Here is a 54674-nt window from a genome sequence, read left to right as displayed (position 1 = left end):
GCGGCCACCAGGCCGTCGCCGACGCGCTCACAGGCATCGGCACCGGCGCGCACCGCGGCGTTGACCGCGCCTGTCTCGCCCCGCACCATCACGGTCACATAGCCGCCACCCACGAATTCACGCGAGATCATCGTGACTTCAGCGGCCTTGGTCATGGCGTCCGCCGCCTCGATGGCGGGGACGAGGCCACGGGTTTCGATCATGCCGAGAGCGATGCCGTGCGGGGTCGAAGCCATGGCTTTGGGAGAGGAGGAGGACTTGGAGGGAGGGGTGGAGCCGCCGGAGCTGCCGGTGGCCTTGGCCGCTGGTGGACCAGCGGATGTGGATGAACCTGAGGGGGTAGGCGGGTCCACGGGGCTGTCGGCAGGGGGAGGGGTGCTTGCTGAAGCGGGAAGAGCCTTGGCGGCTGCAGCTCGGCTCACACCACTGCTGGCACTGGTGCGCCGGGAGGAGGGTTGGCGGGAGGAGGGTGTGGCCATGGATCGAGCTGGGGGGACGACGGCGGAGAAGACGGGCGGGCGAAGGGGATCAACCGTCTGGATCCCAGAGATCAATGATCCCCGCGATGGTCAGGTCGGTCTGGGTCTCGGGGTTGCCGGAGGCGAAGCGGGCGGCGGAGCCACTGGCGGTGAACACCCAGTTGCCGGGTGAGGCTCCGACCGGGTCGACGGCGACCATCAACTTGCCCTTGTTGGAGCGCAGGATGCGCAACTGCCAGTGGAGCAGGCCCTCAACACGTTGGCTGCAGACCAGGGAGCCGGTGACTTGCATGATTTCCATCAGCCTGCTCCCGGAGAGGGTGCCGGGTTGGGTTTGCCCGCATCGGGATCCCAGTGGTCGATGATCCCCACGATGGTGAGATCGCTCGGGTAAGACTTGCTGCCGGCGGCTTCGCGGGCGGCGGAACTGCCCACACAGATCACCCAGTCGCCGGGAATGCACCCCACGGCGTCGACAGCCACCTTCTGGGAACTGCCATCCAGCACCACCTGAAGGTGCTTGTGCTCGAATTCTGGGATCCGATTGGTGGACACCAGCGGCTTGAGAACCCTGCAGATCAGCATCTCAATGGCCTCCGCCTGTTTCCAGCCTGATCGAGGACCCTACCGTTTCAGCGGGGCTGTGCTGATCCCGATCGCGCACGCTGAGCAACGTGTGCAACTGGCCGCTGGCCACGAGCTCGGGGTAGCGGTTCTGAATGGCTTCATCGGTGCGCCGGCAGTAGAGCACGGCACGATCGCGGGCCCCGGGAACACTGCCGTGGTAGTCGAAACGGATCACCACCGGGATAGGCAGGCCGCGGGACACGTTCAGTCCCGTGAAGATCTTGACGCCCACGTCGAGATCGGCAGCCCCTTCCTCGACGGTGTCCATGTGGGCGAAGTAGGTGAGATTGCGGAGATGAATCTCCTTGAAGCCGATGCCGACCCCAATGAAGCGCTCGGCATGGCCCGCGTCGGCGTAGGCCCCGTGGTGGTAGGCACGCACGAAGTCGATCTGGGAGATGTTGTGCTCGATCAGGCGCGCGATCAACCGGGCCATGCCTGGATCAACCGCCAGCCCGCTCCCCTGCTCACCACTGTCTGAGCGGGCGGCCAGCACCAGGGCCAGGAGCCTGTCCCTGGCAGCCTCGGGCGAGAGCGCCAGGGTGGCGGCATGCAGATCGAGGGCGTCGAGCCAGTGCTCCAGATCGGTGTGACCGCTGACATCGGGAACATGCACCCGGATGGCATCGGTGTCGGTGTCCAGCCCGATCAGCAACAGATCGACGGAGGCCCCACAGCAGAAGCTGTTCTCCACCGCCTGCCGGAACTCCTGCAGACGTTGCAGGCCAGCGGCGGCGGCGGCGACATCGTTGGAGCCATGGGCGGCACAGCCTTCATGGCGGGGATCCCGGGAGCTGAAGTGATACACCACCACCTTCAGGTAACGGGTGGGCTCATGGGCGCCGTTGGGGCGAGCCTCCCGGAAGCGCAGATGCTCGGTGCGCACCCAGCGGTCGACGGTGTTCTCCACATCGAACATGGCCCCGGCATGGGGCCGGCGACGCACCGAACCGAAGGGAATGCGCAGGGCGTAGGCGATGGCATGGGCCAGGCGCCCATCGGCGCAGGGACTCACATCCAGCAGGTGAAAACCACAGGAGAGGAGGAACGCGTTGAAGGCCTCGGAGCTTTCGCTGCCGTCCCGACCCTGAAGTGGGTCGTCGCGGAAGAAGGAGGAGCTGACCTCTTCATAGGCCTTGAACAGGCACCAGGCGAACAGGCTGCGCATGTCGAGCTGGGTGACCCAGGCCGATTCCAGGATCGGCGGCGGAAGCTCGTGGCCAAGCTCCCTGCGGGCATGACGCTGAGCCTCCTCCACGAAATCATCGTCGTGCTGGAGGGCCGAAAGCCGCTTGAGCACCGGCACGATCCGATCGAAGCAACCCTTCACCTGGCTGTCGTAGGCCTCGAGGCGAGCGTTGGCGGCCCCATCGGTGAGCGGGTGACGCTCAACCGCGTTGGCGGCATGGCTTCGCCCTCCAGGGATTGAACCGGAGAGCCTGAAGCTGGAGGCGGGACGGCGTGCTGGTGCAGTGGGAGCCAGGGGCCTCTCGGCGGAGCCGTAGCGGCGGGGGCGGGGCAAGGTTCAGTGCTGCGACAGGGTGGGACGGGGGAGGGGAATCAGCCGCGGGCACCGCCGGAGACGGTGATCAGCGAACCCTTGTCGGTGTTGCCGCTGGAGCCCGTGACGCGGCTGACCGGTTGCATCACCTCGTCATTGCGCTTGAGGGGGATGTTGGACATCGCCGACATTGGCCCCGTGCGGGTGGGGTTGCGCCGGCGGGCCGAGGCCCCTTCTGTGCCTGTGACCCTCTTGCCCCGATCCCAGTCGTCACCGGTGATGTTCAGGCCGGCGGAGATGCCTTCACCGGTGACACGGCTGGTGGGCCTGACATCTTCATCAACGCTGACGGGGGCACTGGAAGCCGGCGCATCCACCGGGGGGCGGGAGGGCAGAACGGAGGTCTGACGCCGCACCGGGGTGAGCGGCTGGGGGCCGCGGTTGTCGAAGCGAGCCTGCTCGGTGCCGGTGACCTTGCCACCGGCCAGATCAAAAGGGCCGGTGATTCTGGCGCTGGTTTCGTAGCGGGTGCCGGTGACGGCGGAGCTGCGCTCCCGTTGCTGATGGGCGGCGCGGGCCGGTGATTGCACGCTGAACTCCTGCCAGGGCTGGGCTTCCAGCGGCTGGGGGAAATCAGCTTCATGGCCCTGCGCGGCGCTGCAGGCTTCGTTGTACTGATCGACGCCCACGTAGGGGGTGCCGGAGACCGGTTCACAGGCGCCCTTGGAGGCACCGGTCATCACCCCACCGATACCGGGTTGCAGGCCACTGAGGCGAGGACCGGGGGTGCCGGTGCGGGCCGGGGTCCGCTGGCGGATGGAGCGGACCGAGCCGGCATCGCACCAGGCGCTGGCCTGCTCCAGGCCGGCGTAGGGGGTGCCCGTGACGGCCTTGCAGGTGCCGGGCTCATCACCGGTGACCCTGGAGGAGCGACCGGTGTTGGTACCGGAGACGATCAGCTGCTTGTTGGTGAGGCTGAAGCCCACCTTGGCCGCCTCGGGTTCCGGGCGGCCGCCGCAGAAGTTCTGGTACTGCTGGCTGCCGATGTATTCGTCACCGGTGACGCGGCGGCAGGAGCCGGGCTCGTCACCGGTGACCTTGTCGCTGCGACCCACGAGCGTCCCGGTGATCCCCGTGCCACGCAGGGTCTGAACGCTGGCCACCTTGGCCGGTGCTTCGCCGGGGGTCGTGATCGAGTCGGAGCCCACGTACTGGGTGCCGGTGGGCTGAATGCCGGCGCCGTGCTCATCGCCGGTGACCCGCTCGGAGCGTCCCACCATCACCCCCGAAACGGGGCGCCCGGCAACGGTCTGGCTGAGGCCGACCTTGCGGGGACTCACGGAGGTGGTGCCGCAGAAGGCTTCCGCCTGGTTGGCCGCGATGTACTCCGTGCCGGTGATGCTCTTGCAGGTCCCGGGTTCATCGCCGGTGACCTTGCCTGAGCGCCCCACTTCGTTGCCGGTGACCCGGTTGCCATGGCTGGTGGCCGTGACGCGGACCTTGGCGGGTTGCAGCGGTTCGGGCTCGCTCTGGCAGAAGCTGCGGAAGATTTCCGCACCCATGTAGTCGGTGCCCGTGACCGGGCGGCAGGTGCTGGCCTCGTTGCCGGTGGTCTTCTCGGAGCGGTTGGCCTGGGTGCCGGTCACCACCTGGCCGCGCATGGTTTCACTGGCTCCCACTTTCCAGCTGGCATCCTGGGCTCCGGCCACCTTCTCGGCCCTGCGACGTGGCCCCGTGGGCCGGGTGACTCCGGTGCCCCGGCAGACAGCACCTGCGCCGTTCTTGCTCTTGAGATCGCGAATGCGGTGGGCCAGTTCCCGGCTGCTGATATCGGGGTTCGACTGGCGCACCACCGCTGCGGTGCCACTGGAGCTGTTGGTGGAGGCGGATTTGCCGCGCTTGGAGAGCGCTTCCCGGCGTGCCATGACGATGGCGCGGCTGGGGTTGAACTGGGCGGAGCGCTTGCTCGTGGGCCGGCTGCCGTTGCTGCGGCGATCACCGCCGGAACTTGCAGGACCGCTGCCCAGGGACAGGGTGGGAAGGCTGGAGGTGCCAGCGCTGGGTTCAGGAGTCACTTCCGGCCTGGCTGTGGTGGCACCGGGGCGGGAGCTCCCATCACGGCTGCGGTCCTTGCTGGTGTCGGCGCGCTTGCCACGCTTGCTGAGGGCTTCACGCCGGGCCAGCACCAGTTCCCGGCTGGGGTTGCTGATCGCCGAGCGGCTGATGGTGCGCGAAGGGCTCGAGGATCCCCCGGCGCTGGAGCCGAACAGGGGCTGGGAGCGGGCCGAGGGGCGGGAAGACCTTGGCTCGCGGGCGGGGCTGATGGGCTCAGCTTCGCGGCTGACGGGCATCACCGGCGTGGAGCGGCTGGGTCGCGCTTCGGCCGCACTGCGGGTGCGGTTGGCACTGTTGGCATACCTCTTCTCCGCCGTTTTACCGGCCGTGGAGAGCGCCATTCGGCGCGCAAGGGCCGCTTCGCGACTGGATTGAGATGCCATGTCCGCCCTGTGAAGAAACAACCTTGAAAGAAACGGCTGGAGCGGGAAGAGAAACAACAGGCCCAGAGGCTTGCTGTCGTCACCCTCCGTTCACGAGCCGGCAAAGGAAAGAAAAAGGTAGGCAGCAGGGTCAGGTCCAACCCGGGCCCTGCTGCGCAGATCAGCGTGCTTCGAAGACCACGAAGCAGGAACCCTGGCTCTGGGTGTAGGCGTCGTAGCCGACCAGACGCACATGGTGGTCGGGGTAGGCGCGGTGGCAGGCCTCGAGTTCACTGACGATCACGCCCAGATCCTTCTCACCGAAGAACGGAAGTTTCCAGTACGACCAGTAGGTCGCCATCGAACGGCTGGGGTGGACGTGCTCCACCAGGGGGCTCCACCCCTGGGCAATGATGTAGGCGATCTGGTCATAGATCTCGTCCTGAGACATCGGCGGGAGGAAGCCGAAGGTCTCCAGGGTGGCGACTGTTTGGTAGTCACCCACGGTGCTCTTGAAGGGCATGGGGATCCTTGAGTGGAATCAGGTGAATGGAAGCAAACCGGGTGTGACCGCGGGGAGGGAATGTCTCCCTCCCCGCGGTCATCAGGCCCGATCAGTTGACGTCGAGTTTGTCGACGGTGTCGAACTCGAACTTGATCTCCTTCCAGGTCTCGAGCGCGATGGCAAGCTCTGGGCTGTGCTTGGCAGCTTCGAGCAGGATGTCGCGGCTCTCCTTCTCGATCTCACGACCTGCGTTGCGGGCCTTGACGCAGGCTTCGAGGGCCACGCGGTTGGCAGCGGCACCAGCGGCGGAGCCCCAGGGGTGACCGTGGGTGCCACCACCGAACTGGAGAACGGAATCGTCACCGAAGATCGCCACAAGCGCGGGCATGTGCCACACGTGGATACCGCCGGAGGCCACAGCGAAGACGCCGGGCATCGAACCCCAGTCCTGGTCGAAGAAATTGCCGCGGCTGCGGTCTTCGGGAACGAAGGATTCACGCAGCTGATCGATGAAGCCGAGGGTGGTCTGGCGATCACCTTCGAGCTTGCCCACCACTGTGCCGGTGTGCAGCTGGTCGCCCCCGGAGAGGCGGAGGCACTTGGCAAGCACCCGGAAGTGGATGCCGTGCTTGGGGTGACGGTCGATCACCGCGTGCATGGCACGGTGAATGTGCAGAAGCATGCCGTTCTTGCGGCACCACTTCGACAGACCGGTGTTGGCTGTGAAGCCCCCGGTGATGTAGTCGTGCATGATGATCGGCTGACCGAGTTCCTTGGCGAACTCAGCCCGCTCGTACATCTCCTCAGGCGTGGAGGCGGTGCAGTTGAGGTAGTGCCCCTTCTTCTCGCCGGTTTCTTCCTGGGCCGACTGCACTGCTTCGGCGACGAACTCGAAGCGGTTCTGCCAGCGCTGGAACGGCTGGGAGTTGATGTTCTCGTCGTCCTTGGTGAAGTCGAGACCGCCACGCAGACATTCGTAGACCACCCGGCCGTAATTCTTGCCCGAGAGGCCGAGCTTCGGCTTGATCGTGCAGCCCAGCAGCGGACGGCCGTACTTGTTCATCCGGTCACGCTCGACGCAGATGCCGTTCGGCGGGCCGGGGCAGGTCTTGATGAAGGCCATCGGGAAGCGGATGTCTTCCAGACGGAGGTGACGCAGGGCCTTGAAACCGAACACGTTGCCCACCAGGGAGGTGAGCACGTTGGTGATCGAACCTTCCTCGAACAGATCAAGGGGGTAGGCGATGAAGGCGTAGAACGACTCCTTGTCACCGGGGACGTCTTCGATCCGGTAGCAGCGGCCTTTGTAGAAATCGAGGTCGGTGAGGAGCTCGGACCACACGGTGGACCAGGTGCCGGTGGACGATTCGGCAGCCACGGCAGCGGCCACTTCTTCCTTGGGGACGCCTTCCTGGCCTGTGACCTTGAAGCAGGCCAGCAGGTCGGTGTCCAGGGGGACGTAATCGGGAGTCCAGTACGTGTCTCTGTACTCCTTGACCCCAGCGTCGTACTTCTTGCTCATGGGGAAAATCTCCTTGTTGGTCGGGTGGGAAAGATGAGAGTGCTGCGCTCCCTCAGGGGCGCGTCAGATCTCAGTCCTTGGAACCCAGACCGAAGTTGCTGTTCAGAGCCGGCTCCACTTCACGGTGGGGGCGGGCGATGATGTGGGCGGCGACAAGGCCGTCTCCAACACGCTCACAGGCATCAGCACCGGCACGCACGGCGGCGTTCACGGCACCGGTCTCTCCACGGACCAGAACGGTCACGTAGCCACCGCCAACGAACTCACGGCCGATCAGACGCACCTCGGCGGCCTTGGTCATGGCGTCGGCCGCTTCGATCGCCGGCACGAGACCACGCGTTTCGATCATGCCGAGGGCGATGCCCATGGTTTCATTCGCCATTGCCTACTCCTGAAAAGGGGGGGGAGGTTCGCTAAGGACCATGGTCCGCGGCATACCCCCCCGTCAAGCGATTCGGGGGCTTTGAACGATCACCGTGTGTAGGGAGCCCAATAAGCCCTGCTCATCGGTGCCTGAATGTGTTAAGCCCCGTAACGCAGCCGCTTGCGGCCCCTCTGGCCGGCCTCGCCGCGGTTCCCGAAGACTTGTCAACAGCGGCGGGTTTCGGTCGCCGGGGTGGCTAGTCCGTAATGATCTCCGGCTTGCGCCCATGGCCCTGACGTCCACCCTGCCGCCCGTGCTGCGTGAAAGCGGACAGCGGGAGGTGTTCTGCGGCCTCACCTCGATCGTCTGGCTGCATCGACGCATGCCCGATGCCTTTTTTCTGGTGGTCGGGTCCCGCACCTGCGCCCACCTGATCCAGTCGGCCGCCGGGGTGATGATCTTCGCTGAACCCCGCTTCGGCACAGCGATCCTGGGCGAACGTGACCTGGCCGGCCTGGCGGATGCCAACGAGGAACTCGACCGGGTGGTGGGGGATCTGCTGGCCAGGCGGCCCGAGATCCGCACCCTTTTCCTGGTGGGCTCCTGCCCGTCGGAGGTGATCAAGCTGGATCTGGCCAAGGCCGCCGAACGCATCAACACCCGCATGCAGGGGCAGGTGCGGGTGGTGAACTACTCCGGCAGTGGCATCGAAACCACCTTCACCCAGGGGGAGGACGGCGCCCTGACCGCCCTGGTCCCCCTGCTCCCCAGCAGCGCTGAGCCCCAGCTGCTGATCGTGGGCACCCTGGCTGATGGGGTGGAGGAGCGTTTCCTCTCCCTGTTCGCGCGCATGGGCCTCGAGACGGTGCGCACCCTGCCGCCGCGCCAGTCGACAGACCTCCCACCGGTGGGTCCGGGCACCCGCCTGCTGCTGGCCCAGCCGTTCGTGGCCGACACCGTGAGGGCCCTGGAACGCCGCGGCGCCCAGCGCATCGCCGCTCCCTACCCACTCGGGGTGGAGGGCAGCTGCGCCTGGATGGCAGCGGCGGCGGCAGCCTTCGGCCTTGATCCCCAGCGCGTGGCCGAGGTGCTCGATCCCCTGGCGGAGCGTGGCCGGCGCGCCCTGGAGCCCCTGCGCCGCAAGCTCGAAGGCAAGCGCCTGTTCCTGCTGCCGGACTCCCAGCTGGAAATCCCCCTGGCCCGCTTCCTGCACCGGGAGTGCGGCATGGAGCTGGTGGAGGTGGGCACCCCCTACCTCGACCGCCAGCTGATGGCCGAGGAGTTGCCGCTGCTGCCGGAGGGCACCCAGCTCAGCGAAGGCCAGGATGTGGAGAAGCAGCTGGAGCGCGTTCGCGCCAGCCGCCCCGACCTGGTCGTCTGTGGCATGGGTCTGGCCAACCCGCTCGAAGCCGAAGGTTTCGCCACCAAGTGGTCGATCGAGCTGGTGTTCAGCCCGATCCACGGCTGTGATCAGGCCGCCGATCTGGCTGAACTGTTCGCCCGCCCCCTCAACCGCCGGGAGTTGCTGCAATGGAACTGACCCTCTGGACCTACGAAGGCCCTCCCCATGTGGGGGCCATGCGGATCGCTGCCTCGATGGAGGGTGTCCACTACGTGCTGCACGCGCCCCAGGGCGACACCTATGCCGATCTGCTGTTCACGATGATCGAGCGGCGGGATCGTCGTCCCCCCGTCACCTACACCACCTTCCAGGCCAGGGACCTGGGCGGGGACACGGCCGAGCTGGTGAAACGCTCGATTCAGCAGGCCGTGGATCGCTTCCAGCCCGAGGCCCTGCTGGTGGGGGAGAGCTGCACCGCCGAGCTGATCCAGGACCAACCTGGTTCCCTCGCTGGCGGCATGGGGCTGGGGCTGCCGGTGGTGAGCCTGGAGTTGCCGGCCTACTCCAAGAAGGAGAACTGGGGGGCAGCCGAAACCTTCTACCAGCTCTGCCGCGGGCTGCTCCGGAACCAGGTTCCCGCTCCCGGTGCGGCCAAGCCGGGGCCGGAGCGCTGGCGGGCTGAAGGGCGCCGCCCGCGGGTGAACCTGCTGGGCCCGACCCTGCTGGGCTTCCGCTGCCGCGATGACATGCGCGAACTGCGGGGCCTGCTGGCCGACCATGGCATCGACGTGAATGTGGTGGCACCCCTGGGGGCCAGGCCGTCCGACCTGATGCGACTGCCCCAGGCCGATGCCAACCTCTGCCTCTACCCGGAGGTGGCCGGACCGCTGTGCAGCTGGCTGGAGCGCAATTTCGGCACCCCGGTGGTGCGCACCGTTCCGATCGGGATCGGAGCCACCGCCCAGTTCCTGCGGGAGCTCTGCTCCCTGCTCGGCCTGGATCCGCCGGAACTGCGGGAGGCCGACCGGCGTTCCAGGCTGCCCTGGTACTCGAAGTCGGTGGACTCCACCTACCTCACCGGCAAGCGGGTGTTCATTTTCGCCGACGCCACCCATGCGATCGCGGCGGCCAGGATCGCCTCGCGGGAACTGGGCTTCACCGTGGTGGGGCTGGGGAGCTACAGCCGCGAGCAGGCCCGGGAGGTGCGCGCCGCCGCCAAGGAGCTGGGCCTTGAGGCCCTGATCTCTGACGACTACCTTGAGGTCGAGCAGGCCATGGCCCAGGCGGCTCCCGAACTGGTGCTCGGTACCCAGATGGAGCGCCACAGCGCCAAGCGGCTGGGGATTCCCTGCGCCGTGATCAGTGCGCCCCTGCATGTGCAGGATGTACCGGCCCGCTATGCCCCCCAGATGGGTTGGGAGGGGGCGAATGTGATCTTTGATTCCTGGGTGCACCCCTTGATGATGGGGTTGGAGGAACATCTGATCGGCATGTTCCGCCACGATTTCGAATTCGTCGATGGCCACCTCAGCCATCTCGAGGGAGCCTCCGCCCCCACGAAACAGTCCGTCGGCGATCAACCCAGCGACGCACCGGAGGTCACGCCACTCTCTGCCACTCCCGAAGGTGGAGCTCTGCGCTGGACCGCTTCCGGTGAGGCCGAACTCTCGCGCATTCCCTTCTTTGTTCGAGGGAAAGTGCGGCGGAACACCGAGGCCTATGCCAGTGAACGTGGCGTGTCTGAGATCACTGAAGAAACGCTCTACGAAGCCAAGGCCCATTTCAGCCGCTGAGGGAGTTCGGCTGCCATGCCCGTCTCCATCCCAGAGGAGCCCAGCGGGCCTGAGATCCTTGGCGCTGGCCAGCGAACTAGGTCTTTGTACTCAAATGGGTCGGCTTGAGCGGCCCGCTCGTGGGCCTGAGTGCGAGCAGAGCAGCCATGCTGGACAGGAATCACTGGAAATGGGTGAGCATTCCAAGACCCTGATTGTCGTGATGTTTCGGTTTGTCCAAGACCCCTTCATCGGCCACCGCTTCTGCACTTTGATGAATGCAATGCCGATGTCGACTCGGCCAAGGATGCATTATGACCACAACTCTGCCGCCCAAGCAGACAACAGCTCCCGCCAAGGCTGCCTCCGGCACCCATGAAGACGGTGAAGGAAGCCTCCAGGTCCATCAGGACGCCTCGATGCACATCGAGGAAGGAGCCCTGGTGATTGCGGTCTATGGCAAGGGTGGCATCGGCAAGTCCACCACCTCCTCCAATCTTTCCGCTGCGTTCTCCAAGCTGGGCAAGCGCGTGCTTCAGATCGGTTGTGATCCCAAGCATGACAGCACCTTCACCCTCACCAAGAAGATGGTGCCCACGGTGATTGATATCCTCGAGACAGTAGACTTCCACACTGAAGAATTGCGTCCTGAAGACTTCGTGTTTGAGGGCTTCAACGGGGTGATGTGTGTGGAATCTGGTGGACCACCGGCCGGCACTGGGTGCGGTGGTTACGTCACTGGACAGACGGTGAAGCTGCTGAAGGAGCACCATCTGCTCGAAGACACCGACGTGGTGATCTTCGATGTGCTGGGCGATGTGGTCTGTGGTGGCTTCGCAGCGCCCCTGCAGCATGCCCACTATTGCCTGATCGTGACCGCCAATGATTTTGATTCAATCTTTGCGATGAATCGAATCATGCAGGCGATCAACGCCAAGGCCAAGAACTACAAGGTCCGACTGGGTGGTGTGATCGCCAATCGTTCGGAAGACACTGATCAGATCGACCGCTTCAACGACCGCACCGGCCTGCGCACCATGGCCCACTTCAAGACCGTGGATGCGATCCGGCGCTCCCGCCTGAAGAAGTGCACGATCTTCGAGATGGACCCGAGTCCTGAGGTGGAAGCCGTCCAGCAGGAGTATCTCAGCCTGGCGCAGAAGATGCTCAGTGATGTGGAACCCCTTGAGGCCGAATCGCTCAAGGATCGTGAGATCTTCGACCTGCTCGGTTTCGACTGATCCCGGCCTGCGCCGATCCTGGCTCAGATCTCGGCGGCGGCCCGCTCCACCAGGCGGCGGGCCACGGCCTGGACTCCTGTGTGGGCATAGGTGTCGGTGAAGGCATCCAGGAAGACCGCCAGTTGATCCATTCGCCCCTGCCAGGGCCCGAGGGTGGTTTCCAGAGCCTGGACGGCCCGCTGGCCGCTCAGGCCCAGCTGGGAAACCAGGCCTCCAGCCCAGCCAACCCACTGCTCCACCCCTCGGCGCACAAAGCCCATGTGGGCCTGATCGTTGCGGCCGGGCATCAGGCCGGCCATGCGCCGGTAGGCGGGGAGCTGGCGCAACTGGGTCGTGCTCGCCTGCCCCAGCAGTCCATCCAGGCGGTGCAGGGCCTGATCTCCCAGTGGCAGCAGACCATCAAATGTAACCATGGCGGCCATGCGCAGCCTTGCTTCAGAGCCGTAATCAGCCAGAGCGGCCGCAAAGTCCGAGAAGCTGTCGCCGGGCAGGCCGTTCACCTGCGTGAAAGCCAGCAGCTCGGCCGAAACCTTCAGTCCCAGGTCCACCGCCTGCAGCGTGTCCCCCGGTGGGGTGAGATCGGCGAGGCGCTTGAGCAAGGGGACACCGGCGCTCACACCTGCGAGCACCCGTAGGCCAGCGGTGGCGTGCTGAGAGCGATTCACGGCGTCGTAGACGCTCAGGGCCCGGCCATAACCTTCATGACGTGCCCGGCTGAGTTGATCGGCCCTGGCTCGCACCTGGGCGACCAGGGCCGGATCATGGCTGCCGATCACTTCGGCGATCAGAGACTCGGCGCTGGTGGTGTTGCTCCAACCACCGGGCACCAGCAGGCTCAGTCCCTGGAGCGAGAGCACCGTGAGGCCCCGCCTTGGCAGGCGCTCCAAACGGGTGAGAACAGGTTTGCCCATGGCCTCAGCTGCGGGGGAGGGACGGCGAGCCGAGAGCGGCCAGTCCCTGGAGATCAAAGTCTTGAAGGAGAGTGTGACGATGGTCAGCATCGAGGGCGCTGCCCTGCTCGATCACCTTCACCTGGAAGCGATCGGCCACCAACAGTGCACTGGCATGGGGCCCCTGCTCCACCAGGGGCCACCCCTCCAGCTCTTGCTTGGCCTGCTCGAACTTGGCTCGGGCTTCAGGAGCGGTGATCGTGTCGGAGATGGCCAGCAGGGCGATCACCTGGTCGCCCTGTTTCAGACGCGCCTCGCTGAACCCCCGCTTCTCCTGCGACATCGTGACCCGGAAGTCTGGATCCGAGGGGGGAAACAATCGGTTGAAGTTGGAGCCATTCACCACCTGCTGCAACGGCAGATCGGCGACGGTCCCTCCGGGCAGCCAGTCGGCGAAGGGCAGCAGCAGCACCCCCCCCACCAGCAGCGCGCCGGCGAGCAGCAGACCAACAATCCAGCGAAGGGGGCGGGGCATCGCCATCAGATCCTCCTCAGGCCAGACCGACAAGTTTCTTCGACAGGTCCCAGGTCTTCGCAGCAGTGTCGGGATCGCTGGCCTTCTCGGAGAGTTCCTGGATGAACTGCTGTCCGTTTTTCTTCTGGCGGTTGCCCCAGCTCCAGTGGGCGCCCGACACGGCAAAGCCTGAATCGGCCACCACCTGGGCCACCCGCTCACCGGCCAGTTCCTGGCTCACGTACCCGCCGGTGATGGTCTTCTGGAACCAGGGGAAGATGGTCTGAAAGGCCTTCGGGGTGTTGCGGAACAGGGGGGTGTCGGCCACACAGCCTGGATAGAGCGAGCTGAAGATGATCCCCGTGGAGTCGTGCAGACGGCGGTGCAACTCCTGGGTGGTGATCATGTTGCAGAGCTTGCTGTCCTTGTAGGCCTTGCCGGGCTTGAAGGCCTTGCCGCTGGCCATGCTGATCGGCGCCTTGAATCCTGCCTCAAACCCCGAAAGGTCGCCGAGATCGGCGGGGGCCGGGATCGGAATCTTGCCGCCCAGTTCCTTGGAGTTGGCTGTGACGGTTCCCAGGATCACCAGCCGGCGCGACGGATGGCCTGACTTCTTCAGGTCATCGAGCAGGGCATGAATCAACAGAAAGTGGCCGAAATGGTTGGTGGCCATCGAGATCTCATAACCCTGGGGCGAGCGCTCGGGTTGCTTCAGCCGCGGTTTGTAGACAGCGGCGTTGCAGACCAGCGCATCCAGGCTGAGTCCGGTGGAGTGGAACGCCTCAACCAGCCGGCGCACACTGTCGAGATCACCCAGGTCCACCTGCAGGTGGGTGAGGGAGCTGTCGGGAATCGCCAGGGAGCGGGCGGCGGCTCTGGCCTTCTCCACATCCCGGCAGGCCATCACCACATGCCAGCCACGGGCGGCAAGGGCTTTGGCGGCGTACAGACCAACACCGGAGGAGGCTCCGGTGATCATCACGGTTCCGCTCTGGCCACGGCTGCTGTCGCCGGAGCTGGATGCTGTCGCCATCGGGGCGCTTCGGTTCAGGAGGCCTCAACCTAAGGACAAGGCCCAGGGCCAATGCCTTCTCTGGAGCGAAGTTCAACACAAGGACACGATGAGGGTGCAGAAGCGGCACCCAGCGGTGTCAACGGCCAGAAGGTTGAGTACCAGCCTGGGACTGAGAGGGCTCCTGGCTGATCAAAGGCCTCTTGGCGGCAGCCGGTGCCGGCGTGGTCTGGGTTGGCTCATTCCAGACCACGCGCAGACGGTTGGGGGCAATCCACTGGTCCTGTTCCCGGATCAATCGCTGCTCACCGCTGGTGATGAAGAGCTGGTCGAAGCGCTTCTGAGCCTTCTGCAACTTGGCTTGCTCAATCTGAAGAATGGCGCTCAGTTCGTCATGCTGGTTGAGCCGTTGCTGGTACGCGCTGGCCAAGTGAACCAGGCTGAGACCGGCCAGCAAGGTCACGCCGAGCTTGACGCTCAGGCCGATCACGCTGCAGAGCAATTCCTGCCGGTCGGTGGATCCCTGATGGATAGCCACAGCCGCCGCGGCACTGGTGGGAGCTACGGCGGTGGGTCGCGATGGGGTCCGTCGCCGGGATCCCGTCCGGCGCCTTGGGGCGGACACAGGCCTGAGCTGCTGCGCGGCGGACAAGGGAGGGAAGGAAAACGTCTGGCCCGCTTCTAGCAGTTCGTGGAGGACCTGCCAAGGGCCAGCCCCGGATTCAGGCGCGGTAGAGGCTGACGCAGAGACGAACCGCCAGGATGCCTGCGTGGGCGGCGACCACCAGGGCGATCAGAACCTCTGCCTGGCTGAGTGTTGTGACCATGGCCAACGAAGGGAAACAGATGTCGCCACCATTGTTCGGCTCCGCTCCGCCCGAAGTCACCTGATGGCATCGGGCTGTCACAGCTCTTGATGGCCCACCCCCCTTCCAGCCTCTCCGTGTCCTCGGAGAGTGTCCGCTCCCTTGATCTCTCGCCTCTGCAACCCTGGAGCACGTGCGCTCCAGGCGAACTGCTCGCCTCCGCCGGATCGCTGGGCCTGGAATTCGACTGGCCCCGTGAGGCCGAAGATCCCCGCGAGCTCTCAGAACTGCCCGAGCTGCGGCTCTGGAGCCTGCGGGCCGATGCTGTTCACCCCTGGCTTCCCCTGGTGCTCGACCGGAGCAGCGGCCAGCTCTGCCGCCACGTGGCGATGCTGTTGCCCCACGGCTTCAGCCGCAACGAAGGGATTCGCTTTGCACCGGAGAGCATTGAGCTCTGGATCACCCACCGCTTCTTTCTGCTCGATCACTGGAGCCAGGAGCGGGGCCTGAACTGCCGTCAGGGTCTTGGTCAGATGGCCGCCGTGCTCGGTTTCGAGCTGGATCCCAGCTTCTGGGACCCAATCAGCCCAGCAGCAGGCTGAGGGCACGCCGTCCACTGTCGAGAGCCAGCAGTCCGGTGAGCCCGCGCAGCAGGCGCACCAGAAGCGTTTCCGGAACCCGATCCAAGCGGGCCGCCGACCAACGGGCTGCCAGCGCCGCTGTGCCCCCGAGCACGAGGGCCATGGTCCCCTGGGCCCTGGCCTCGAGCAGAAACGTCACCGAGGCAGCCGATGCGGAGCAGAGCACCGCCAGCGTGCTCAGGCGGATCGCCTCCCGCACCGGCAGCCTCAGGCCGCTGATCATCAGCGGGACCATCAGCAATCCACCTCCGACCCCCAGCAGCCCTCCGGCCAGGCCGGCCATGCTGCCCACCAGGGCCAGGGCCAGTGGGGGCACTCGTCCGGCCGTTGAGTCCTGCTCAGGGCTCTGTCCCCCTCTGATCGTCAGAGTCAGGATCAGGAACATCACGGCCTGCAGGCCTAGCAGCTGCCAGCCGCTGAGCAGTCCCCCAAGCCGGCTGAACAACAGTCCGCTCAGGGCAGCACTCAGGCCGATGGCCAGGCCAGGGGCCGCCTGCACCCGACCCTGGCGCAGATGCACCCAGCTTCCCGCCAGGGTGGTGGGGACGATCGCCAGGGTGCTGGTGGCCAGGGCCTGATGGGGGGGAGCCCCACCAGCAGCAGCATCGGAGAGAAGACCAGACCGCCTCCGATCCCCAGCAGCCCCGAGAGCAGCCCGGCCACCACCCCCAGAGGCACCAGCACCAGCAGATCGCTCAACATGATCAGGTCTGAACGGCGATCGCCTGGTGGCACCAGCATCCCCTGCTGACTTCCGCTTCCCTCCCAGTTGGCGCTGGATTCCGCCCCTCTGTCTGCGGGGTGACTGGCAGATGGCCATCGACGACTGGCTGCTGGATCAGTCGCTGCTCAAGGGCGGTTCGGCTGTGCTTCGCCTCTACACCTGGAGCGAGCCGACCCTCTCGCTGGGCCACCACCAGCACAGCCTTGACCCGGCCTGGCAAACCGCTGAGCGACAGGGGCGCCTGGCCCTGGTGCGACGGCCCAGCGGCGGCGGTGCCGTGCTCCATGCCGGTAGCCTCACCTATGCCCTGGTCTGGCCTGATCCCCCGCGCCAGCGTCAGCAGGCCTATGCCCTGATCTCCGCCTGGCTGGTGGAGGCTTTCGCGACCCTGGGTCTGACGCTCTGCGTGGGCCAGGACGGGGCCACGGCGCCTGCTGCCAACTGCTTCGCCACCAGCACCGTCGCTGATCTGGTGGGCGCCGATGGCCGAAAACGGGTGGGCAGCGCCCAGCTCTGGCGCAGGCGCCAGCTGTTGCAGCACGGCAGCGTGCTGCTCGACCCGCCGGCTGGCCTCTGGCAGGAGCTGTTCGGCTCCGATCCCCCGGTCACCTCAGCCTCACAGCGGCCAGCCACGGATGCTCTGAACGACCAGCTGCGGCATGCGGCGATCGCGGGCCTGGGCGGCGGGTCGCTGGAGTGTGAGCCGTTGAGGCCCGGGGAGTGGGCGGCGATCAATCGCCGTCGCCACCGTTTTCGCCTCTCGTGCGGATCGGCTGCGGTTCAGCAGGATCAGCCCTCACCGTTCTCGGCGATTCCGCGGGCCACCTGGGCCAGCGCCAGACCGAGGGGGTAAGTGCCCTGGCGTCGGGCGGCCTCCAGCAGGGGCGGTGGCAGCCGCAAGCCCAGGCGGGCCAGCACCACCTCCGACAATTCCGGTCGCTCGAGGGTGCCGCTCGGCAGACCCGCCGAACCCATCACCAGGAGACGGTCGACCCCCGGCTCATCGAGCTTCAGGGCCGCCTGCCAGAGGGGCGCATCGTCCTGAATGCTGGGAAGCGTGGAAAGGGGCTCAATGTGGTCCAGCACCCGCTCCTGATCCCAGCGCTGGACCGGCAGAGCCTGCAGGGGATCGTCGCTGATCACCCCCCTCCAGCGACCCCGTTCACAGACCAGAACCCAGTCAGGACGACCGTTGCTGTCGTCCCGTCGGATCCGTGAGAGTTCCCGCAGGGGCGCATCGCCCTCCAGCACCCGGAAGCGGCGTCGGGAGGCCTCGCTGACCTTCAGGTCCTTGAGGGCCTTCTGCAGAGCCAGCAGCTGGATCTGGTTTCTGGAGGCCCCCAGCCCGAACCAGCCCAGCAGAATCAACCAGAAGGCTCCTATCCCGCCGCCTCGCAACAGCAGAAGAGTGCCCATGCCCACGGCCATCAGGGAGAGAAACCGCCCCATGGCGGCGGCCACCTGAACACCGCGCCGCTGGCTGCCGGTCCACTGCCACACCAGCGCCTTGACGATCAGGCCTCCATCGAGGGGAAGGCCTGGCAGAAGGTTGAACAGGGCCAGCACCAGGTTGAGGGCTCCGAGCTGGCTGACCATTTCGCCCAGCAACGGAGAGGCATGGGCCACCGCATGGCTGCTTCCCAGCAACAGACCGGCCAGCAGCAGGCTGACCAGGGGGCCGGCAGCGGCCACCTGCAGGGCTGCCATCGCCGTGGCGCATTCCTTCTCGACACTGGCCACCCCGCCCAGCAGAAACAGGGTGATGCTGCGGACCTTCACCCCATGGGCGATGGCCACCAGGGAATGGCCCAGTTCATGCAGCAGCACCGAGACAAACAGCAGCAGCGCCGTGCCAAGCGCCAGCAGCCAGAGGCTGACAGCGGAGGCCTGTCCGGCCAGCTGAATGCCGTACTGCTGCTCGAACCCCAGGGTGGCCAGCAGCAGGATCACGAACCAGCTGGGATGGATGCGCAGGGGAATGCCGCGAATCTTGAGAAGCTGCCAACCTTCACCCACGCGGTCTCGTCCTGCCGATGCCCAGGCAGGTCCTGGGCGGTGTTCCGTTGATCCTAGAAAGGGTTGCCCGTCGCTCCCTGTGGTGCCTTCCCCCCGCTTGAAGATCTGCGGACTGCGCCATCCTGCCCAGGCCGAGGCTGTGGCTGCCCTGGGCGTCGATGCTGTGGGTGTGATCGCGGTGCCCTCGTCCCCGCGTTGGCTGGCCCCCGACCGGCGGCTTGAGCTGTTCCAGGCCATGGCGGCCGGCCGGGAGGGCTGCAGGGGGGTGCTGGTGGTGGCTGATCCTGAAGACGGGGTGGGCGCACAGCTGGATGTCTCCCGCGGTCACCAGGTGCTGCAGTTGCATGGGCGGGAATCCCCCTCGCGATGCAGGGAATTGGCGGCTCAGACGGGCTGTGAGATCTGGAAAGCGCTGCGGATTCGTTGCCCGGAGGATCTCAAGCGGGTGGAGGACTACGCCGGGGTGGTGGACGCGGTGCTGCTGGATGCCTGGGTTCCCCACCAGCTGGGAGGCAGCGGACAGCAGATTCCAACCGCCTGGCTGGCCGGATTCAAACCCGGGTTGCCTTGGTGGTTGGCTGGAGGTGTGGGGCCCGCGAATGCAGCGGCCCTGCTGAAGGCCTTTCAACCGGATGGCCTGGATGTGTCGAGTGGGGTGGAGAGCACACCTGGAGAGAAGGACCTCAATCAGGTGCGCGCTCTGGTGGAGGTGGTGAAGGGTTGCAGCTTGGGAGCCGGCTGAACTCAGGTGCTGAGCACCGCTTCTTGTTGCTTCACCAGCTCGAAGAACTCCTGCTTGAGGCTGGGGTCGTGGCGGAAATCGCCACGGACCACCGAATTCACCATGCTGGTCTGGGGTTCCTTGACCCCACGCCACTTCATGCAGTAGTGCTGAGCCTTCACCAGAATCGCCAGACCCTGTGGCTTGCAAAGTCGCTCGATCTCATCGGCGAGAATCATCACGGCCTCCTCCTGGATGTGGGGACGTGAAAACACCCAGTCGGCCACCCTGGCGAACTTGGAAAGCCCGATCACACGATCTCCTGGCTTGATACCAATCCAGCAGTTGCCAAGGATCGGCACGAGGTGATGGGAACAGGCCGATCGGACACTGATCGGGCCAACAGTGTAAATCTCGTCCAGCTTCTTGACGTTGGGAAAGCTGGCGATCTTCGGCTGGTGATGGTAACGACCCTTGAACACCTCGTGCAGATACATGCGAGCCACGCGCTCGGCTGTCTCTTCGGTGTTGTGGTCGTTGTCGATGTCGATCACAAGGCTGCGGAGCATCTCCCGCACTTTTCCAGCCACCTCGATCTCAAGCTGATCAAGCTCGCCATCGAGCAGGTGATCAGCGAGGTTGTCGTTGGCGAAGAAAGAGACACCTGCCTGCTGCAGGCGCTCGCGAATGCGCGCGCTGACAGGGCCTGGGGCCGCCTCGGGTGTGATCGGCCTGGACCGGGGGGTGGAAGGGATGGTGGATGTCATGAAAGACTCAGAAAGCGCCAGTGGCGGGCATGAGGGTCAGGTCCTCCACCACCTGGGACGGAGGCTGCTGAGCAAGGAACAGCAAGGCTTCCGCGGCTTGATCGGCGTCAAGCATGGCACGGCGATCGAAGGAACTGTGGACGGTTTTCGTCACCCAGAGGGGTGTGTCCACCGCTCCGAGGGTGAGGGTGGACACGCGAATGCCATGGCTGCGTTCCTCCACGGCGAGGCATCGGCTGAAGGACTCCAGCGCCGCTTTGGTGGTGCAATACGCCCCCCATTCAGGGAAGGCATTGCGCGCGGCATGGCTGCTCACGTTGATGATCAGGCTCGACGGCTGTCGGCGTAACCCTGGCAGGACGGCCTGGCAGACCTGGAACACGCTGGTGAGGTTGAGCTGGAGCAACCACTGCCACGACTCCAGGTCCATCCCGGCCAGTTCACCCGTGTAGGCGGCTCCGGCATTGTTGATCACCACCGTGGGCTGGAGTCCGCGGCCCAGCAGATCAGCCAGGCGCTCTGGAATGGCGGCGGGATCGGAGAGATCAGCGCCTGCGCATTCCACCCGCCTGCCGGAGGCCCGCAGGGGGTCAGCCACGCGCTCCAGATCAGGGATGGAGCGAGCCAGAAGGAGAAGATCCCAGCCAGCCGCCGCAAAACGGGTGGCGGCGGCAGCTCCGATGCCCCTGGATGCGCCGGTGATCAGAGCTGAAGCCAAACAGAATCCATATCGAAAGGAACCTTAAGGGTTCGGCGAGAATTCTGTGGCCTCTGGATCCAGGATTCTCCCCATGCGCCGGAACTTGGCATAGCGCTGTTCCAGCAGTTCAGCCTCGCTGAGCTCGCCGAGGTCCTGCAGCTGCTGCAACAGGGCCGCCTGCAGGGTCTCGGCGGCCTGGAGCGGTGCCCAGTGGTTGCCGCCGGAGGGTTCACTCAGGACGGCGTCGATCACCCCAAGTTGAAGCAGGTCGTTGGCGGTGATGCGCAGGGCGGCAGCGGCGGCGGGGGCCTTGGCCGCATCGCGCCAGAGGATCGAGGCACAGGCTTCAGGACTGGCCACGGTGTAGACGCTGTGCTCGAACATCAGCAACCGGTCAGCGACACCGATGCCGAGGGCACCGCCGGAGCCCCCCTCACCGATCACTGTGGCGATCACAGGAACCCTGAGGCTGAACATCTCACGCAGGTTGACGGCGATGGCCTCCCCCTGCCCCTGCTCTTCGGCCAGGACGCCGGCGTAGGCGCCGGGGGTGTCGATGAAGCAGAGGACCGGCAGCCGGAAGCGGTCGGCGTGCTTCATCAGGCGCAGAGCCTTGCGATACCCCCCAGGAGAGGCCATGCCGAAATTCCTTGCCACATTCTCTTTGGTGTCGCGCCCCTTCTGATGGCCGATCAGAACGACGCCACGGTCGCCGATGCGGCCGATGCCGCCCACCAGGGCCTGATCATCGGAACCCCGACGATCCCCGTGCAATTCGAACCATTCATCGGTGATCACCTGGATGTAATCCAGAGTGCTGGGCCGCTGGGGATGGCGGGCCACCTGAATTTTCTGGGCGGGAGTGAGAGAGTTGAAAATCTCCTCCCGCCGACGAGCCGCCAGGGTTTCCAGCTGCAGCAACTGCTGACTCACATCCACCTCCGAATCCTTGGCGAGCTGGCGGATCTGCTCGATCTGATCCTCCAGTTCCACCAGGGGCTTTTCAAACTCAAGCAATGGACGGCGGACCATGACGATCAATGGGGTTGGCTCAGGGCGGATCAGCGTGGGTCGCGCAGGCCTCCTCGCCTGCAAGTGGTCGTCACGCGGCCGCCAGTTGCAGGAGCTGAACCTGATTCAAACCGATCGAGCGGAAGCCATGACGGAGGGACGCGGCACCGATCAGCTCCATGTTGGCCAGACTGATGTTGTTGCGACCCCAGCTGAAATTGGTGTGAAGCCCCTCGAAGTCCAACAGCATCGCTTCAGCGAAACAGGCAAACAGCTGACGCTGGGGATTATCCATTTCGGCCACCTCCATCATCTGCCAACCGATGTCCTGCCAGAACTCAACGATTCCTCCCTTGATCACATGCACGCCGCCGCCGGCCACCTTGGCATCCAGATTCTTTGGATAGCCACCATCGATCATCAGGCAGGGCTTCTTCAGACTGGCCGGGTCGATCGCCAGGCCCTGGGGCAGGCTGGCCACCCACACCACCACATCAGCCTCGGGCAGTGCCTCTTCGAGGCTGAGAATGCGACCTTCTCCCAGTTCGGTCTGCAGGTCGAGCAGAGGCTGCTGCTGGCGTGCCACCAGCAGGAGCTCGCCAACGCCGGTGTTGCGGCTGAGCCAGCGGCAGACGGCACTGCCGATGTCGCCGGTGGCTCCCACCACAGCCACTTTGGCCCGGCTCAGCTCGATGCCGAGCTCGGGGGCATTGGTCTCCACCTGCTGGGCAATCACCCAGGCGGTATGGGTGTTACCCGTGGTGAAACGCTCCCAGTCCAGAGAAGTGCTGCGGATCTGCTGGGCCTTGAGCAGGTTGAAGTTCTCGAAAATGATCGAGGTGAACCCCCCCAGTGCGGTGATGTCGATTCCGCTTTTCTGGGCAAGATCCATGGCGCTGAGCACCTTGCGACGGGCCGTCTTGAAGCGGCTGAGCATCTCGGGAACGAACACCGAATCGATGTAGGCGCCCTCGATGGTTTGACCCGTGAGGCTGGTGATGCTGACCGTCTCCACCAGCTGAGGTGGAGCCACGCACCAGAGGTCGAGATCGCCATCGGCATATTCGGGGAAACCGAGATCACGAGCCTTGCTCCGAGCCTGCTCGAGGCTCGTTGAGTGACCGATCAAACCGAACATGCAGCTGGGGCGGGGCGGAGAGGAGACGGCTGTGGCCGTCGACACATCCTGCCATGGCTCCAGGGTGTGCTTCGGGCCCCAGCCTCTCAGCCGAGCAGGGCAGCCGTGGCCATGCGGGCGATTTCTCGGGGGGTGAAGCCGATGTCGGTGAGGGCCTCCTGGTAGGAGGTCATGAAGTCGGCCATCAGATCTTCCTGATCCATGTGGAGCACGGCGGCGTCGCCCGCGACCTGCTCAAGCATCTTGCGCACGAGGGGAAGGTTCGCCCGATTGGCCTGCTCCAGCTCCTCTCGGGACGCCTCGAGATTGGCCTTCAACCATTCCTGGCCATAATTGAGGTGGGTGTACTCATCCTTGACAACGCCCTCGGTGATCTTGCGGGCGAAGGGATCAGCCACGGGAATGTAGATGTGGTAGGCGGAGATTGCGAAGGCTTCGATCAGGATGGCCTGGATCAGCAGGCAGGTCACCACCTTTCCCTCGGCCAGAGCCGTCTGGAAGTTGCCATGCAGGGGTGAGAAGAACTCCTTGGCGAACTCCATGTCGGCCGTGACTGAAAGGTTGTTCGCGCAGGCTGTGAATCCCTTCTTGTGCTTGAGCTCCATGCGGGCCAGCCGGGCCAGCTCCTCAGCCTGATCCGGAATCAGGCTGCCGAGGGAGATGTAGTTGTCGTGGGCCTCCTGCTCGCCCTCGATCACGATCGCGTTGATGCGGCTGTAAGCGTCTTTGTAAAGGCTGCTGCTGAAATCAGGCAAATCCAGGCCCAGCTCCTCTCCGCCGGGGGTGGCCGTTGCGGTGGCGGCCAGGGGGGTGTCGAGGCTGGGCATGGCGTCGCCTGTGAAGACATGGGTGAAGGCGACTGTAACCAGTCTGGCCGGAGTTGGTTCATGGGCGCGGCGGCCAGGAGCTGGAGAGCAGATCGCCCAGCAGCGCAACCCAGCCGTCAACCAGGCGGGTGAACAGGGCCTCCCCCAGGGCCGCGTCGGCGCCAGTGGCGTCGCCGACGACGCCACTGGCGGAGAGGTCGGCGGTCAACCAGGCGTTCGGAACAGCTCCCTCCAGGCTCCAGCCCGGCGGGGGGGCAGGGTCAGGGTGACCCTCCCGGGGCCGCTCGGGTCCCACCAGTTCAGGGGCCAGATGCAGCATCAGACTCGTTTCAGCCAGGGCCGCATGCAGCCCATCGCTTCGTTCCGGTTCCGGCACCAGCGCACTCACTCCCGGAGGACCGCTCCAGAGGAAGCAGGGCATCACCGCCAGACGGGGATGGGCAGCCCGCAACTGGCGGGCTGCCACCTGCAGCAGCGCGATCTGCCCGCCGTGGGCGTTGAACAGAACCAGGCGCTGGAAGCCTGCCCTGGCCAGATCGGCCCCCACGGACATCACCACCTGCAGCAGCACCTCCGCCGGCAGGCTGAGGGTGCCCGGGAAGGCCCCGTGCTCAGGTGAAAATCCGAGCTGAAACAGGGGCAGTCGCCAGATCGGCAACTGCATGGGCAACCGCTCCAGGACAGCCTCCAGCACCTCTTCGGCGAAGAGAGCATCGGTGCCCAGCGGCAGATGGGGACCATGCTGCTCCACAGCGCCGAATGGCCAGATCACCGTGCTGCCTGGCCTGGAGGCCGCTTCCCTGGCCGCCATCCAGTTCAGGGAATCCAGGGCGTGCTTGGGGAATGCTCCCATCGACTCCACGGGTTGATCCTTACAGTGTGGTGCTGTCCGTTCACCCTGGGCCATGGCTGGATCGCAGCGTCCCGTTCCTCCCTCCGCCCCCCGGCCGAATCCCCAGGCCCCCGCCAGGGTCGAGCCGCCGTTGCGCAAGCCTCCCCAGTTGATGTACATCAGCCGCAAGGAGGAGGAAGACGAGGAGCAGAACCCCCCAGCGGCCTCCTCCGCTCAGGCCGGAGTCGATGCGCCCGCACCAGCCGTGTCTCCGGAAGCGTCCAGGCCGGTTTCACCCCCCGAGGCCGCCGGAGCTCGTGCCGGTGATGACGACCGATTCGAAACGGCCAGCCTCGAGGGCATGACCATGGCTGACCTGCTGGGCGCAGCCGATGGCCCACCCCGCCGGGGCCGCTCCAGCCGCTCGGCCACTTCCGAATCCGGTGCCTCCAGGCCCGCCCGCACCGTCGACGATTTCGACTTCGACGAGGACGCGTTCCTGGCGGCGCTGGATGAGAACGAGCCGGTGGGAGCCACCGGTGATGTGGTCACCGGCACGGTGATCAGTGTTGAGAGTGATGGGGTGTACGTGGACATCGGCGGCAAGGCGCCGGGTTTCATGCCCAAGGCCGAGGCCGGCCTCGGAGTGATCAGCAACATCAAGGAGCGCTTCCCCAAGGGGCAGCCGGTGGAGGTGCTGGTCACCCGCGAGCAGAACGCCGACGGCATGGTCACCATCAGTGCCCGGGCCCTGGCCCTGCGCCAGAGCTGGGAGAAGGTGAAGCAGCTGGAGGCCGATGGCAAGGTGGTGCAGGTCAAGGTGAGCGGGTTCAACCGCGGCGGTGTCACCTGTGACCTGGAGGGCCTGAGGGGATTCATTCCTCGCTCCCAGCTTCAGAACGGGGAGAACCACGAGGAGCTGGTCGGGACAAGCTTCGCCGTGGCCTTTCTGGAGGTCAATGCCGAAACCCGCAAGCTGGTGCTCTCCGAGAAGCGTGCCGCCAGCGCCTCCCTGCTGGCGGAGCTGGAGGTGGGTCAGCTGGTGGATGGTCAGGTCGTGTCGGTCAAGCCCTACGGATTCTTCGTGGATCTCGGAGGTGTCAGCGGTCTGCTGCACCAGTCCTCCATCACAGGCACCCATCTGCGCGACATTCGCACCGTCTTCAGCCAGGGAGAGCGGCTCAAGGCACTGGTCACCCAGATCGATCCATCCCGGGGCAGGATTGCCCTGAACACAGCCCTGCTCGAGTCGCAGCCCGGTGAGCTGCTCACCGCCAAGGAGACCGTGATGGCTGAAGCGGAAGACAGGGCCAACCGGGCCCGCACGGTCCTGCGTCAGCAGGAGCAGGACGCAGGATGAGTTCGATCGCCCCCGCTGCTGCAGAAGCCAGGCTCTCCCTCGACTGGGAACTGGACTTCTATTCCCGTCCCGTGCTCGAGCCCGATGGCAAGAAGCGCTGGGATCTGCTGATCACCGCCACCCCGTCCAACGCCGCCGGTCAACCCCGGTTTCGCTGGGCGAAGAACTGTCCGGCCAGCACGGTCAATTCAGTGTGGCTTCAGGGGGCCCTCAACGAGGCGCTGGCGGCAGCTGAGGAGCAGGGCCTGGGTCCACCCCGGCGGCTGCGTTGCTGGCGGGCCACGATGCGCACCATGGTGCAGCGCGCTGCCGAAGCCGTTGGGCTGGAGGTCATCCCCAGCCGTCGCTGTTATGCCCTGGCTGAATGGCTGAGTGAGCGGGAACGGGAGGTTTACCCCGCCGAGGAGGGTTACATGGCCGGCCCCCTGGCACCGCCGCCCCAGCCGATGCGTTCGTTGCCCCTGCCCCTGCCGGAGGCGGCACGGGGCGATTCCTGGGCCTGGGCCTCCCTGCCCCTCGGCGCCCTGCGCGAAGCCTCCGACTGGGAGATCAGTTTTGAAGGGCTCTTTCCTCTGCCCGATCAGCTCTCCGATGAGCTGATGGTGCCAGGCCTTCGCCTGTTCAGCCGCAGCCGTTCCCTGGCCATCGCCGGCTGGTTCGCGGGTCTCGAGCCCGCCCGCCTGGAGATGGACGGCACCAGCCTCGTGCTCGAAGCCGGCCTGGAGGACCGTTGGCGGCTGGACACCCTGGCGGAGCCTGAGGCGAGCGAGGTGAGCGAAGCCTTCGCCGCCGCGCGCGAGGCCGCCTCCGGTCTGCAGTTCATCGCCGTGCAGAGCGATGCGCAGTCGCAGCGGTTCGATGGCTTCTGGCTGCTGCGCGACCTGCCGACGTTCTGAGGCCCCTGAACCGTGGCTGAGGCCGTCGATCCCCCCTTCGATCGCCCCGATGTGGGCTTCAACGCCCTGGACGGCTGGACCTGGGTGGGAACCTATGGCGGCTATGTCCTCCAGTGCGATCTGCTGGTGGAGTTCGAGCATGGCTTCTTCACCCGTCAGTGGAGTGGGCGTGGTCCCCAGGAGCTGGCCGCTGCGATCACTGCCGGGGTTTCGGTGCACCGCACCCGTCAGATTCACAGTTCCCTGGTGCTGCCCGCCGGCGAGGCCGCTGCAGAACCCTGGCCCGAAGGCGATGGGCTGGTCAGTGATGGCGGTGGTCAGTCGCTCTGGGTCTGCGGCGCCGACTGCACCCCGGTGCTGATCGCCGATCGGGCTCGGGGCTCCGTGGCCGCGTGCCACGCCGGCTGGCGTGGGGTGGCCTCCAGAATCCTGCCGGCGGCGATCGAAGCGCTGGAGCGCTCGGGCAGCCGGCGCTCCGATCTGGTGCTGGCTCTGGGGCCGGCCGTGCGGGGTGAGGCCTACCAGGTGAAGCAGGATGTGGCCCTGCAGGTGGCCAGCGCCTGCTGCGCCCCTGGAGAGGACCCCCAGCAGAGCCTGATGGCGGCAGGGGCTCTGACGCCCGAATCTTCCCTGGAGTTCCCTGGGGATCGCTGCCGCCTCGACATCCGCAAGGCCGCCCGTTCCCAGCTGCTGAACGCCGGGCTCGAGGCGGAGCAACTCCGCCTCTGCCCTCTCTGCACGGTGGGGGAGCCGCTGATGTTTCACTCCTGGCGCCGTGATCAGGTCAAGGCCGTTCAGTGGAGCGGCATCGTTGCCCAGGCCTGAGCCACCGCCTCCGCCACCCGGATGCCATCGATGCCGGCCGAGAGGATGCCACCGGCGTAGCCGGCGCCTTCCCCTGCCGGGTAGAGGCCGCGGGTGTTCACGCTCTGCAGATCCGGCCCCCTTGGAATCCGCACCGGCGACGAGGTGCGGGTTTCGACGCCGGTGAACATGGCGTCGGCCATCGCGTAGCCGGGAATGCTGCGCTCGAAGGCCGGGATCGCCTCCCGCAGGGCCTGGACAGCGAAGTCCGGCAGGCAGACGCTCAGATCGGCTGGTGTGGTCCCGGGGGCGTAGGAGGGCTGGATCGAGCCAGGAGCCCGGCTCACGCCCCGGCCCGCGAGGAAATCGTCGAGCCTCTGCACGGGAGCCCGGTAGGTGCCGCCACCGAGGGCAAAGGCCTTCGCTTCCCAGTGGCGCTGGAAGGCCACCCCGGCCAGGGGGTCGTCTGGGCCCCGGCCGTAGGGAAGCAGATCCTCGAGCTCCAGGCTCACCACGATGCCGCTGTTGGCATTGCGCTCGTTGCGGGAGTGCTGGCTCATGCCGTTGGTGACCAGGTGGCCGGGCTCGGAGGCCGCCGCCACCACCAGCCCACCGGGACACATGCAGAAGCTGTAGACGCTTCGGCCATCACTGAGGTGGTGAACGAGCTTGTATTCCGCCGCCCCCAGCTGCGGGTGGCCGGCGCAGGCCCCCCAGCGGGCCCGGTCGATCAGCGACTGGGGATGCTCGAGCCGCACCCCGATCGAGAAGGGTTTGGGCGCGAGGCTCACGCCCAAGTCATGCAGGCTGGCGAAGGTGTCACGGGCGCTGTGGCCCACCGCCAGCACCACGTGGTGGGCCGTGAGGCAGGAGCCGTCGGCGAGCACCACGCCGCAGACCCGCTGGCCCCCGGCCGCAGCTTCGGTGGCAAGGCTCACCACCTGGCTGTTGAAGCGGATCTCCCCACCCAGCGCTTCGATGCGGCTGCGCAGACCCCGCACCACCGTGGCCAGCTTGAAGGTGCCGATGTGGGGGCGGTGGAGCGTCAGGATCTCCGGATTCGCTCCGCAGGCCACCAGTTCCTCCAGCACTTTCCGCCCCAGGTGGCGGGGGTCCCGCACCTGGCTGTAGAGCTTGCCGTCGGAGAAGGTGCCGGCCCCGCCCTCGCCGAACTGCACGTTCGAGGCCGGATCGAATTGGCGCTGACCCCGCCAGAAACCGAAGGTGTCGGCCGTGCGCTCCTTGATCGGCTTCCCCCGCTCCAGCAACAGAGGCCGCAGGCCCATCTGGGCGAGCACCAGCGCGGCGAAGTAGCCACAGGGCCCGGCGCCGACCACGATCGGCCGTTCCTGCCGCTCTGCCGCCCCGGGCTCCAGGCGAGTCACGTACTGGTAGGTGGTGTCGGGAGCGGGGCGGAGATGGGGATCCTTCTTCCAGCGCTCCAGGAGAGCCTTGGGATCAGCCACGTCCAGGTCAAGGCTGTAGCTGAGGCGAATGGCGTTCTTCTTGCGCGCATCGACGCTGCGCCTGACCACCGTCCAGCTCCGCAGGCTCCTTGCCGGGATGCCCAGACGCTTCAGCACCGCCTGGCGCACGTCGTCGTCGGTGTGGTCGAGGGGGAGCCTGAGTTCGCTCAGCCGCAGCACGATGCCTGCCTGGTCCCTGGGGGGCGTGTCGCTTGTCCCTGCATTCCAGCAGGTTGCCCCCTCCTGCCCAGCAGGGCTGTCAGGCTGGATCCAACAAACCTTTGTCGCAGCGCTTGATTCCATGGGTCTTGCCCACTGCCCGCTCTGCGTTGGCCTGGCCGTTCTCAGCCTGCTGCGATGCAGCGCCCTCGCTTTGATGCTCTGGCGCCTCTGCGCCAGCCAGGCCCAGCCACGACTGCGCCTGGCTGCCTCCTAGCGTCAGCCTTCCCAGCGGCCCCTGAGCACCGACGCCATGGCACTGCAGGCCACGTATTTCGGCGCGAATGGCTGGTTGTTCGATTTCGCCGGATTTCGCGTTCTGCTCGATCCCTGGCTGACGGGCCCCCTGGAGTTCCCGCCCGGTCCCTGGTTTTTTAGGGCCGAGCTGAACCAGCCCTGGCCTGTTCCCGAGCGCCTGGATCTGCTGCTGCTCACCCAGGGACTGCCCGACCACTGCCACGCGCCGACCCTGGCCTTGCTGGATCCCTCTCTGCCGGTGGTGGGGTCCGCCAGCGCCGCCGAACGCGCCCGACGACTGGGCTTCCTGTCGGTGACGTCGCTTGCCCCTGGGGAGCGGCACCAGGCCGGTGAGCTGACCGTCACCGCCAGCGCAGGGGCACCCGTGCCTCAGGTGGAAAACGGCTACCTGCTGGAACACCCCAAAGGCAGCCTCTACGTGGAACCCCATGGCTACCTCTCCGGCGACCTGCCGGCCCAGCCTCTGGATGCCGTGGTCACGCCTGTGCTCGATCTGGGCCTGCCCCTGGTGGGGGCCTTTGTGAAGGGAATGCAGGTGCTCCCGCAGGTGCTCGAGCGGTTTCAGCCCAGGGTGGTGCTGGCCAGCACCACAGGCGGTGAGGTGCGTTACGAGGGTGCCCTGACCAGGATTCTCTGGCAGAAGGGCAGCGTCGAACTGGCGGCCAGGATGGTGGAGTCCCGCCTTGAGCCCAGCAGAGCCGATTCAGAGCCTGGGCCGAGCTCTCGCTTGATCGATCCGGTGCCAGGGGTGAGTTACGACCTGATGGAGGCCTGAGGCCACCAGATCGGCAGAGGCCCTGGCCCGCTCAGGGCATCGTCAGCAGCTCGTGCTCCACCATGAAGATGTTGCCGTAAAGGTTGGCAAGAATGTCCTTGCCGGCCTGGGTCAGCTCCAGGTAAGGAATTGCCGTCCTGATGTAGGGGAAGACCTGGCCCCAGTAGAAGGTGGGATAGGCCTTGAGCAGCTGGCCGGGATTTTCACAACCCAGCACCTTGTTCATCCCCGTTTCCTCGAATTCCCAGAACAGAGCGGGGATCTTGTTGAGATAGCGGGGATCGCTCAGCTGGCCGATCAGGTCAGAGGCCCTCACCAGACCGGGCATGTGGGTGGTGCACTGGTGGTCGGTGGAGGCTGGAACAGGGAATCGGGTGAGCTCGATGTTGCGCTTGATCGTTTCCGCATCAATCAGCGCGTGGCCACCGAAGCGCTCCTCGATGAACAGCTTGCCGCGATCGATGTGGTGGGGGGTGAGTGCGGCACAGGTGGCACCTTCCTTCAGGCTGATTGATCCGCCATCCACCCCCGTGGCATAGAAGCCTTCCTTGTCGTCACGGCAGACCCCCTTGATGTAGCCGATGTCGTGGCAGAGGTGCGAAATCGTGAAATGCAACCAGTCGTCGGGGGTGATGCCCCCTTCGCGAAGATGCTTGCCGTAAAGGATGTGCTGCCCTACCAGGGTCACCATGATGGTGTGCTCAACGTCGTGGTAGAGCGCATCCCCGGTGGCGATGTTCTCAAGGGCCATCGAGGCTGCCCAGGAAATGATTTCCTCGTACTCCCGCTTGAGCGTGCCGTAGGAGGATCGGTAGGTGGCGATCAGACGCTCCTGCACGTCTTTGATCATCAACCGAGTCGCGTTGAACATCGTTTCTGGAGACGGACAACCCGCCGGCTTCGTCATTTCAAGCTAGGCATCGCCCATGGCCGTTGCAGGGATCGCTGGCCGGGCTCCGATCCGTCATCCTGGATGGATTGCAGCACCTTCGGCCGTGACCACCACCCCTGTCGATGCCACCATCGAGCGCGCTTCTGACCCTGAAACCTGGCGCGACAAAACAGTGGGCGCTGAGAGCGACCACTTCGATTTGGTGGTGATCGGGGCTGGATCAGGTGGGCTGGCCGCCGCCAAACGCGCCGCCAGCCATGGGGCCCGGGTCGCTGTGGTGGAAGGGGATCGGGTGGGCGGCACCTGTGTGATCCGGGGCTGTGTGCCCAAGAAACTGCTGGTCTATGGATCGGCTTATCGGCACCTGCTGGCCGATGCAGCCAGCTACGGATGGAGCGTGGGGGAGTCTCGTTGCGATCCAGGACGACTGCTGGCGGCGGTCCGCGCTGAGGTGGACCGGCTCAATGGGTTGCACATCGGCTTCCTCGAGCGCGCCGGGGTGGAACTGGTCACTGGATGGGGGCGCTTTCTGGATGCCCATCACGTGGAGGTCAGCCGTCGTGACGGCAGCCGACGGGTGCTGCACGGTGCACGCGTACTGATCGCTGCGGGAGGGCGACCGCACCGCCCTGCGATCCCTGGGGCTGAGCTGGGCTGGGTCAGCGATGACATGTTTCTGCTGGAAGACCTGCCCCAGAGGGTGCTGATCGTGGGCGGAGGCTTCATCGCCTGTGAATTCGCCTGCATCCTGCACGGTCTCGGTGTGGTGGTGGACCAGTTCGTGCGCGGGGATCACCTGCTGCGCGGCTTTGACATGGAACTCAGCGACGTGGTGCGCGAGGGCATGGAAGCCGCCGGCATCAACCTCCACTTCGCCCAGACCCTCACGGCCATTTCCGGGCAACCCGGTGATTTGATCGCCACCACCAGCGACGGGCTCCAGGAACCCTGCGGTGGCGTGCTGCTGGCCACCGGCCGCAAGCCCTTCCTGGCCGGTCTGGAGCTGGCAGCCGCCGGGGTGCACATCGCTGCTGAGCGCATCCCCGTGGACGGGGACCAGCGCACCAATGTGCCCCACATCTTTGCCGTGGGGGACATCACCGACCGCATCAACCTCACGCCTGTGGCGGTGGATGAGGGCCGTGCGTTCGCCGACAGCCTCTACGGCGGCCGCCCCCGCCAGGTGGACCATGACCTGGTGGCCAGTGCCGTGTTCAGCCAGCCGGAGCTGGCCACGGTGGGGCTGAGCGAAGAGCAGGCCCTCGCCCGCTACGGCCCCGACGGAGTGCGCCTCTACAGGGCTCGCTTTCGCTCCATGGCCCAGGCGCTGCCCCAGAGTGGGCCCCGTTGCCTGCTCAAGCTGGTAGTGGAGGTGGCTTCAGGCCGGGTGCTGGGCTGCCACATGGTGGGTGAGCACGCAGCCGAGATCATTCAGATGGCTGCGATTGCCATCGGCATGGGGGCGACCAAGGCCGACTTCGATCGCACCATGGCGCTGCATCCCACCGTGTCTGAAGAATTTGTAACGATGCCCGAGTGAGGGAATCCTCGAGAGTCACTGGGGCCACGACGGTGTCAGCGGATGGAGACATCGACAGAATTGACTACTTTCGTGGAGAACTCAAGACCACGGTGACGCACCGGTCCAATGTCGGCCCTCGTTCTGCTCATCGACCATGAAAGGGTCGGCCGTGATCGCCTGGCCACCCAGCTTCACGATGCGGGCTTTCATGTGCTTGTGGCCGATGATGGCCATCGAGGCCAGGCCATGGCCCTGCAGGCCAATCCCCAGTTGATCGTGGTGGAGCTGCTGCTGCCGGGAATCGATGGGCTGACGATTCTGCAGCGGCTGCGGCGCGATCGGCGCACCAGCCGAACGCCCATGCTGGTGCTCACCGCCCTCAGCAGCCTCGATGACAAGCTGAGAGGCTTCAACTCCGGTGCCGACGATTACCTGACCAAGCCCTACGCCCCGGAGGAGCTTCTGGCCAGGGTCAAGGCACTGCTCCGCGGACGTGCCACCACACCCCAGCTGGTGCGGGCCCCCGAAGTGCTCAGCTACGGGCCGCTCACCCTGGTGCCTGAGCGCTATGAGGCTATCTGGCATGGCAGCCCCATCCGGCTGACACGCACCGAATTCGAACTCCTCCACTGCCTGCTGCAGCGTCATGGCCAGGTGGTGCCCTGGGCGGTGATCCTGAAGGAGATCTGGGGCTATGGGCCCGAGAAGGACGTGGAATGCATCCGGACCCACATCCGCCACCTGCGCGGAAAGCTGGAGGTTGACCGCCACAGACCGGCCCACATCAAAGCGATCTACGGGATCGGCTACTGCCTGGATCTTCCCCTTGATCCTGCTCAGCCGGCCGATGGCGCTCAGACTGGCCTCGCTCTGGTGGGAGAAATCTTCGATCCGGCTGCCGGGATCAGCGCCGCCCCCCCTCTGCGCCTGGAGCAGAAGGGGCGGCGGCGCAGGGCCTGAGACGCCGATGTCACATTGATCACACCAGTCGGTGGTGTTTGTACGCGACCACCTGGTCAGCCGCGCTTGGATGGATCGAGGACTTCTCCACTCCGACCCTTACTGCCGTGAACGACGTCTGTCCCTCGATCGATCCCTGCCTGGAGCGGGTGACCTGCCCGGTGATGGCCATGGCCAAGTCGAAGAGCAAAGGCTGCAAAGCCAAGAAATGCTCCAACTGGAAGGGTGGCCGCTGCCGCTGCGGTCGCGACTGAGGGCCTCTGCCGGGTCCGGGATTCGGGTTCGGTTCAGGCCGCAGCCGCTGCCGGCGCGTTCAGGGATTGATCCAGGATCATCAAGGCACCGAAATCGGTGCCGCAGTAGCGCACCTGAGCGAGCAGGTGCGCTACTTCGTTTTCCGCGTCCACCTGGCTCTTGATCATCGGATCCAGAAAGATGGAAGTTCGGTAATCGCCGCAACGTTCGGCCAGGCTGTACAACTGCTGCAACGAAGTGGTGACTTCGGCTTCCATCTCGAAGACCGACACGAGCACGTCCTCGACGTTCGTCCATGTCTGCCGGGGCTGGGGCAGGGCCGCGAGCTCAACAGGCTGAGAGCGGGCCACCAGATAATCAACGAACAGCCCGGCATGGACCCTCTCACCATCAGATTCAGCCCGGGCGTAGCCGGCGAATCCGTTCAATTCCCGCTGGGTGAACCACACACCAAGCGACCAGTATGTGTAACTGGCCATCAATTCCATCTGGAGATGATTGCACAGGCCCTGGTGCAATTCAGCCTCCATATCCTGCGCGACTGGCCGACGTGGCAGAAGGGGAGCCGCAGTCAGACTGCTGGCGCTGACAGGGTTGCTGATCACCATGGGGCCCATTTCACGACAACCACCCTACAAAGGGAGCCGGCACCCCTGCCTGACTTCCATCTCCGCCACCGCAGGCCCCCCCGGCTGGTCCTGAACCGGACCCCTTAGGCTCTTCTCCAACCTCTGCTTGAAGTCGAACAACCGCATGATTCCGGATCGCTTCGAACCAGGCGCCATGCCGGCCGATCTGGCCACCCTCACACGCCTGTGCTGGTGTCTCGGGGTTCGCAGTCGTCAGGCCATCAAGGATCTCAGCAGCTGCTCCAATCCTCAGCTCCGGGCCCGGCTGGAGCACCACCTGTTGCATCTGCGTCTGCAGGCCAACGCCATGGCACGGCATGCCGAGCTGATGGTCGAGTCGCTGGATTCACTCCACTGGGAAGTGGCGTTGTTGCATGAGGTGATGCGGCGCAACCGCCGTCTTTTCACCTTGGCTTCTCTGGTCTGATCGATCGGGAGAGCGTGCGGCCATGGGTGGGAGGACGCCCACAGCCCGTTGGCGAGGGGCTGCTTCGGGCCCTAAACAGGAGCGGTGAGATCAGATGACATGCGTCCTTCGAGCCAGTCGCGGCAGCACCACCAGATCCTGATTGTCGGAGGAGGCGCGGCGGGAATCACGGTGGCAAGCCAGTTGCTTCTTGCCCAGAGCGGCCTGGATGTGGCGATCCTGGAGCCCAGCACCGATCACTACTACCAACCCGGTTGGACCCTGGTGGGGGGAGGGGTGATGACGCGGGAGCAGACCCGACGTGAAGAAGCTGAGCTGATTCCGACCGGTTGCAGCTGGATTCAAGCGGCGGCGGCTCGCTTTGAGCCTGAAGCCAACCAGGTGATCACCACTGACGGTGACACCATCTCCTACGACGCCCTGGTGGTGGCCACCGGCCTGCAGTTGTGCTGGGAACGCATCAAGGGTCTCAAGGATGCACTCGGTCGCCAGGGGGTCACCAGCAACTACTCCCGTGAGCACCTCCCCTACACCTGGGAGACCATCCGCAGCTTCCAGGGCGGCACCGCGATCTTCACCTACCCGGACACACCGATCAAGTGCGCCGGAGCTCCCCAGAAGATCATGTACATGGCCGACGACATCTTCAAGGCCACCAGCGGGGTGGGAGTGAACACCAAGGTGGTGTTCGCCACCGCAGGGCCCGGCCTCTTCGGTGTTCCTGTCTATGCCCGGGTGCTGAAGAAAGTGGTGGAGGAACGGGGCATCCAGGTGCTGCTTCGCCACAACCTCAAGGAGATCAGGGCCGATGAGCAGGTGGCGGTCTTCGAGGTCAGCGATCCGGAGGGGACAATCTCCCGCGAGGAGATCCCATTCTCGATGATCCATGCGGTGCCGCCGATGGCGGCACCGGACGTCATTGCCGATAGCCCACTGGCCACCAGTGCTCCCGGCGGCTGGGTGGAAGTCGACAAGTTCAGCACCCAGCACGTGCGCTACCCCAACGTCTTCTCCCTAGGGGATGTGTCGTCGCTGCCCACCTCCAAGACCGCCGGGGCGGTGCGGGGTGAGGCCCCCGTGCTGGTGGCCAATCTGCTGGCCCACCTCGCCGGCAAGCCCCTGCAGGCCCGCTACGACGGCTACAGCGTCTGCCCGCTGATCACCGGCTACGACAAGGTGGTGATGGCCGAGTTCGACTATGACCTGGAACCCGTGAGTTCCTTCCAGATCGACCCCACCCGCGAGCGCTGGAGCATGTGGCTGATGAAGACCAAGGGCCTGCCCTGGATCTACTGGAACCGGATGCTCAAGGGTCGACCCCATGAAAGCCGCTTCCTCAAGCCCCTCAAACCCCTGGTCCAGGCCCTCGGACTGGCCTACAAGGGCTGATCGGCCAGCTCGTCGAGCTGCTCCTGCATCTCCGCCACCACCCGCGCGTAGCAGGACTGCACGTAAGACCGGTCGCGGCTGGCGGCATGGCCGCTGCGCTCGAAGCGGATCGGCCGGCAGACACGGGTGTGGATCTTGGCGGGCAGGGGCAGGTTGGGCAGCGGGCCCACGGCCAGGCCCCAGGGCAGGCCGAGGTAGAGCGGAAACACCTCGGGGTCGATGCCGAACAGCCAGGGAAGGCCGCGCTGATGCAAGCGCTGCATCGGTTCGTAGCAGTCCTCGAGAACGATCAGGGTGTCGTGGCTGCCCCAGGAGATCAACGGCACGATCGGCACGTCGTGCCACAGGGCCAGCCGGATGAAGCCGGTGCGCCCCCTGAACTGGATGGTCTGGCGCAGCCGATGGGGACGGAAGGCATCCTGGCCCCCACCGGGAAACACCAACAGGCTGTCGCCCCGCTCCAGCACGGCCTTGGCCAGCCGGGGGTAGTAGGGAATCGCCCCGGTGCGGGCGGCCAGTTGCGCCGCCTGGGGGAACACCTGCCAGACCTTGGGGTGAGCGAGGCCGTACACGCGCCGCTCCAGACCGATGCGCCGGAACCAGTCGCGCATCAGCATCGGCAGATCAGGACTGGCCAGGCCACCGTTGTGGGAGCCCACCAGCAGCATCGGGCCTGCTGACGGAATCCGCTCCCAGCCACTGGTGCTCACCCGGAAATAGTGCTGGTAAAGCCAGTCCCATAGTGGGAGCAGGCGCTGGATCACCCGCGGATCCCGCTCGGCTCCGGGCGCGGCGAACGCCGGGGGGCCATCAGGCATGGGAATGGGGTCGGAGCGAGGCCCTGACCCTAGGGGCGACGGCCGAGGGCGCCAAGGTTTCTGCTGGCTGCGCCTGCCGCTCTGGCCAGACTGAGATCAACACCACCGTTGGCCATGACAGCTGCGATCGATCGTCCCCTGCGGCTGCGGGCCCTGTGGTTGGCCTGGCTGCTCTGCATGCTCTTCCACGTGGATCTGGGGTTGATGCCCCTGTTCCATGGACTCTCGCCGGAGATCGAAAGCCATCTGGCCCAGGAACGGCTGCCGCTGCTGTTCACCGGGATGATGCTCTATTTCCTGGTGCCCGTGGTCGCTGTGGTGCTGTTGGCTTACAGCGCCAGTGATCCCCGGCGCCCTGAGCCCTGGCGGGCCTGGCGAAGGCTTCACTTCTGGCTGAGCGTGGTGTACACGCTCACCAATCTTCCCCATCTGGTGGCCGACATCCTGGTGCCCGACTCGAGAGGGGATCAGGTGGCACTGATGCTGGTGCTGGTGGTGATCGGGCTGCTGATCAACCGTGAGGCATGGTGCTGGTGGCGCGACTACCGCCCGGCTGGAGCCAGGCCGGCTGCATCGAACACCCCTTCGAACAGCACCGAGCTGAGGTAGCGCTCTCCGGAATCAGGCAGCACCACCACGATCGTCTTGCCTGCGAAGCTCTCCTCGGCAGCCAGGCGAAGGGCGGCCGCCGTGGCGGCACCGCAGGAGATGCCTGCCAGGATGCCCTCCTCGCGCATCAGCCGCCTGGCCATGGCCACGGCTTCCTGGTCGCTGACCGCCTCGACCCGATCCACCATCTGAAGATCAAGGTTCTCAGGGACGAAGCCGGCGCCGATCCCCTGGATCTTGTGGGGGCCGGGCTGGGGTGGCTCGCCGGCCTTGGCCTGGGCAATCACAGGGCTGTTCACAGGTTCCACGGCCACCGAGAGCAGCGACTGTCCGCGGGTGGTCTTGAAGTAGCGGCTGACCCCGGTGATGGTGCCGCCTGTGCCGACCCCCGCCACGAGCACATCCACATGGCCATCGGTGTCGTTCCAGATTTCCGGTCCGGTGGTGTCGTGGTGAATCTGGGGGTTGGCGGGATTGGCGAACTGCTGGAGCAGCACATAGCGATCGGGATCGGAGGCGGCGATTTCGTGGGCACGGCCCACCGCGCCGGTCATCCCGAGCTTGCCCTCAGTGAGCTCGAGCCGGGCCCCATATGCGGTGAGCAGCTTGCGGCGCTCCAGGCTCATCGATTCGGGCATCGTCAGGGTGAGGGGGATGCCCCGGGATGCGGCCACGAAGGCCAGGGCGATGCCGGTGTTCCCGCTGGTGGGCTCGATCAGCTCCTTGCCGGGTCCGAGCCGCCCATCCTTCTCGGCCTGCCAGATCATGGCGGCACCGATCCTGCACTTGACCGAATAGGCGGGATTGCGCCCTTCAATTTTGGCCAGCACCGTCGCCCGGCTGTCACCGACCACCCGGTTCAGCTTCACCAGGGGGGTGCGGCCGATGCTCAGGCTGCTGTCAGCGAAAATCGATGCCATCGAGGACACGGGAACTTCGTGCACCCTCGCACCCTCGGGCCGTGAAGATCAATTGTCCTGCCAGGCCTCTCTCTGGTCCTGATGCCAGTGGTGCCACACCCGAATCGCCAGCAGGGCCACCAACACAGGAATCACAACGAAAAGGCTGAAGCTGCGCAGAGGGGAGGCCAGGTCGGGCGCGGTGAGGGGAAGGATCTGCTCCACCATGTAGAGGCCGTAGAGGCCCACCAGCAACACCCCTTCCCGTCGGGAAATCTCACCTCCGGTCCAGAAGATGGGCAGCAGAGCCACGGTGGTGGCCACCATGATCGGAAGATCCGAGCGAATCAAGGCAGGATCGACAGACAGCCCTCGCCCTCCGGAAACGAAGGCGCAGCTACCAAGAATCAGGAGCTGATTGAGCAGGTTGCTGCCCACCACATTGCCGATGGCGAGATCGGTCTTGCCCCTGATGGCCGCCATGATCGAGGTCACCAGCTCGGGCATCGATGTGCCGGCCGCCACGACCGTGAGGCCGATCAGGGTCTGACTCACCCCCAGGCCCAGGGCGATTGCGGAGGCGCCCTTCACCAGGATCTGGGATCCCCACACCAGCAGGCCCAGCCCGCCGGCCAGTCGGATCAGGGCTGGGCCATAGCCGCCGTGCGCGGCAGCCGGATCGATTCCGTCGTGGTCTTCGGCCTGCTCTTCCCGGGCCGTGCGCGTTTCCCAGATGGTGTTGATCACCAGGGCGAACAGCAGGGCCAGGCCGGCCTGCCAGGTGACCCGCCCAGCCGAGGCCATGCCCCAGACCGCCATGGACACCGCCAGCAGCAGAGGTACATCCCGGCGAATCAGGCGGCTGTGCACCCGCATCGGCAGGATCACGGCGCTGATGCCGAGCACCACCAGCACGTTGAAGATGTTGCTGCCCACCACATTGCCCAGCGCCAGATCGTCGATGCCCTGGAAGGAGGAGATCAGACTGACGAACAACTCAGGGGCGCTGGTGCCCAGGGCCACCACGGTGAGACCGATGACCAGCTGAGGAACCCCCAGCAACAGGGCGAGAGCCACTGAGCCCTGAACGAACAGTTCGCCGCCGCCGAAGAGCATCAGGATGCCCACCACGACCTCGATCACACTCAGCAAGGTGGCTCCTCGTGGAACCTGATTCTGCCTTCTGACGACCAGGACGCAGCAGCTGATTGCCGATCGCCTGAACAGGTGGCTGGAAGCGAACGGCTCTGATGGATCGGCTGTGCTCTGGGGCACAAAGGCTGTGGATTGTCACAAGCTGAGCCGATCGAGTGGACCACAAGGAGCTCGGTCCCCCCCGGACCTTATGGTTCGCCCCATTCATGTGAAGGGAACGAGTGGCAATCGCCCGCCCACTGACCTGGCTGAATCAGATCAGTTCGCAACACATCAAAGGGGATGTCTTCGGCGGTGTCACTGCGGCTGTTGTGGCTCTCCCGATGGCCCTGGCCTTCGGCGTGGCCTCAGGAGCCGGTGCGGTTGCAGGCCTTTGGGGGGCGGTGCTGGTGGGGCTGTTTGCCGCGCTCTTCGGCGGGACCCCCACCCTGATCTCGGAGCCCACGGGCCCGATGACGGTGGTGATGACGGCGGTGATCGCCAGCCTGACCTCGCAGGCCTCCAACCCCGAAACGGGTCTGGCGATGGCCTTCACCGTGGTGATGATGGCCGGGGCATTCCAGATCCTCTTCGGGATCCTGAAGCTGGGCCGCTATATCACGATGATGCCCTACACGGTGATCTCGGGCTTCATGTCCGGCATCGGCTTCATCCTGATCATTCTTCAGATCGGTCCCTTCCTGGGTCAGGCCATCCCCAAGGGCGGAGTGATGGGAACCCTCTCAGCCCTGCCCCAGCTCCTTGCCGGGGCGAGGCCGGCGGAGGTGATCCTGGCGGTCGTCACCCTGGCAATCATCTGGTTCACGCCGGCCCAGGTGAAGCGCTTCGCCCCACCCCAGCTGGTAGCCCTGGTGGTGGGAACCCTGCTCTCCCTCACTGTGCTCAATGCCGGCAGTGGCCCTGAGGCGGAAGCGATTCGGCGCATCGGTGAGATTCCGAGCGGCTTCCCCCGGCTTGTGGTCCCCCAGTTCGAGCCTGGTCTGTTCCAGCTGATGGTGGTGGATGCCCTGGTGCTGGGTCTGCTGGGCTGCATCGATGCCCTGCTCACCTCCGTGGTGGCCGACAGCATCACCCGCACCGAGCACAACTCCAACAAGGAACTGATCGGCCAGGGACTGGGAAACATCGTCTCTGGTCTGTTCGGCGGCATTGCCGGTGCGGGAGCCACCATGGGCACCGTGGTGAACATCCAGACGGGTGCACGATCGGCGCTCTCCGGCATCACCCGAGCCCTGGTGCTGATGCTGGTGATCCTGGGGGCCTCCGGCCTGGCTGCTTCCATCCCGATGGCCGTGCTGGCTGGCATTGCCCTCAAGGTCGGCATCGACATCATCGATTGGAGCTTCCTGCGCCGCGCCCACCATGTGTCGATCAAGGGGGCGATGATCATGTATGGCGTGATCCTGCTCACTGTCCTTGTGGATCTGATCGTGGCCGTAGGTGTCGGCATCTTCGTGGCCAACATCCTCACGATCGAGAAGATGAGCACCCTGGAGACGAAGTCGGTGAAGGCAATCAGCACCGCCGACGATGACCTCAATTTGCCAGAGAATGAAAAGGCTCTTCTCGATCAGGGAGGCGGCAAGGTTCTCCTCTTTCAGTTGATCGGTCCGATGATCTTTGGCCTGGCCAAAACAATCTCCCGTGAGCACAATGCCATCAAGGAGTGTCAGTCAATCGTGTTTGATCTCAGCGAAGTGTCTCACATGGGCGTGACCGCATCCCTGGCTCTCGAGAATGCCGTGAAGGAGGCGATCGAGAAGCAGCGCAATGTCTACCTGGTGGGGGCTGAAGGGAGCACCCTCAAGCGCCTCAGGAGCCTCAAGGTGTTTGGTCTTCTGCCCTCCGACCACGTGGAAATGAGCCGGGCTGAAGCCCTGGCAGATGCGTTGGAAACCACGGCTGGAGTGGTCTGATCAGGTGAGTGTCAGCTCAGGGGTGCGGAAGCAGGAGGTCCCCCTGGCCCACCGGGACAGCTTGGCCGGTCGACTTGAACCGGTTCAGGCCTTTGGTGACGGTCACTCGGGTGAGACCGGTGAGTTCAGCGATCACCTGATGGGTCAGATTCATCTCCTCCATGGAAAGACTGTGGCCCATGCTGTTGACCCGTCCAAACTGGGCAGCCATCCAACGCAGCATGTGGATCAATCGGTCATCGGCCCTGCGAATCCGACTGTTGCGCATGATCTCCATCGAGCGACTGATCTGTCGACGGAGCGCATCAAGAATGTCGCCGTCCGAGGGCCGGTGACTTTCGAGGCACACATGGGAGAGCGTGCAGGTCTCGTTACGGCATTCAAATGTTGTCTGAGTTCCGAGGATTAGATCACCGGGGCCCCAGAGCATCAAGGTGATCAACTCAGCTTCCTGATTCCAGGTCACCTGCCTGACATAGCCATCGTTGATCAGCCAAATCATCCCTGTCGGCAATACCGAGTTGGGCTTGAGATTCAGGACAGGAATTCATCCAGACGGATCGTCGAAGTGGCTGATTGGAAGCGAACAGACTGATCGTTGCTCCACTTCAAGTGGGCCAAACATAGAAGCACCCCAATCGATTTGGACCCCTCGTTCAGACAGGATCCACAATTCATGGAATCAGCCGCGTTAATCAGTCGGCCTGCAGATGCAAAAAACCACCGAGGCCTCCTGGCTCCGGTGGTGGATTGATGGGGGGCGGGGGCTGTTGGAACCCGGAGGCTGTGGGGAGAGATCCGGGAATCAGCGGCGGTTGGAGCGTGAGACGCGAACCGGGACCAGCACGGGTTGCATCATGCCACCGCCGCCACTGTCGTCGTCCGAGTCGGTGGTGAGCCAGAAGGCGAGACCGAACAGCGCAAGAACGCTGGAGACAAGCAGCAGTTCGGCCATCGATCAGGGCTCGGGGTGGTCACAACCTAGCCAGAATCCATGGCCCTGCTGTGACCGATGCTGCGATCGGACCCTCCCGGGCCATGGGTGCGGGTTCCGGGAGGGTCTCAGGCGAAGCCCTGGCCAGCGTCCTTGGCCACACAGGCCTGAAGCTGGCGGCGCAGGCGCTTGTGATCCAGATCCTTGCCGATCAGCACCAGCTGGTTCTTGCGCTCACCCGTCCAGTCACCGTCGTCGATCGAAAAACGCTTCCCAGCCAGATGGAAGACGTGGCGCCGCTCGCTTTCGTTGAACCAGAGGATCCCTTTGGCCCTGAAGACTTCCGTCGGCAGCTGATTATCGAGAAAATTCTGGAATTTGCGCAGGGCGAAGGGCCCATCGCTGGAGAAGGAGAGCGAGGTGAAGCCCTCGATCGCGAGGTGATCGGCTGGATTCTCAGCTGATCCCGCATCATGCTCGTGGCTATGGGCGTGATGGCTATGGGCGTGATGGCCGTGGTCGTGGCTGCAGTGGCCATGGTCGTGGTCACAGTCGCCATGGTCGAGCTGGTCCGCACCCTGGGGCTCGGCGGCGGCTGTGGCGTCTCCGTCCACCACCCGGTCGGATTCGAACAGGCCCACGCTCAGCAGCAGCGGCAGGGCCACGTCTCCTTTGACCGAGCGCAGGATGCGGGCATCCGGTTTGAGGTTGCGCAGGAGGCTTTCCAGCTGCTGCAACTTCGGCTCGGGCACCAGATCGCACTTGTTGAGCATCAGGATGTCGCCGTAGATCACCTGGGCGCGGCCCACTTCGCTCTCGAAGCTGCTCTCTTCGAAGTTCTCGGCATCGATCAGGGTGATGATCGAATCCAGGCGGGTGGTGTCGCGCAGCTCACTGCCCAGAAAGGTCATCGCCACCGGCAGGGGATCGGCCAGCCCGGTGGTTTCCACCACCAGATAATCCACAGGCTCCGGGCGCTCCAGGATCCGCTCCACCGCTTCCAGCAGCTCGCCGTTGATCGAGCAGCAGATGCAGCCATTGCTGAGCTCCACCATGTCTTCACCGGTGGCGATGATCAGGTCGTTGTCGATGCCAATTTCACCGAACTCATTGACCAGCACAGCGGTCTTCAGTCCGCTCTGGTTGCTGAGGATGTGGTTGAGCAGGGTGGTTTTGCCGGCACCGAGGAAGCCCGTGAGGATCGTTACCGGCAGGGAGGTGGCCGCCGGATCAATTCCGGCGACCAGGGGGGCTGCTGAGGGTTGACTCAAGCTGGCAGGAGTGGCGGTGGTGGTCATGGAGAAGGAATGGTGCCGCAGGGGAGCGCAGCGGCTTAGAAGGTGTGGCAGCAGTCTGACGCCTGGCTCAGAACTGGAAGCTGGTCTTCACCAGGCCTCCCAGCTGGCTGAAGCTCTCCCCTGATGGGGTGCCCTGGCCGAGGGGCCGGCTCAGATAGAACAGGGCCGGAGTGACCGAAATCGAGTCGCTGACCTGGAATCTGTACCACCACTCCCAGACGAAATTCTGATCCTGAGGCGTTGCTCCACCCTGCAGGGCCGTTGCAAACACAGGCTGGCCGACCGCCAGGCCCAAAGCGTTCCCCTTGGCGAACACATCGCTCCACTGGAGGCCCACCATCCACGACTGGCTTGTGGTGAGAGCACCGTCGTCCTGGGTGTCGTCGTAGGAGGTGGTGTTGAGGCCCCAGCCGGCGCTGATCGAGGGGATCCAGCCAGAGGCGGCGGGCTGCCAGTAGCCACTCAGGCCGAAGGCGTTGGTGCGGCTGCCGGGCTCTGCACCAGCGGTGCTGGCGAAGGGCGTGGAGCCAGGCACCTCCACGCCGCTCTGCAGATAGGAATAGGTGGCCGCCAGAGCCCACTGCTCCTTGCCGTAGCCGATCTGAACGGTGCCGGTGCCCGCGGAAGCGCTGGTGCCGATCCCCCCCAGGTTCGGGTTGCCCAGATTGCCGTTGGCGGCCACGTAGCTTCCGCTGACGCTCCAGCCATTGCTCTGCCACCAGAGGCCGGCTCCGGGTCCGAGATTCTTGTTGTAGGCCGCCGGCGCCCCGTTGAGGGTGAGCACGTTCAAGATGGTGTCGGTTGGATACACGCTGGGCCAGAGGGCAAGCATGTCCTCCTGCCCCACCCAGCCGCCGAGTGTCGCGGTGAACCCACTGCCGAGCGGGAACTGGTAGTAGAGCTTGTCGATCCCGAAGGAATCGGCGCCGGAGGCTTCCTGAAAGGCGATCTCCAGGCCGGAGAGGTTTCCGGTGGGCCCGGCCCCACCAAAGGCTGAGTCTCCGAAGTTGCCCGCCCGCAGAATCGTGCGCAGCAGGTCCTTGCCCGTGAAGCTGGTGTCGAGAGTCAGCTGGAGGTCATAGCTGAACGTGGTGGCACCTACCTCGGCTCGGGCGGCGTTCACGGCATCGCTGGCGCTGCCATTAAAGGCATTGGCCCCCACCACGAAGGTGGCCAGGCCGCTGAGTTTGGTGGTGGTGGAGAACTGGTTCGCTTCCAGTTCGCCAACCTTGGCCTCGAGGTTGTCGACCCGGCCGCGCAGGATGGCGAGCTCCTTCTCGAACTCCTTGAGCAGACGGCGCAGTTCGTCGGTCACTTCGGTGATCCGATCGAGACAGGCGTTGAGCAGAGCAGCGGCTTCCCAGCGGCTCAGCGGCTTCCTGCCGCGGAAGGTGCCATCGGGGTAGCCAGCGACGCAGCCATAGCGCTCGATCAGGTTCGAGAGCGCCTGGTAGGCCCACTCGGTGGGCTGCACGTCGGAGAACTGGGTGATGCTGGTGACCTGGTCCTGGCTGTTGTCGAAGGAGCTGTTGGCGTACCGATTGATGCCGTCGAGGTTCAACTCAGCCGCTATTGCCTCAGGGCAGGGGTGGGGGGCAACAGGGGACAGCAGTGCAAGGGCGACTGGAGCGACCAGGCGCAGCAGCAGGTGAGTCATCGGTGGCGAAGGGCTCAACAGTGACCTGGAAGATGCAGCCCGAGGCGTCGAGGCAACGCGTCGGGCTCCCAGGAGTCGGCATCAGAATGATAACGGTTATCGCTTGACTCTTCATCCTTCTGCGCCGGTTGTTGCTCTGGCGTGGTCGCTCTGGTGATGGGCGGGGCGGGCCCAGCACCCGTCCTTTGGCTCGGGATCAGCGACCCAGAACTTGGTCCACTCATTCGAGAGCGTACTGACCTGCAAAGTGAAGACGCCACTCCCATTGAGCGTTACCACCCGTGGTCAGGCAGGGCATCAGATTGCGCTTCATTTGAGCGATCTGGGCTTCGCTCTGCTCCTAAAAGAGTAAAAGATTCAGCCTGACATGTTGTTGATGGCTGCCAAAGGCCAGGTCGGCGGTCTTTCAGGCACGGCAGGGTAGATGACAGGCCCACCGCTGCGCAGCACAGCCAGCAATGGTCACGAGGATGAGGCCTGTTGGAGATTGCGGTCGGGTCCCATCTGAGAGGCTGTCGCGCCAGCCATGGGGTTCGCATGGCCAGCTGGAAGGGTCACTGCTCCGCCAGTGATTCCAACCCCCAGAGCGAAGACAATGACAGGCTGTGCTAGGACCATTGGAGCCGCGAACAGTCCACGAAAACATTAGTAAGGAATCTGACTTTGTATTGCCCTGCGTCGAGTAAGAACGACGTTCTGTGAGATAAGATACGTCGCTGGGTGATCATGACTCCTTGATCATGACTCCTTGATCATCAGTTGATCTGCGACCAGGCTTGTACCAGGGCCTCACCCCCCTGGCGGTCGCAACGGCCGCCCCAGCCATCGACGATCGTGCAGGTGTTGCGCACCAGGGTGGCCATCAGGCTGAGGGGACCTTCGGGACCCATGGCCAGGCCATCGGCGGCCAGGGGCACCGCAGCGATCGGCACACCGCTGAGTTCGCTGATGCGCTGGAGCGTTCTCGCGGGAGGGCTCTGCTCGGCGAAGAGGCGGGGGGTGGAGCCGGCACGGAGAGTTTCGACGACCTGGCGGAAGGCGTCGGGCCGCAGTGCCTCACTGGTGCTGGTGGCATCCACCAGGGGCAGTTCATCGAGGCCGTAGGCCAGAGCCAGGCTGGCGAAGGCGCGGTGGCTGCTGGCCAGGGGAGGCCAGGGCCTGGGGATGGAGTTGAACTGGACCCGATTCCAGGCGTCAAGGCGCTTGAGCAGCGCGCCCATGGCCTTGGAGCGCCGCTGGATGCCCTCAGCTGCCGGCGGATCCAGCTGACTGAGTTGGTCCGCGATCACCGCCGCCATGGCCTCCGCCTGGCGGGGATTGTGCCAGAGATGGGGGTCCTGGCCGCCGTGATCGTGGCCGCTGTCGCTGCTGTGGTTGTGATCACTGGCGTGGTCTTGGTCGCCTTTTGGCGTGAGTCTGGGGGGCTGGGGCACCGCCTGCTCGGACACGGCCACCGCCCCCGGCAGACCCGCCAAGGCCGGGGTGAGGCCGTAGCCGCTGATCAGCAGCAGCCCGGCGCTGGTGATCTGGGCTTTCTGCTCGGGGCGGAGCCGAAAGTCGTGGGGATCATCGCTGGGCTGCAGCAGGCAGCTCACACTCAGCTTGCCGGCGGCCAGCCGCTGGCTGAGATCGCAGAGCACACCATCAGCCGCCACCACCTGAGGCGGATCCGGGCTTCGGCTGCAGGCCAGCAGGGCAACCCCCAGGCCGGCGCAGACCAGCGGCAGCGCCGGTGGGAGCGGCTTCCCCCAGGGGGACGGCCAGGGGCCCGGGCCGGGGGCCATGGGTCGCGGACTGCGGCGCACTGAGTGCAGGCAATGCCTAAGAATGATAACAGTTCTCATCTCAGACCGCTCTCAGGCCCTCGCTCTCACCGGGCTTGCGGCAGCCGGTCGCCTCGGTCGTCGGTAGGTTGCGACAACGTTTCCCCTCTGCCAGCGCCAATGGCCCTCGAGGCCCGTCATCTCAGCGTGCGCCGCGGTGACGGGCTGGCCCTGGAGGACATCAGCTTTCGCCTGGACCCTGGCACCCTCACCGCCCTGGTGGGACCCAATGGCGCCGGCAAGAGCACCCTGCTGCAGGCGATCGAAGGCCAGATCCCCCTGCTCTCCGGTGAACTCCTGCTCGATGGTGCAGCGCTCACCCCCCGCCGGGCCCGGCGCCAGCTGGCCCTGATGCCCCAGCGGGGGGAAATTGCCTGGCACTTTCCGATCAGCGTGCGTGAGCTGGTGGGCCTCGGCCGGCTGATGGCGGCCCGCCCCGGCTGCTGCGCCGTTGAGGCGGCTCTGCAGCGGGTGGGGATTGATGCCCTGGCCTCGCGCCGCCTTGATCAGCTCTCCGGCGGCCAGCAGCAACGGGCCCTGCTGGCCCGCCTGCTGGTGCAGCCCGCTTCGGTGCTGCTGCTAGATGAACCCTGCGCGGCGATTGATCCCCCCTCCCGCACCCAGTTGCTGCAGGTGATGGGCCAATTGCGTGATGCTGGCTTCACCCTGCTGGTGAGCAGCCACGACTGGGGCCACGACCTCGATGCCTACGACCGCGTGCTGGTGATTGACCGGCGGTTGCTGGCCGATGGTCCCCCGGCCTCCGTGCGCCACTCCCTTGGCGACCTGCGCCTGGGTAACCATTGCTGCGGCTGATGGCGCTGTGTTCAGGCGTCTGCGCTGGCGGAGTGGCGGCAGCGCGGACAGCGGCCGAAGTATTCCAGGGTGTGGAACAAAAGCTCAAAACCCTGGGCCGCCTCGGGCTGGGGCTGGATGCCATGCATCGGACAGTGGTCCAGCGGCAGCGTCAGGCCGCAGGACACGCAGGTGAGGTGATGGGTGTCTCGCTCCCGGGGGGCATAGAGGGCCTCACCACTGGGCAGGTGGCGGCAGCGGGCCAGACCCAGGCGCTGGAGCTGGCGCAGGTGCCGGTAGACCGTGGCCAGTCCGATCGGCTGGCCGTTGAGACGCAGGCGCTGGTGCAGCTCCTGACCGGAGAGTTCCTCGCTGCTCTCGCGCAGCATCGCCAGCACGCTCACCTGTTTGGCGTTGAGCTGCTGGCTGTCCGCCTCGGAATCCATCGGTGTCTGACCCGGCCCCTGGGCGGGATCCTATGCAGACCGCCCCAGTTCCTCCGCCCCGAAGCAGCCCGATGACCGCGACCTGGTGGATGCTGCCCCTGGCCCTGGCCCTGCTCAGCGGCCTGCTCTGTCCCCTGGCGGGCACCCTGTTGCTGGTGCAGGGTCGCCTTTTCCAGGCCAATCTGATCTCCCATGCCGTGCTGCCCGGACTGGCGGTGGCCCTGGCGCTGGGCCTCGACCCAGGTCTGGGCGGGGTGGTGAGCGGAGTGGCCGGCGCCCTGCTGGCGGAGCGTTTCAGCCGGCCCGCCAGCTCCGGAGGCCGTGGCGATGAGGCGGTGCTGAACACGGTGCTGGCCGGATTCCTGGGCCTTGGGGTGCTGCTGATTCCGCTGTTGCGCATCCGGGTGAACCTCGAAGCGGTGCTCTTCGGTGATCTGCTCGCTGCCGGAGCGCCGGATCTGCTGCGCACCGGCCTGTCGCTGCTGGCGGTGCTGGGGCTGCTCTGCTTCCGCTACCGCCAGCTGGTGTTCCTGGGGGTGGACCCCCTCGGGGCGGCCAGTTCCGGGCTGGCGGTGGGACGCCTGCGCCTGCTGCTCACCGTTGTGACTGCGCTCACGGTGGTCAGCGCCATGACGGCGGTGGGGGTGGTGCTGGTGATCGCCCTGATGGCGGCTCCTGCCCTGCTGGCCCTGGAGGGGGCGATCAGCCTGCGCCAGGCCCTGCTGCGGGCGGCCCTGATCGGGGCCCTGCTGGCCGGCTGCGGCTTTGTGCTGGCGATTCAGCCAGCCATCAACCTGCCGCCGGGGCCACTGATCGGGGTGCTGAGCCTCCTGCTGCTGCCGCTGGTGCTCCGGCGCAGGGGCTGAGTGGCAACGATCGGATTCAGGCAGCCTCCAGCCAGCTCACCCGTCGCACCGGCCCGTCGAGCACGCTCAGTTCGAGGCTGGTGGCATCGAGCAGGGCGGCCCTGGGCTCGGGGCGTGGTTGGCCCATGGCAGTGCCGGGGCTGACCAGGGGACGCAGGGCGAGCAGCAGCCGGTCGGCGGTTGGGTCATAGCTCAGTCCGGTGCCCGGCTCCAGTTCCCAGCCCTTCAGGGTCAGCCGTCGTTCGCCACCGGCGCCGCCCAGGGCCAGAACCGTCAGCTCCGGCCGCTCGATCCCGTCGAGCAGCAGCGCCCAGACCCGCTCGCCGCCCCTGGAACAGGCGCTGGCCAGCAGGGCCTCCTGACCCAGCCAGAGGGTTCTCGGGGCCTGGGCCGGCTCCACCAGCTCCAGGGAGCGGCGGAAGTCAGGCCAGTGTCGTGCGAGCAGGGCCCGGCCCGCCACGGGACAGAAGCTGCTGAGGTCACGGCTGCCGGGCAGCAACTGGCGGCGGGCCGGGCGCGGCGGCAGGGTCCTCAGGGCCAGACCATCGGCCTCGGGCACGATCATCGATCCCCCCTGGGGCACCAGCGCCACCGGCCCTCGGGCCTCGAGGTCCAGTCGCCGGCGCGAGCCCGACCGCCCCCAGAGGACCACCTCCTCCTGGGGGGGGTCCAACGCCTGACTCCATTCCTCCCCTGGATCATCCCTGCCCCGGGAAGCGGGTGCCGCCTGAACCAGCAGATCGCCATTGTCGTTGCTGCTCAGCCTGGCGTAGACGAAGCTCTGGGAACTGAACGGCTGCAGCTGACCCGGATGGGCCGACCCCAGGGCACTGGATCGCCTGGCCAGGTGGCTGCGGCGCAGGTCGAGCCGCCAGACCCGGTGCCGTCCCTGCTGATCCCGGCTGACCACTCCGAGGCCCGAGCCATCCCCGAGAGCCACCGCCTGGGGGATCGCGGGCCAAACCGGCGTGAGCGACTTCCAGTGGCCATCAGGTGTGCGCAGACGCACCTGCTCGCCTCCCGCCACGGGCACCACCGCCAGCAGGTCAGGGCGGGGATCCCAGAACCAGCGCTGAAGCGGAAGGGCCAGGCCCCGTTGGTCGACCCCCTTCAGCCGAAGCTCCAGAGGCTGATCGATGCGGGTCCCCACGTCCGGTAACAGCAGCAGTGGGTTCCCCTCCCCCTGGATCGTGAAGGGCAGTGCCGGTTGCAGTCGACTGCTGCCGGCCACACTGAGAGCCCGCATGGGCCGGCTGAATCGCAGGCTCAGGGCCGCGGGGCCTGAACTGGCACTGGCCTGGCGCAGCTCCAGCAGCCTCGGGGGACGATGCCAGAGCAGCTGCTGCTGCAGCAACGCCAGGGCGCCGGCCGCCAGCAGCAGCACCATCAGTCGCCGCTGCCGGCGCCACCAACCCAGGGGGGACTGCCTCATGGCTCCAGGGGTTGGCGAGGCCGGGGAATGGCCTTCACCAGATCGGCCCTGACCACGCTGCGCTGGCGACCAGCCACGGTCTCGCTCTCCATCACCCCCTCCACGCTCAGCCACTGGTCAGCCCGGGGAGTGGGCTGGTCATCGGGCCAGCGCACCGGCAGGCCGACAGGTACGGCATCCACCAGGCAGCAGCGCACAAGAAGGCGGGCCAGGTGGGGCTCCTCGCCGGGCATGGGCAGCACGAAGCCGCTGATCCGCACGGAATCCCCCGCGTGGAGGCTCGGGTCAGGATCACTGCGCAGCAGACGCACCCAGTCGGTGAGGCTGCGCTGGGCCGGGGGCAGCACGAAGCTCAGGCCGGGTTCCTCCAGCAGGTTGGCCTGCCGGTTGGCGGCCAGATCGGCAAAGGAGGGCCTGGGGGGCAGGGCCAGCACCGCCAGGGCTGCGCCGATGCTCAGCCATGCGGTCCAGCGCCCGCACGTCCTGTTGCCGTCCCCCCGGCGGCCCCTGATCTCCACGGCGGCCATCAGCAGGAGCAGGATCCCGCTGGCCCAGACGAGGGGATGAAACACGGCCCGCAGCAGCAGATCAAGGCGTCCGCTCAGGGCGCTCTGCAGGAGCGCGATGCCCCAAAGGGCCAGGGCCAGGGCCTTCAGCACCTTGGGCTCCAGGCGCTGCAGAAGCCCGGAACCGGCGTGCCGGCGCCTGGGGATCAAAGCAGGAGAAGGTTGACCCATTGGCTGATCAGTAACACCACCAGGGACGCTGCCCCGGCCGTGAGCAGAATGGCGCCGGGCCGCAGCAGAACGCCGAACAGACCCACCAGCTTGAGGTCCATCACGGGGCCGAGCAACAGAAAAGCCAGCACCGCCCCCGGGGTGACCTGCGCCGCAAACCCCAGGGCCAGGAAGGCATCCACGCTGGAGCAGACCGACACCACAAGGCTGAGCAGCATCAGGCTCAGGATCGAGAGGGTGGGGGCGCCTCCCACCGCGATCAGCCACTGGCGCGGTACCAGGGTCTGCACCAGGGCGGCGATGGCGCAGCCCATCACCAGCAGCAGACCCAGCTCCAGAAACTCGGCTCCCCCATGGGACAGCACCTGGCCCAGGGGTGGGCGCCGAGTGGTTTCGAGCGTGGTCGTCCCGGCTGCGGTCGCGGGGCTTCCGATCAGGCCGCCCCGTCGCTCCAGCAGGTTCACCTCATCAAGGGGCTGGCTCAATCGCCGCTCCTCCAGGAGAGCCGGCTGCAGCAGCTCGGTGTCGGGGAGCAGTCTCAGCAGTGTGGCCAGGGACACCGCGATCAGCACGGCCCCCAGGGGACGTGCCGCCAGCAGCCAGGGCTGATCGGGAAAGGCCGCCCAGGTGCTGGCCAGCACGATCGGGTTGAGAACCGGCGCTGCGAACAGAAAGCCCAGAGCGGTGGCCACCGGCGCCCCTTTCACCAGGAGATGCCGGGCCATGGGGACGTTGCCACATTCACAGGCCGGAAGGGCAAAGCCGAGGGCGGCTCCACTGAGGGGGCCCATCAGCGGGTGGGCCGGCAGGGACCTCACCCACCGCCCCCCCGGGCTGATCCAGCGGGCCAGGCTGGAGAGGACCACACCGATCAGCAGAAAGGGCATCGCCTCCACCAGCAGGGCCTGGAACAGGGCCCAGGTCGTGGCCAGACGCTCCACGTTCATCACGGCAGGGCCTGGGCGAACCACTCAGGGGTGGCCTCGAAGCAGGCGGCGTTGCGGACGTCTTCGCGGGCCTCCACCTTCCAGCAGCAGCTGCGGCCGTCGTCGCGGGCGAGCAGGAGTTCATTGGCCCATGTCCAGACCAGCTCGGCGCTGCTCTCCATCCCGACATTCGCCATCACCCGCAGGTCGAGGGCACCCTGGGCATGCAGGGCCTGCCACTGCTCCAGAAGGGGATCATCGGCGTTCACCAGGAACGTGTGATCGAACTGCCCGGCCAGCTGCGCCTCCAGCTCGCGCAGCCCGGAGAAGTCGACCACGAAACCGTTGGCATCGAGCTGGCGGGCGCGGAACCAGCAGGTGAAGCTGCGGCTGTAGCCGTGCACGAACCGGCAGTGTCCCTGGTGCCGCCACTGGCGATGACAACAGGGGTAACCGCTGAATTGTTTCGAGCAGGTGTACGAGACCATCGCAGAGATGGGAGAGGATCGCAACAGCCGGACTCCCCTCCCTTGGAGGCATCATTTCAGCCCCCCAGCCCGATCGGTGGCGACCCGGCCTCCTGGCTGGATCAACTGCGCTTCGATGCCGCCGGATTGATTCCCGCCATCGCCCAGGACTGGCTGGATGGCGCCGTGCTGATGCTGGCCTGGATGAACCGCGAGTCGATCGCCCACACGCTGGCCACGGGTGAGGTGCACTACTGGAGCCGTTCCCGGGCCGAGCTGTGGCACAAGGGAGCCACCAGCGGCCATCTGCAGCGGCTGCGGGGCCTGCGCTACGACTGCGACAGCGATGTGCTGCTGCTGACGGTGGAGCAGGTGGGCGATGTGGCCTGCCACACCGGCTCCCGCAGTTGCTTCTTCACAGTGGGTGCCTCTTTGGAGAGGGGGAATCCAGAGCCTGCGGATCCTCCCGCCGATGCCTGCAGTGAGCTGGCGCGGCAGATCCAGGATCGCCGCGATCATCCGGTGGAGGGGAGCTACACCAACCGCCTGCTGGCGGGGGGCGACAACCGCATCCTCAAGAAGATCGGCGAGGAGAGCGCCGAGTTCGTGATGGCCTGCAAGGACGACGAGGCCGACGGCATCGCCGGAGAAGCGGCCGATCTGATCTTTCATCTGCAGGTGGCCCTGGCCCATCACGGGGTCGAGTGGCGTCGGGTGCTGGAGGTGCTGTCCGCCCGCCGCGGCGCCCCACGCCGCAGTCAGGGCCGCGAATAGGGTCGGATCACTTGCGGCAGCCACCCTTGCTTCCTCCAGCTCAGGACCCTTCCGCCAACTGCGGTGGGCGCCCGCCGCTTCTGGCCACCGGCGTCGCTCCCCTGGGGATCATCTCGATCGGGATCGTCCCGATGGGTGTGGTGGCCATCGGTGTGGTGCCGATGGGGGTGATCAGCCTCGGGGCCGTCTCCATGGGTCTTGTGTCGGCCGCAGTGGTGAACATGGGGGTTCTCACCGCCGGGGTCACCACCATGGGGGTGTGGTGGGCCGGCCTCGAGGGCCATGGACTGGTGCGACTGAACCCACCGGCCTCGCCACCGGTGTCCCTGCCGGTGGATCCGGCCGGTGCCCCATCCCACCACCATCACCAGCCTTAGGAGCTTGCTGAAAAACCAGGTCGTGTCTGCGAAAATGAACCAACTGCCCACCTGAGATGCGAGGTCACCGGGAGCGCAGCGGATCCCTGTTCTCCTACGTGTCGATCGAGGAGCGGATCCCGGCCAGTCATCCGCTCCGGCGGATTCGCAAGCTGGCAGACCAGGCCCTCGATCGACTCAATCCCACCTTCTGTGAGCTCTACGCCGCAGAGGGGCGACCATCGGTACCGCCAGAGCAACTGCTGCTGGCAGTAGTTGGAACGGTTAGGCAGGCGCAAACGCCAGAACGGTCCGGGGGTCTCAAGCAGGAGCCAGTTCATTAAGGAAGCTCTGGGCAACGTCGTCCGTGGATGCATCAACAGCGGCACGATGTCCAAAATGAGCACATCTGTGGGCATCAAGGCTTAAAATAATTAATTACTGTTGAATACACCATGAATCTGCACTGTTTTCTGCCCTGATCG

At 65.8% G+C, this 54674-nt stretch carries 58 protein-coding genes and 2 pseudogenes (1 of these 60 running past the window's edge); 23 read left to right on the top strand and 37 right to left on the bottom strand.

Annotated elements, in window-relative coordinates; translation table 11 throughout:
- The 8 genes from KQ297_RS12725 to KQ297_RS01110 form a co-directional block, all read right to left on the bottom strand.
- Positions 1-479 carry the 5' portion of a BMC domain-containing protein gene (locus KQ297_RS12725; protein WP_311133968.1) on the bottom strand. It extends 73 nt beyond the left edge of the window, so only the first 479 of its 552 coding nucleotides appear in the window; its start codon is at positions 477-479; its stop codon lies off the left edge, out of view.
- Positions 480-528: 49 nt separating this feature from the next.
- The gene (locus KQ297_RS01140; RefSeq protein WP_185465335.1) at positions 529-780 is read right to left on the bottom strand and encodes a carboxysome peptide B; all 252 of its coding nucleotides are present in this window, start codon (positions 778-780) and stop codon (positions 529-531) included.
- Positions 780-1064, bottom strand: a complete 285-nt coding sequence (locus KQ297_RS01135; RefSeq protein ID WP_259737802.1) for a carboxysome peptide A — start codon at positions 1062-1064, stop codon at positions 780-782. Before KQ297_RS01135 ends, KQ297_RS01140 begins: the two co-directional genes overlap by 1 nt.
- A gap of 1 nt (position 1065) precedes the next feature.
- Positions 1066-2628: a carboxysome shell carbonic anhydrase gene (locus tag KQ297_RS01130; RefSeq protein ID WP_259737801.1), complete on the bottom strand. Its 1563-nt coding sequence runs from the start codon at positions 2626-2628 to the stop codon at positions 1066-1068.
- A gap of 38 nt (positions 2629-2666) precedes the next feature.
- The gene (locus tag KQ297_RS01125) at positions 2667-5105 is read right to left on the bottom strand and encodes a CsoS2 family carboxysome shell protein (protein WP_259737800.1); all 2439 of its coding nucleotides are present in this window, start codon (positions 5103-5105) and stop codon (positions 2667-2669) included.
- A 160-nt stretch (positions 5106-5265) separates the two neighbouring features.
- Positions 5266-5607: a ribulose bisphosphate carboxylase small subunit gene (locus KQ297_RS01120; protein WP_094513225.1), complete on the bottom strand. Its 342-nt coding sequence runs from the start codon at positions 5605-5607 to the stop codon at positions 5266-5268.
- 91 nt (positions 5608-5698) lie between these two features.
- Positions 5699-7111 carry a form I ribulose bisphosphate carboxylase large subunit gene (locus KQ297_RS01115; protein WP_185465331.1) on the bottom strand — a complete coding sequence of 471 codons (1413 nt, stop codon included), beginning with the start codon at positions 7109-7111 and terminating at the stop codon, positions 5699-5701.
- Positions 7112-7181: 70 nt separating this feature from the next.
- Positions 7182-7493, bottom strand: a complete 312-nt coding sequence (locus KQ297_RS01110; RefSeq protein ID WP_035828781.1) for a BMC domain-containing protein — start codon at positions 7491-7493, stop codon at positions 7182-7184.
- Between the two features lie 268 nt (positions 7494-7761).
- On the opposite strand from KQ297_RS01110, the gene KQ297_RS01105 reads away from it, so the two are divergent.
- From KQ297_RS01105 to bchL, 3 genes are all read left to right on the top strand, one after another.
- Complete coding sequence (locus tag KQ297_RS01105; protein ID WP_259737799.1) at positions 7762-9015, top strand: ferredoxin:protochlorophyllide reductase (ATP-dependent) subunit N; 1254 nt, start codon at positions 7762-7764, stop codon at positions 9013-9015.
- Positions 9006-10610 (top strand): ferredoxin:protochlorophyllide reductase (ATP-dependent) subunit B, encoded by a 1605-nt coding sequence (locus tag KQ297_RS01100; protein ID WP_259737798.1) that lies wholly within the window; start codon positions 9006-9008, stop codon positions 10608-10610. Before KQ297_RS01105 ends, KQ297_RS01100 begins: the two co-directional genes overlap by 10 nt.
- 293 nt (positions 10611-10903) lie before the next feature.
- Complete coding sequence (gene bchL, locus KQ297_RS01095; protein WP_259737797.1) at positions 10904-11830, top strand: ferredoxin:protochlorophyllide reductase (ATP-dependent) iron-sulfur ATP-binding protein; 927 nt, start codon at positions 10904-10906, stop codon at positions 11828-11830.
- A 23-nt stretch (positions 11831-11853) separates the two neighbouring features.
- Here bchL and KQ297_RS01090 read toward each other — a convergent pair whose 3' ends face one another.
- From KQ297_RS01090 to psaM, 5 genes are all read right to left on the bottom strand, one after another.
- Positions 11854-12741 carry a hypothetical protein gene (locus tag KQ297_RS01090; RefSeq protein ID WP_259737796.1) on the bottom strand — a complete coding sequence of 296 codons (888 nt, stop codon included), beginning with the start codon at positions 12739-12741 and terminating at the stop codon, positions 11854-11856.
- Between the two features lie 4 nt (positions 12742-12745).
- Positions 12746-13255, bottom strand: a complete 510-nt coding sequence (locus tag KQ297_RS01085) for a hypothetical protein (RefSeq protein WP_259737795.1) — start codon at positions 13253-13255, stop codon at positions 12746-12748.
- A gap of 16 nt (positions 13256-13271) precedes the next feature.
- On the bottom strand, positions 13272-14267 hold the full coding sequence (locus KQ297_RS01080; protein WP_259737794.1) for a protochlorophyllide reductase: 996 nt from the start codon (positions 14265-14267) through the stop codon (positions 13272-13274).
- Positions 14268-14385: 118 nt separating this feature from the next.
- Entirely contained in the window at positions 14386-14784 is a 399-nt protein-coding gene (locus KQ297_RS01075) for a hypothetical protein (protein WP_259737793.1), read from the bottom strand.
- A 184-nt stretch (positions 14785-14968) separates the two neighbouring features.
- A complete protein-coding gene (psaM, locus tag KQ297_RS01070) occupies positions 14969-15073 on the bottom strand; it encodes a photosystem I reaction center subunit XII (protein WP_185465391.1) in 105 nt (34 codons plus the stop codon).
- 89 nt (positions 15074-15162) lie between these two features.
- On the opposite strand from psaM, the gene KQ297_RS01065 reads away from it, so the two are divergent.
- Complete coding sequence (locus tag KQ297_RS01065) at positions 15163-15654, top strand: CRR6 family NdhI maturation factor (RefSeq protein ID WP_259737792.1); 492 nt, start codon at positions 15163-15165, stop codon at positions 15652-15654.
- Here the strand turns inward: KQ297_RS01065 and KQ297_RS01060 are convergent.
- Positions 15635-16395: pseudogene (locus KQ297_RS01060) on the bottom strand (sulfite exporter TauE/SafE family protein). The gene KQ297_RS01065 and the pseudogene KQ297_RS01060 sit on opposite strands and share 20 nt — an antisense overlap.
- Before the next feature lie 26 nt (positions 16396-16421).
- On the opposite strand from KQ297_RS01060, the gene KQ297_RS01055 reads away from it, so the two are divergent.
- Positions 16422-17270: a lipoyl protein ligase domain-containing protein gene (locus KQ297_RS01055; protein ID WP_259737791.1), complete on the top strand. Its 849-nt coding sequence runs from the start codon at positions 16422-16424 to the stop codon at positions 17268-17270.
- Here KQ297_RS01055 and KQ297_RS01050 read toward each other — a convergent pair.
- Entirely contained in the window at positions 17207-18433 is a 1227-nt protein-coding gene (locus tag KQ297_RS01050) for a site-2 protease family protein (RefSeq protein ID WP_259737790.1), read from the bottom strand. The genes KQ297_RS01055 and KQ297_RS01050 overlap by 64 nt on opposite strands.
- Before the next feature lie 82 nt (positions 18434-18515).
- Here KQ297_RS01050 and KQ297_RS01045 point away from each other — a divergent pair, with 82 nt between their 5' ends.
- On the top strand, positions 18516-19175 hold the full coding sequence (locus tag KQ297_RS01045) for a phosphoribosylanthranilate isomerase (protein ID WP_311133967.1): 660 nt from the start codon (positions 18516-18518) through the stop codon (positions 19173-19175).
- Between the two features lie 2 nt (positions 19176-19177).
- On the opposite strand, the gene folE is transcribed toward KQ297_RS01045, so the two are convergent.
- From folE to KQ297_RS01015, 6 genes are all read right to left on the bottom strand, one after another.
- A complete protein-coding gene (gene folE / locus KQ297_RS01040; RefSeq protein WP_185465320.1) occupies positions 19178-19921 on the bottom strand; it encodes a GTP cyclohydrolase I in 744 nt (247 codons plus the stop codon).
- 7 nt (positions 19922-19928) lie between these two features.
- Positions 19929-20639 (bottom strand): SDR family oxidoreductase, encoded by a 711-nt coding sequence (locus tag KQ297_RS01035; RefSeq protein WP_259737788.1) that lies wholly within the window; start codon positions 20637-20639, stop codon positions 19929-19931.
- Between the two features lie 24 nt (positions 20640-20663).
- Positions 20664-21653, bottom strand: a complete 990-nt coding sequence (locus KQ297_RS01030; protein WP_259737787.1) for an acetyl-CoA carboxylase carboxyltransferase subunit alpha — start codon at positions 21651-21653, stop codon at positions 20664-20666.
- A 70-nt stretch (positions 21654-21723) separates the two neighbouring features.
- On the bottom strand, positions 21724-22770 hold the full coding sequence (locus tag KQ297_RS01025; RefSeq protein ID WP_259737828.1) for a long-chain acyl-[acyl-carrier-protein] reductase: 1047 nt from the start codon (positions 22768-22770) through the stop codon (positions 21724-21726).
- A gap of 86 nt (positions 22771-22856) precedes the next feature.
- Positions 22857-23597 carry an aldehyde oxygenase (deformylating) gene (locus KQ297_RS01020; RefSeq protein ID WP_259737786.1) on the bottom strand — a complete coding sequence of 247 codons (741 nt, stop codon included), beginning with the start codon at positions 23595-23597 and terminating at the stop codon, positions 22857-22859.
- Between the two features lie 58 nt (positions 23598-23655).
- Positions 23656-24450, bottom strand: coding sequence for a creatininase family protein (locus tag KQ297_RS01015; protein ID WP_259737785.1), 795 nt, complete (start codon positions 24448-24450; stop codon positions 23656-23658).
- A gap of 52 nt (positions 24451-24502) precedes the next feature.
- Here KQ297_RS01015 and KQ297_RS01010 point away from each other — a divergent pair, with 52 nt between their 5' ends.
- From KQ297_RS01010 to pgeF, 3 genes are read left to right on the top strand one after another with little or no spacing between them, the layout of a single operon-like run.
- Positions 24503-25789 (top strand): S1 RNA-binding domain-containing protein, encoded by a 1287-nt coding sequence (locus tag KQ297_RS01010; RefSeq protein WP_259737784.1) that lies wholly within the window; start codon positions 24503-24505, stop codon positions 25787-25789.
- Positions 25786-26685: a Tab2/Atab2 family RNA-binding protein gene (locus tag KQ297_RS01005; protein ID WP_259737783.1), complete on the top strand. Its 900-nt coding sequence runs from the start codon at positions 25786-25788 to the stop codon at positions 26683-26685. The genes KQ297_RS01010 and KQ297_RS01005 overlap by 4 nt, the downstream gene beginning before the upstream one ends.
- Positions 26686-26697: 12 nt before the next feature.
- Positions 26698-27510, top strand: a complete 813-nt coding sequence (pgeF, locus tag KQ297_RS01000) for a peptidoglycan editing factor PgeF (protein WP_259737782.1) — start codon at positions 26698-26700, stop codon at positions 27508-27510.
- On the opposite strand, the gene KQ297_RS00995 is transcribed toward pgeF, so the two are convergent.
- Entirely contained in the window at positions 27480-29135 is a 1656-nt protein-coding gene (locus tag KQ297_RS00995) for an NAD(P)/FAD-dependent oxidoreductase (protein WP_259737781.1), read from the bottom strand. The two genes, pgeF and KQ297_RS00995, sit on opposite strands and share 31 nt — an antisense overlap.
- Positions 29136-29256: 121 nt before the next feature.
- On the opposite strand from KQ297_RS00995, the gene KQ297_RS00990 reads away from it, so the two are divergent.
- Positions 29257-29391, top strand: coding sequence for a hypothetical protein (locus tag KQ297_RS00990; protein WP_259737780.1), 135 nt, complete (start codon positions 29257-29259; stop codon positions 29389-29391).
- A gap of 36 nt (positions 29392-29427) precedes the next feature.
- Positions 29428-30207, top strand: coding sequence for an MBL fold metallo-hydrolase (locus tag KQ297_RS00985; protein ID WP_259737779.1), 780 nt, complete (start codon positions 29428-29430; stop codon positions 30205-30207).
- A gap of 31 nt (positions 30208-30238) precedes the next feature.
- On the opposite strand, the gene KQ297_RS00980 is transcribed toward KQ297_RS00985, so the two are convergent.
- The gene (locus tag KQ297_RS00980) at positions 30239-31078 is read right to left on the bottom strand and encodes an Npun_R2479 family HD domain-containing metalloprotein (RefSeq protein WP_259737778.1); all 840 of its coding nucleotides are present in this window, start codon (positions 31076-31078) and stop codon (positions 30239-30241) included.
- A gap of 193 nt (positions 31079-31271) precedes the next feature.
- Between KQ297_RS00980 and gorA the strand changes: the two genes are divergently transcribed.
- From gorA to KQ297_RS00965, 3 genes are all read left to right on the top strand, one after another.
- Positions 31272-32639 (top strand): glutathione-disulfide reductase, encoded by a 1368-nt coding sequence (gene gorA / locus KQ297_RS00975; protein WP_259737827.1) that lies wholly within the window; start codon positions 31272-31274, stop codon positions 32637-32639.
- Positions 32640-32747: 108 nt separating this feature from the next.
- Positions 32748-33581 (top strand): response regulator transcription factor, encoded by an 834-nt coding sequence (locus KQ297_RS00970; RefSeq protein WP_259737777.1) that lies wholly within the window; start codon positions 32748-32750, stop codon positions 33579-33581.
- A gap of 38 nt (positions 33582-33619) precedes the next feature.
- A complete protein-coding gene (locus KQ297_RS00965) occupies positions 33620-33835 on the top strand; it encodes a hypothetical protein (protein ID WP_259737776.1) in 216 nt (71 codons plus the stop codon).
- A 33-nt stretch (positions 33836-33868) separates the two neighbouring features.
- On the opposite strand, the gene KQ297_RS00960 is transcribed toward KQ297_RS00965, so the two are convergent.
- Positions 33869-34444 carry a ferritin gene (locus KQ297_RS00960; protein ID WP_259737775.1) on the bottom strand — a complete coding sequence of 192 codons (576 nt, stop codon included), beginning with the start codon at positions 34442-34444 and terminating at the stop codon, positions 33869-33871.
- Positions 34445-34619: 175 nt separating this feature from the next.
- On the opposite strand from KQ297_RS00960, the gene KQ297_RS00955 reads away from it, so the two are divergent.
- Together KQ297_RS00955 and KQ297_RS00950 are read left to right on the top strand one after the other, a co-directional pair.
- A complete protein-coding gene (locus tag KQ297_RS00955; RefSeq protein ID WP_259737774.1) occupies positions 34620-34892 on the top strand; it encodes a hypothetical protein in 273 nt (90 codons plus the stop codon).
- A 99-nt stretch (positions 34893-34991) separates the two neighbouring features.
- Positions 34992-36281: an FAD/NAD(P)-binding oxidoreductase gene (locus KQ297_RS00950; RefSeq protein ID WP_259737773.1), complete on the top strand. Its 1290-nt coding sequence runs from the start codon at positions 34992-34994 to the stop codon at positions 36279-36281.
- On the opposite strand, the gene KQ297_RS00945 is transcribed toward KQ297_RS00950, so the two are convergent.
- Positions 36269-37099 (bottom strand): lysophospholipid acyltransferase family protein, encoded by an 831-nt coding sequence (locus KQ297_RS00945; RefSeq protein WP_259737772.1) that lies wholly within the window; start codon positions 37097-37099, stop codon positions 36269-36271. The genes KQ297_RS00950 and KQ297_RS00945 overlap by 13 nt on opposite strands.
- 114 nt (positions 37100-37213) lie before the next feature.
- Here KQ297_RS00945 and KQ297_RS00940 point away from each other — a divergent pair, with 114 nt between their 5' ends.
- Positions 37214-37708 carry a hypothetical protein gene (locus KQ297_RS00940; protein ID WP_259737771.1) on the top strand — a complete coding sequence of 165 codons (495 nt, stop codon included), beginning with the start codon at positions 37214-37216 and terminating at the stop codon, positions 37706-37708.
- On the opposite strand, the gene cysK is transcribed toward KQ297_RS00940, so the two are convergent.
- Positions 37642-38628 (bottom strand): cysteine synthase A, encoded by a 987-nt coding sequence (cysK, locus tag KQ297_RS00935; RefSeq protein WP_259737770.1) that lies wholly within the window; start codon positions 38626-38628, stop codon positions 37642-37644. The genes KQ297_RS00940 and cysK overlap by 67 nt on opposite strands.
- 48 nt (positions 38629-38676) lie before the next feature.
- Complete coding sequence (locus KQ297_RS00930; protein ID WP_259737769.1) at positions 38677-39759, bottom strand: calcium/sodium antiporter; 1083 nt, start codon at positions 39757-39759, stop codon at positions 38677-38679.
- Between the two features lie 224 nt (positions 39760-39983).
- Here KQ297_RS00930 and KQ297_RS00925 point away from each other — a divergent pair, with 224 nt between their 5' ends.
- On the top strand, positions 39984-41678 hold the full coding sequence (locus KQ297_RS00925) for a SulP family inorganic anion transporter (protein ID WP_399250943.1): 1695 nt from the start codon (positions 39984-39986) through the stop codon (positions 41676-41678).
- 16 nt (positions 41679-41694) lie between these two features.
- Here KQ297_RS00925 and KQ297_RS00920 read toward each other — a convergent pair whose 3' ends face one another.
- The 5 genes from KQ297_RS00920 to KQ297_RS00900 form a co-directional block, all read right to left on the bottom strand.
- Complete coding sequence (locus KQ297_RS00920) at positions 41695-42144, bottom strand: helix-turn-helix domain-containing protein (protein WP_259737768.1); 450 nt, start codon at positions 42142-42144, stop codon at positions 41695-41697.
- 339 nt (positions 42145-42483) lie between these two features.
- Positions 42484-42633 (bottom strand): hypothetical protein, encoded by a 150-nt coding sequence (locus tag KQ297_RS00915; RefSeq protein ID WP_185465299.1) that lies wholly within the window; start codon positions 42631-42633, stop codon positions 42484-42486.
- Between the two features lie 107 nt (positions 42634-42740).
- Positions 42741-43910 carry a GTP-binding protein gene (locus KQ297_RS00910; RefSeq protein ID WP_259737767.1) on the bottom strand — a complete coding sequence of 390 codons (1170 nt, stop codon included), beginning with the start codon at positions 43908-43910 and terminating at the stop codon, positions 42741-42743.
- A gap of 67 nt (positions 43911-43977) precedes the next feature.
- Entirely contained in the window at positions 43978-45567 is a 1590-nt protein-coding gene (locus tag KQ297_RS00905; protein WP_259737766.1) for an iron uptake porin, read from the bottom strand.
- 755 nt (positions 45568-46322) lie between these two features.
- Positions 46323-47351 (bottom strand): metal ABC transporter substrate-binding protein, encoded by a 1029-nt coding sequence (locus KQ297_RS00900; RefSeq protein ID WP_259737765.1) that lies wholly within the window; start codon positions 47349-47351, stop codon positions 46323-46325.
- Positions 47352-47510: 159 nt separating this feature from the next.
- On the opposite strand from KQ297_RS00900, the gene KQ297_RS00895 reads away from it, so the two are divergent.
- Positions 47511-48206 (top strand): metal ABC transporter ATP-binding protein, encoded by a 696-nt coding sequence (locus tag KQ297_RS00895; RefSeq protein ID WP_259737764.1) that lies wholly within the window; start codon positions 47511-47513, stop codon positions 48204-48206.
- An 11-nt stretch (positions 48207-48217) separates the two neighbouring features.
- Here KQ297_RS00895 and KQ297_RS00890 read toward each other — a convergent pair whose 3' ends face one another.
- On the bottom strand, positions 48218-48631 hold the full coding sequence (locus KQ297_RS00890) for a transcriptional repressor (RefSeq protein ID WP_259737763.1): 414 nt from the start codon (positions 48629-48631) through the stop codon (positions 48218-48220).
- A gap of 71 nt (positions 48632-48702) precedes the next feature.
- Here KQ297_RS00890 and KQ297_RS00885 point away from each other — a divergent pair, with 71 nt between their 5' ends.
- Entirely contained in the window at positions 48703-49497 is a 795-nt protein-coding gene (locus tag KQ297_RS00885; protein ID WP_185465294.1) for a metal ABC transporter permease, read from the top strand.
- 16 nt (positions 49498-49513) lie between these two features.
- On the opposite strand, the gene KQ297_RS00880 is transcribed toward KQ297_RS00885, so the two are convergent.
- From KQ297_RS00880 to KQ297_RS00865, 4 genes are read right to left on the bottom strand one after another with little or no spacing between them, the layout of a single operon-like run.
- A complete protein-coding gene (locus KQ297_RS00880) occupies positions 49514-50929 on the bottom strand; it encodes a hypothetical protein (RefSeq protein ID WP_259737762.1) in 1416 nt (471 codons plus the stop codon).
- Complete coding sequence (locus KQ297_RS00875) at positions 50926-51666, bottom strand: TIGR03943 family putative permease subunit (RefSeq protein WP_259737761.1); 741 nt, start codon at positions 51664-51666, stop codon at positions 50926-50928. Before KQ297_RS00875 ends, KQ297_RS00880 begins: the two co-directional genes overlap by 4 nt.
- Complete coding sequence (locus KQ297_RS00870) at positions 51642-52613, bottom strand: permease (protein WP_259737760.1); 972 nt, start codon at positions 52611-52613, stop codon at positions 51642-51644. The genes KQ297_RS00875 and KQ297_RS00870 overlap by 25 nt, the downstream gene beginning before the upstream one ends.
- Entirely contained in the window at positions 52613-53080 is a 468-nt protein-coding gene (locus tag KQ297_RS00865; protein WP_259737759.1) for a 6-carboxytetrahydropterin synthase, read from the bottom strand. Before KQ297_RS00865 ends, KQ297_RS00870 begins: the two co-directional genes overlap by 1 nt.
- Before the next feature lie 42 nt (positions 53081-53122).
- On the opposite strand from KQ297_RS00865, the gene hisIE reads away from it, so the two are divergent.
- The 3 genes and pseudogenes from hisIE to KQ297_RS00850 all read left to right on the top strand — a co-directional run.
- Positions 53123-53833: a bifunctional phosphoribosyl-AMP cyclohydrolase/phosphoribosyl-ATP diphosphatase HisIE gene (gene hisIE / locus KQ297_RS00860; protein WP_399250936.1), complete on the top strand. Its 711-nt coding sequence runs from the start codon at positions 53123-53125 to the stop codon at positions 53831-53833.
- Between the two features lie 26 nt (positions 53834-53859).
- The gene (locus KQ297_RS00855) at positions 53860-54210 is read left to right on the top strand and encodes a hypothetical protein (RefSeq protein ID WP_221629796.1); all 351 of its coding nucleotides are present in this window, start codon (positions 53860-53862) and stop codon (positions 54208-54210) included.
- A 56-nt stretch (positions 54211-54266) separates the two neighbouring features.
- Positions 54267-54461: pseudogene (locus tag KQ297_RS00850) on the top strand (IS5/IS1182 family transposase); the annotation flags it as partial.
- Positions 54462-54674: the final 213 nt, after the last annotated feature.

The sequence above is a fragment of the Synechococcus sp. CS-205 genome (assembly GCF_025128255.1).
Classification (GTDB): Bacteria; Cyanobacteriota; Cyanobacteriia; order PCC-6307; family Cyanobiaceae; genus Regnicoccus_A.
This window is presented reverse-complemented; position numbering and strand designations above follow the sequence as displayed.

Bases quoted from the DNA above. Each gene is read 5' to 3' on its own strand.
- KQ297_RS01140 (WP_185465335.1), bottom strand. From the start codon at position 780: ATGGAAATCATGCAAGTCACCGGCTCCCTGGTCTGCAGCCAACGTGTT.
- KQ297_RS01135 (WP_259737802.1), bottom strand. From the start codon at position 1,064: ATGCTGATCTGCAGGGTTCTCAAGCCGCTGGTGTCCACCAATCGGATC.
- KQ297_RS01125 (WP_259737800.1), bottom strand. From the start codon at position 5,105: ATGGCATCTCAATCCAGTCGCGAAGCGGCCCTTGCGCGCCGAATGGCG.
- KQ297_RS01120 (WP_094513225.1), bottom strand. From the start codon at position 5,607: ATGCCCTTCAAGAGCACCGTGGGTGACTACCAAACAGTCGCCACCCTG.
- KQ297_RS01115 (WP_185465331.1), bottom strand. From the start codon at position 7,111: ATGAGCAAGAAGTACGACGCTGGGGTCAAGGAGTACAGAGACACGTAC.
- KQ297_RS01110 (WP_035828781.1), bottom strand. From the start codon at position 7,493: ATGGCGAATGAAACCATGGGCATCGCCCTCGGCATGATCGAAACGCGT.
- KQ297_RS01105 (WP_259737799.1), top strand. From the start codon at position 7,762: ATGGCCCTGACGTCCACCCTGCCGCCCGTGCTGCGTGAAAGCGGACAG.
- KQ297_RS01100 (WP_259737798.1), top strand. From the start codon at position 9,006: ATGGAACTGACCCTCTGGACCTACGAAGGCCCTCCCCATGTGGGGGCC.
- bchL (WP_259737797.1), top strand. From the start codon at position 10,904: ATGACCACAACTCTGCCGCCCAAGCAGACAACAGCTCCCGCCAAGGCT.
- KQ297_RS01090 (WP_259737796.1), bottom strand. From the start codon at position 12,741: ATGGGCAAACCTGTTCTCACCCGTTTGGAGCGCCTGCCAAGGCGGGGC.
- KQ297_RS01085 (WP_259737795.1), bottom strand. From the start codon at position 13,255: ATGCCCCGCCCCCTTCGCTGGATTGTTGGTCTGCTGCTCGCCGGCGCG.
- KQ297_RS01080 (WP_259737794.1), bottom strand. From the start codon at position 14,267: ATGGCGACAGCATCCAGCTCCGGCGACAGCAGCCGTGGCCAGAGCGGA.
- psaM (WP_185465391.1), bottom strand. From the start codon at position 15,073: ATGGTCACAACACTCAGCCAGGCAGAGGTTCTGATCGCCCTGGTGGTC.
- KQ297_RS01065 (WP_259737792.1), top strand. From the start codon at position 15,163: ATGGCCCACCCCCCTTCCAGCCTCTCCGTGTCCTCGGAGAGTGTCCGC.
- folE (WP_185465320.1), bottom strand. From the start codon at position 19,921: ATGACATCCACCATCCCTTCCACCCCCCGGTCCAGGCCGATCACACCC.
- KQ297_RS01030 (WP_259737787.1), bottom strand. From the start codon at position 21,653: ATGGTCCGCCGTCCATTGCTTGAGTTTGAAAAGCCCCTGGTGGAACTG.
- KQ297_RS01025 (WP_259737828.1), bottom strand. From the start codon at position 22,770: ATGTTCGGTTTGATCGGTCACTCAACGAGCCTCGAGCAGGCTCGGAGC.
- KQ297_RS01020 (WP_259737786.1), bottom strand. From the start codon at position 23,597: ATGCCCAGCCTCGACACCCCCCTGGCCGCCACCGCAACGGCCACCCCC.
- KQ297_RS01015 (WP_259737785.1), bottom strand. From the start codon at position 24,450: ATGGGAGCATTCCCCAAGCACGCCCTGGATTCCCTGAACTGGATGGCG.
- KQ297_RS01010 (WP_259737784.1), top strand. From the start codon at position 24,503: ATGGCTGGATCGCAGCGTCCCGTTCCTCCCTCCGCCCCCCGGCCGAAT.
- KQ297_RS01005 (WP_259737783.1), top strand. From the start codon at position 25,786: ATGAGTTCGATCGCCCCCGCTGCTGCAGAAGCCAGGCTCTCCCTCGAC.
- KQ297_RS00990 (WP_259737780.1), top strand. From the start codon at position 29,257: ATGGGTCTTGCCCACTGCCCGCTCTGCGTTGGCCTGGCCGTTCTCAGC.
- KQ297_RS00985 (WP_259737779.1), top strand. From the start codon at position 29,428: ATGGCACTGCAGGCCACGTATTTCGGCGCGAATGGCTGGTTGTTCGAT.
- KQ297_RS00980 (WP_259737778.1), bottom strand. From the start codon at position 31,078: ATGTTCAACGCGACTCGGTTGATGATCAAAGACGTGCAGGAGCGTCTG.
- KQ297_RS00970 (WP_259737777.1), top strand. From the start codon at position 32,748: ATGTCGGCCCTCGTTCTGCTCATCGACCATGAAAGGGTCGGCCGTGAT.
- KQ297_RS00960 (WP_259737775.1), bottom strand. From the start codon at position 34,444: ATGGTGATCAGCAACCCTGTCAGCGCCAGCAGTCTGACTGCGGCTCCC.
- KQ297_RS00955 (WP_259737774.1), top strand. From the start codon at position 34,620: ATGCCGGCCGATCTGGCCACCCTCACACGCCTGTGCTGGTGTCTCGGG.
- KQ297_RS00950 (WP_259737773.1), top strand. From the start codon at position 34,992: ATGCGTCCTTCGAGCCAGTCGCGGCAGCACCACCAGATCCTGATTGTC.
- KQ297_RS00945 (WP_259737772.1), bottom strand. From the start codon at position 37,099: ATGCCTGATGGCCCCCCGGCGTTCGCCGCGCCCGGAGCCGAGCGGGAT.
- KQ297_RS00940 (WP_259737771.1), top strand. From the start codon at position 37,214: ATGACAGCTGCGATCGATCGTCCCCTGCGGCTGCGGGCCCTGTGGTTG.
- cysK (WP_259737770.1), bottom strand. From the start codon at position 38,628: ATGGCATCGATTTTCGCTGACAGCAGCCTGAGCATCGGCCGCACCCCC.
- KQ297_RS00915 (WP_185465299.1), bottom strand. From the start codon at position 42,633: ATGGCCGAACTGCTGCTTGTCTCCAGCGTTCTTGCGCTGTTCGGTCTC.
- KQ297_RS00910 (WP_259737767.1), bottom strand. From the start codon at position 43,910: ATGACCACCACCGCCACTCCTGCCAGCTTGAGTCAACCCTCAGCAGCC.
- KQ297_RS00905 (WP_259737766.1), bottom strand. From the start codon at position 45,567: ATGACTCACCTGCTGCTGCGCCTGGTCGCTCCAGTCGCCCTTGCACTG.
- KQ297_RS00900 (WP_259737765.1), bottom strand. From the start codon at position 47,351: ATGGCCCCCGGCCCGGGCCCCTGGCCGTCCCCCTGGGGGAAGCCGCTC.
- KQ297_RS00895 (WP_259737764.1), top strand. From the start codon at position 47,511: ATGGCCCTCGAGGCCCGTCATCTCAGCGTGCGCCGCGGTGACGGGCTG.
- KQ297_RS00890 (WP_259737763.1), bottom strand. From the start codon at position 48,631: ATGGATTCCGAGGCGGACAGCCAGCAGCTCAACGCCAAACAGGTGAGC.
- KQ297_RS00885 (WP_185465294.1), top strand. From the start codon at position 48,703: ATGACCGCGACCTGGTGGATGCTGCCCCTGGCCCTGGCCCTGCTCAGC.
- KQ297_RS00880 (WP_259737762.1), bottom strand. From the start codon at position 50,929: ATGAGGCAGTCCCCCCTGGGTTGGTGGCGCCGGCAGCGGCGACTGATG.
- KQ297_RS00875 (WP_259737761.1), bottom strand. From the start codon at position 51,666: ATGGGTCAACCTTCTCCTGCTTTGATCCCCAGGCGCCGGCACGCCGGT.
- KQ297_RS00870 (WP_259737760.1), bottom strand. From the start codon at position 52,613: ATGAACGTGGAGCGTCTGGCCACGACCTGGGCCCTGTTCCAGGCCCTG.
- KQ297_RS00865 (WP_259737759.1), bottom strand. From the start codon at position 53,080: ATGGTCTCGTACACCTGCTCGAAACAATTCAGCGGTTACCCCTGTTGT.